Origin of the sequence: Rhodoplanes azumiensis (assembly GCF_042682915.1) — a bacterium.
Classification (GTDB): domain Bacteria; phylum Pseudomonadota; class Alphaproteobacteria; order Rhizobiales; family Xanthobacteraceae; genus Rhodoplanes; species Rhodoplanes azumiensis.
The window spans coordinates 1-56,844 of record NZ_JBHUIW010000009.1 but is presented as its reverse complement, the minus strand read 5'-3'; the positions used below and the strand labels follow the sequence as shown (position 1 = coordinate 56,844).

49 protein-coding genes (1 of these 49 only partly in view) are annotated in these 56,844 nt (G+C 70.2%); 25 read left to right on the top strand and 24 right to left on the bottom strand.

Translation table 11 applies throughout. From position 1 onward, the window contains the following. Both ACFSOX_RS09855 and ACFSOX_RS09850 read left to right on the top strand, forming a co-directional pair. Positions 1-857, top strand: the 3' portion of a protein-coding gene (locus ACFSOX_RS09855) for a nitrilase-related carbon-nitrogen hydrolase (protein WP_378477637.1). Its footprint begins 211 nt before the window's first position; only the last 857 of its 1,068 coding nucleotides appear in the window; the start codon falls outside the window, past its left edge; its stop codon occupies positions 855-857. A 224-nt stretch (positions 858-1,081) separates the two neighbouring features. Beyond that, positions 1,082-2,449: a TrpB-like pyridoxal phosphate-dependent enzyme gene (locus ACFSOX_RS09850; RefSeq protein ID WP_378477636.1), complete on the top strand. Its 1,368-nt coding sequence runs from the start codon at positions 1,082-1,084 to the stop codon at positions 2,447-2,449. 88 nt (positions 2,450-2,537) lie between these two features. Here the strand turns inward: ACFSOX_RS09850 and ACFSOX_RS09845 are convergent, their stop codons facing one another. Further along, positions 2,538-3,527 carry a Bug family tripartite tricarboxylate transporter substrate binding protein gene (locus ACFSOX_RS09845; RefSeq protein ID WP_378477635.1) on the bottom strand — a complete coding sequence of 330 codons (990 nt, stop codon included), beginning with the start codon at positions 3,525-3,527 and terminating at the stop codon, positions 2,538-2,540. 280 nt (positions 3,528-3,807) lie between these two features. On the opposite strand from ACFSOX_RS09845, the gene ACFSOX_RS09840 reads away from it, so the two are divergent. From ACFSOX_RS09840 to ACFSOX_RS09815, 6 genes are all read left to right on the top strand, one after another. Continuing rightward, positions 3,808-4,479 carry a TetR/AcrR family transcriptional regulator gene (locus ACFSOX_RS09840; RefSeq protein ID WP_378477634.1) on the top strand — a complete coding sequence of 224 codons (672 nt, stop codon included), beginning with the start codon at positions 3,808-3,810 and terminating at the stop codon, positions 4,477-4,479. Then, positions 4,476-5,630: a pyridoxal phosphate-dependent aminotransferase gene (locus ACFSOX_RS09835; protein ID WP_378477633.1), complete on the top strand. Its 1,155-nt coding sequence runs from the start codon at positions 4,476-4,478 to the stop codon at positions 5,628-5,630. Before ACFSOX_RS09840 ends, ACFSOX_RS09835 begins: the two co-directional genes overlap by 4 nt. Positions 5,631-5,659: 29 nt before the next feature. Beyond that, positions 5,660-6,493: an ABC transporter substrate-binding protein gene (locus tag ACFSOX_RS09830; RefSeq protein WP_378477632.1), complete on the top strand. Its 834-nt coding sequence runs from the start codon at positions 5,660-5,662 to the stop codon at positions 6,491-6,493. Between the two features lie 255 nt (positions 6,494-6,748). Further along, a complete protein-coding gene (locus ACFSOX_RS09825) occupies positions 6,749-7,426 on the top strand; it encodes an amino acid ABC transporter permease (protein ID WP_378477631.1) in 678 nt (225 codons plus the stop codon). Then, positions 7,419-8,096 (top strand): amino acid ABC transporter permease, encoded by a 678-nt coding sequence (locus ACFSOX_RS09820; RefSeq protein ID WP_378477630.1) that lies wholly within the window; start codon positions 7,419-7,421, stop codon positions 8,094-8,096. The genes ACFSOX_RS09825 and ACFSOX_RS09820 overlap by 8 nt, the downstream gene beginning before the upstream one ends. A gap of 9 nt (positions 8,097-8,105) precedes the next feature. After that, positions 8,106-8,849 (top strand): amino acid ABC transporter ATP-binding protein, encoded by a 744-nt coding sequence (locus ACFSOX_RS09815; protein ID WP_378477629.1) that lies wholly within the window; start codon positions 8,106-8,108, stop codon positions 8,847-8,849. Here ACFSOX_RS09815 and ACFSOX_RS09810 read toward each other — a convergent pair. Continuing rightward, positions 8,836-9,771: a LysR substrate-binding domain-containing protein gene (locus ACFSOX_RS09810; RefSeq protein WP_378477628.1), complete on the bottom strand. Its 936-nt coding sequence runs from the start codon at positions 9,769-9,771 to the stop codon at positions 8,836-8,838. The two genes, ACFSOX_RS09815 and ACFSOX_RS09810, sit on opposite strands and share 14 nt — an antisense overlap. Before the next feature lie 164 nt (positions 9,772-9,935). Here ACFSOX_RS09810 and ACFSOX_RS09805 point away from each other — a divergent pair, with 164 nt between their 5' ends. The 5 genes from ACFSOX_RS09805 (at position 9,936) to ACFSOX_RS09785 (ending at position 16,553) form a co-directional block, all read left to right on the top strand. Next, positions 9,936-11,624: a hydantoinase B/oxoprolinase family protein gene (locus ACFSOX_RS09805; RefSeq protein ID WP_378477627.1), complete on the top strand. Its 1,689-nt coding sequence runs from the start codon at positions 9,936-9,938 to the stop codon at positions 11,622-11,624. Positions 11,625-11,629: 5 nt separating this feature from the next. Then, complete coding sequence (locus ACFSOX_RS09800) at positions 11,630-13,744, top strand: hydantoinase/oxoprolinase family protein (RefSeq protein WP_378477626.1); 2,115 nt, start codon at positions 11,630-11,632, stop codon at positions 13,742-13,744. A 311-nt stretch (positions 13,745-14,055) separates the two neighbouring features. Beyond that, positions 14,056-15,753 carry a DEAD/DEAH box helicase gene (locus ACFSOX_RS09795; RefSeq protein WP_378477625.1) on the top strand — a complete coding sequence of 566 codons (1,698 nt, stop codon included), beginning with the start codon at positions 14,056-14,058 and terminating at the stop codon, positions 15,751-15,753. 19 nt (positions 15,754-15,772) lie between these two features. Next, positions 15,773-16,054, top strand: coding sequence for a translation initiation factor IF-1 (gene infA / locus ACFSOX_RS09790; RefSeq protein WP_378477624.1), 282 nt, complete (start codon positions 15,773-15,775; stop codon positions 16,052-16,054). 94 nt (positions 16,055-16,148) lie between these two features. Next, entirely contained in the window at positions 16,149-16,553 is a 405-nt protein-coding gene (locus tag ACFSOX_RS09785) for a hypothetical protein (RefSeq protein WP_378477623.1), read from the top strand. 306 nt (positions 16,554-16,859) lie between these two features. Here ACFSOX_RS09785 and ACFSOX_RS09780 read toward each other — a convergent pair whose 3' ends face one another. Beyond that, complete coding sequence (locus ACFSOX_RS09780; RefSeq protein WP_111357322.1) at positions 16,860-17,069, bottom strand: cold-shock protein; 210 nt, start codon at positions 17,067-17,069, stop codon at positions 16,860-16,862. A gap of 614 nt (positions 17,070-17,683) precedes the next feature. Between ACFSOX_RS09780 and ACFSOX_RS09775 the strand changes: the two genes are divergently transcribed. Next, the gene (locus tag ACFSOX_RS09775) at positions 17,684-18,505 is read left to right on the top strand and encodes an NAD(+)--dinitrogen-reductase ADP-D-ribosyltransferase (RefSeq protein ID WP_378477622.1); all 822 of its coding nucleotides are present in this window, start codon (positions 17,684-17,686) and stop codon (positions 18,503-18,505) included. Positions 18,506-18,513: 8 nt separating this feature from the next. Beyond that, the gene (draG, locus tag ACFSOX_RS09770) at positions 18,514-19,488 is read left to right on the top strand and encodes an ADP-ribosyl-[dinitrogen reductase] hydrolase (RefSeq protein ID WP_378477621.1); all 975 of its coding nucleotides are present in this window, start codon (positions 18,514-18,516) and stop codon (positions 19,486-19,488) included. A gap of 197 nt (positions 19,489-19,685) precedes the next feature. Here draG and ACFSOX_RS09765 read toward each other — a convergent pair whose 3' ends face one another. Beyond that, positions 19,686-20,561, bottom strand: a complete 876-nt coding sequence (locus ACFSOX_RS09765) for a hypothetical protein (protein WP_378477620.1) — start codon at positions 20,559-20,561, stop codon at positions 19,686-19,688. A gap of 135 nt (positions 20,562-20,696) precedes the next feature. Continuing rightward, positions 20,697-21,116, bottom strand: a complete 420-nt coding sequence (locus tag ACFSOX_RS09760; RefSeq protein ID WP_378477619.1) for a hypothetical protein — start codon at positions 21,114-21,116, stop codon at positions 20,697-20,699. Positions 21,117-21,350: 234 nt separating this feature from the next. On the opposite strand from ACFSOX_RS09760, the gene ACFSOX_RS09755 reads away from it, so the two are divergent. Beyond that, complete coding sequence (locus tag ACFSOX_RS09755; protein WP_378477618.1) at positions 21,351-21,992, top strand: MT-A70 family methyltransferase; 642 nt, start codon at positions 21,351-21,353, stop codon at positions 21,990-21,992. A 150-nt stretch (positions 21,993-22,142) separates the two neighbouring features. Here the strand turns inward: ACFSOX_RS09755 and ACFSOX_RS09750 are convergent, their stop codons facing one another. Further along, positions 22,143-23,048, bottom strand: coding sequence for a tellurite resistance TerB family protein (locus ACFSOX_RS09750; RefSeq protein WP_378477617.1), 906 nt, complete (start codon positions 23,046-23,048; stop codon positions 22,143-22,145). 56 nt (positions 23,049-23,104) lie between these two features. Then, a complete protein-coding gene (locus tag ACFSOX_RS09745; protein ID WP_378477616.1) occupies positions 23,105-24,115 on the bottom strand; it encodes a TerC family protein in 1,011 nt (336 codons plus the stop codon). Positions 24,116-24,615: 500 nt separating this feature from the next. Here ACFSOX_RS09745 and ACFSOX_RS09740 point away from each other — a divergent pair, with 500 nt between their 5' ends. The 5 genes from ACFSOX_RS09740 to ACFSOX_RS09720 all read left to right on the top strand — a co-directional run bounded on the left by ACFSOX_RS09740 (position 24,616) and on the right by ACFSOX_RS09720 (position 30,428). Beyond that, positions 24,616-24,921, top strand: coding sequence for a DUF485 domain-containing protein (locus ACFSOX_RS09740; RefSeq protein ID WP_378477615.1), 306 nt, complete (start codon positions 24,616-24,618; stop codon positions 24,919-24,921). Further along, complete coding sequence (locus ACFSOX_RS09735; RefSeq protein ID WP_378477614.1) at positions 24,921-26,660, top strand: cation acetate symporter; 1,740 nt, start codon at positions 24,921-24,923, stop codon at positions 26,658-26,660. Before ACFSOX_RS09740 ends, ACFSOX_RS09735 begins: the two co-directional genes overlap by 1 nt. A 145-nt stretch (positions 26,661-26,805) precedes the next feature. Beyond that, the gene (locus ACFSOX_RS09730) at positions 26,806-28,620 is read left to right on the top strand and encodes a DUF294 nucleotidyltransferase-like domain-containing protein (protein ID WP_378477613.1); all 1,815 of its coding nucleotides are present in this window, start codon (positions 26,806-26,808) and stop codon (positions 28,618-28,620) included. Beyond that, on the top strand, positions 28,620-29,300 hold the full coding sequence (locus ACFSOX_RS09725) for a 3'-5' exonuclease (RefSeq protein WP_378477612.1): 681 nt from the start codon (positions 28,620-28,622) through the stop codon (positions 29,298-29,300). The genes ACFSOX_RS09730 and ACFSOX_RS09725 overlap by 1 nt, the downstream gene beginning before the upstream one ends. 228 nt (positions 29,301-29,528) lie before the next feature. After that, entirely contained in the window at positions 29,529-30,428 is a 900-nt protein-coding gene (locus ACFSOX_RS09720) for a sulfurtransferase (protein WP_378477611.1), read from the top strand. A 51-nt stretch (positions 30,429-30,479) separates the two neighbouring features. Here ACFSOX_RS09720 and ACFSOX_RS09715 read toward each other — a convergent pair whose 3' ends face one another. Next, positions 30,480-30,794 (bottom strand): ArsR/SmtB family transcription factor, encoded by a 315-nt coding sequence (locus ACFSOX_RS09715; RefSeq protein ID WP_378477610.1) that lies wholly within the window; start codon positions 30,792-30,794, stop codon positions 30,480-30,482. A 101-nt stretch (positions 30,795-30,895) separates the two neighbouring features. Here ACFSOX_RS09715 and ACFSOX_RS09710 point away from each other — a divergent pair, with 101 nt between their 5' ends. After that, entirely contained in the window at positions 30,896-31,645 is a 750-nt protein-coding gene (locus tag ACFSOX_RS09710; protein WP_378477609.1) for an SDR family NAD(P)-dependent oxidoreductase, read from the top strand. 98 nt (positions 31,646-31,743) lie between these two features. Here ACFSOX_RS09710 and ACFSOX_RS09705 read toward each other — a convergent pair whose 3' ends face one another. From ACFSOX_RS09705 to ACFSOX_RS09695, 3 genes are all read right to left on the bottom strand, one after another. Beyond that, a complete protein-coding gene (locus ACFSOX_RS09705; protein WP_378477608.1) occupies positions 31,744-33,840 on the bottom strand; it encodes an ATP-binding protein in 2,097 nt (698 codons plus the stop codon). A gap of 218 nt (positions 33,841-34,058) precedes the next feature. Beyond that, entirely contained in the window at positions 34,059-35,225 is a 1,167-nt protein-coding gene (locus ACFSOX_RS09700; RefSeq protein WP_378477607.1) for a YcjF family protein, read from the bottom strand. Next, the gene (locus ACFSOX_RS09695) at positions 35,222-36,694 is read right to left on the bottom strand and encodes a YcjX family GTP-binding protein (protein WP_378477606.1); all 1,473 of its coding nucleotides are present in this window, start codon (positions 36,692-36,694) and stop codon (positions 35,222-35,224) included. Before ACFSOX_RS09695 ends, ACFSOX_RS09700 begins: the two co-directional genes overlap by 4 nt. A 396-nt stretch (positions 36,695-37,090) precedes the next feature. Between ACFSOX_RS09695 and hemA the strand changes: the two genes are divergently transcribed. After that, positions 37,091-38,323 carry a 5-aminolevulinate synthase gene (gene hemA / locus ACFSOX_RS09690; protein ID WP_378477605.1) on the top strand — a complete coding sequence of 411 codons (1,233 nt, stop codon included), beginning with the start codon at positions 37,091-37,093 and terminating at the stop codon, positions 38,321-38,323. A 166-nt stretch (positions 38,324-38,489) separates the two neighbouring features. Then, positions 38,490-38,969, top strand: a complete 480-nt coding sequence (locus tag ACFSOX_RS09685; RefSeq protein ID WP_378477604.1) for a RidA family protein — start codon at positions 38,490-38,492, stop codon at positions 38,967-38,969. A gap of 194 nt (positions 38,970-39,163) precedes the next feature. On the opposite strand, the gene ccoS is transcribed toward ACFSOX_RS09685, so the two are convergent. The 13 genes from ccoS to ACFSOX_RS09620 form a co-directional block, all read right to left on the bottom strand. Beyond that, entirely contained in the window at positions 39,164-39,352 is a 189-nt protein-coding gene (ccoS, locus tag ACFSOX_RS09680; protein ID WP_378477603.1) for a cbb3-type cytochrome oxidase assembly protein CcoS, read from the bottom strand. A 181-nt stretch (positions 39,353-39,533) separates the two neighbouring features. Next, positions 39,534-41,876 carry a heavy metal translocating P-type ATPase gene (locus tag ACFSOX_RS09675; protein WP_378477602.1) on the bottom strand — a complete coding sequence of 781 codons (2,343 nt, stop codon included), beginning with the start codon at positions 41,874-41,876 and terminating at the stop codon, positions 39,534-39,536. A 243-nt stretch (positions 41,877-42,119) separates the two neighbouring features. Further along, positions 42,120-42,650, bottom strand: a complete 531-nt coding sequence (locus tag ACFSOX_RS09670) for a FixH family protein (RefSeq protein WP_378477601.1) — start codon at positions 42,648-42,650, stop codon at positions 42,120-42,122. A gap of 84 nt (positions 42,651-42,734) precedes the next feature. Beyond that, positions 42,735-44,183, bottom strand: coding sequence for a cytochrome c oxidase accessory protein CcoG (ccoG, locus tag ACFSOX_RS09665; RefSeq protein WP_378477600.1), 1,449 nt, complete (start codon positions 44,181-44,183; stop codon positions 42,735-42,737). Between the two features lie 164 nt (positions 44,184-44,347). Next, complete coding sequence (gene ccoP / locus ACFSOX_RS09660) at positions 44,348-45,217, bottom strand: cytochrome-c oxidase, cbb3-type subunit III (protein ID WP_378477599.1); 870 nt, start codon at positions 45,215-45,217, stop codon at positions 44,348-44,350. Positions 45,218-45,223: 6 nt separating this feature from the next. Next, entirely contained in the window at positions 45,224-45,385 is a 162-nt protein-coding gene (locus tag ACFSOX_RS09655; protein ID WP_111357481.1) for a cbb3-type cytochrome c oxidase subunit 3, read from the bottom strand. A gap of 10 nt (positions 45,386-45,395) precedes the next feature. Then, positions 45,396-46,130, bottom strand: a complete 735-nt coding sequence (gene ccoO, locus ACFSOX_RS09650) for a cytochrome-c oxidase, cbb3-type subunit II (RefSeq protein WP_378477598.1) — start codon at positions 46,128-46,130, stop codon at positions 45,396-45,398. 13 nt (positions 46,131-46,143) lie between these two features. Continuing rightward, positions 46,144-47,796 (bottom strand): cytochrome-c oxidase, cbb3-type subunit I, encoded by a 1,653-nt coding sequence (gene ccoN / locus ACFSOX_RS09645; protein ID WP_378477597.1) that lies wholly within the window; start codon positions 47,794-47,796, stop codon positions 46,144-46,146. 134 nt (positions 47,797-47,930) lie between these two features. After that, on the bottom strand, positions 47,931-49,049 hold the full coding sequence (locus tag ACFSOX_RS09640) for an AbrB family transcriptional regulator (protein WP_378477596.1): 1,119 nt from the start codon (positions 49,047-49,049) through the stop codon (positions 47,931-47,933). 316 nt (positions 49,050-49,365) lie between these two features. Then, entirely contained in the window at positions 49,366-50,094 is a 729-nt protein-coding gene (locus ACFSOX_RS09635; RefSeq protein WP_378477595.1) for a Crp/Fnr family transcriptional regulator, read from the bottom strand. A gap of 548 nt (positions 50,095-50,642) precedes the next feature. After that, positions 50,643-51,005 (bottom strand): response regulator, encoded by a 363-nt coding sequence (locus ACFSOX_RS09630; RefSeq protein WP_378477594.1) that lies wholly within the window; start codon positions 51,003-51,005, stop codon positions 50,643-50,645. 157 nt (positions 51,006-51,162) lie between these two features. Continuing rightward, positions 51,163-51,798 (bottom strand): response regulator transcription factor, encoded by a 636-nt coding sequence (locus ACFSOX_RS09625; RefSeq protein WP_378477593.1) that lies wholly within the window; start codon positions 51,796-51,798, stop codon positions 51,163-51,165. Then, entirely contained in the window at positions 51,770-53,011 is a 1,242-nt protein-coding gene (locus ACFSOX_RS09620; protein WP_378477592.1) for a two-component system sensor histidine kinase NtrB, read from the bottom strand. The genes ACFSOX_RS09625 and ACFSOX_RS09620 overlap by 29 nt, the downstream gene beginning before the upstream one ends. Before the next feature lie 198 nt (positions 53,012-53,209). On the opposite strand from ACFSOX_RS09620, the gene ACFSOX_RS09615 reads away from it, so the two are divergent. Next, positions 53,210-56,719 (top strand): hybrid sensor histidine kinase/response regulator, encoded by a 3,510-nt coding sequence (locus ACFSOX_RS09615; RefSeq protein ID WP_378477591.1) that lies wholly within the window; start codon positions 53,210-53,212, stop codon positions 56,717-56,719. Positions 56,720-56,844: the final 125 nt, after the last annotated feature.

Genomic DNA, 56,844 nt, shown 5'->3' with positions numbered 1-56,844 from the left:
ACTTCGCCGCCACCTGCGCGATCGACATCCCGGGCCCCGAGACCGACGAGATCGCCGCGCTGGCGCGCGAGTGGAACGTCTACATCATGGCGCAGGCCAAGGCCCGCCATCCGGACTGGAAGGACCGGTTCTTCAACGTCGGCTTCGTCGTCGATCCGGACGGCGAGATCGTCCTCAAGCACTACAAGCTCGGCGCGCTGCTGCCGGTCGAGCGCTCGGTGTCGCCGCACGACATCTACGACTGGTGGATCGAGAAATACGGCCGCACGCTCGACGCCTTCTGGCCGGTCGCCGACACCAAGATCGGCCGGCTCGGCATCATGATGGCGATGGAGGGCTCGTACCCTGAGAACGGCCGCGGGCTCGCCATGAACGGCGCCGAGGTGGTCTACCGCGCCTCGCTCCCCGCCCCGTTCACCGAGAACGACTTCTTCGAGATCACCAATCGCTGCCGTGCGCTCGAGAACAACATGTATATCGTGGCGCCCAACATCGGCAGCTATCACCTCTATCCGGAGGGCAAGGTCGGCATCGACGCCGGCGGCGGCCAGTCGATGATCGTCGACTATCGCGGCCAGCTGGTCGGCAAGCAGCGCGACACCAACGGCTCGACCTTCGTGTCGGGCGTCATCAACATCGAGGCGCTGCGGCACCACCGCGAGAGCGCGCAGGTGACCAACTGGCTCAAGGACGTGCGCACCGAGCTGGCCCAGATCATCTACGAAAAGCCGGTTTATCCGAAGAACATGTACATGGACAAAATCCCGGCCAAGCACGCCGACTACAAGCGCGACGTGATCGACCGGCAGGTCGCCCTGATGCAGGAGCGCGACATCTGGAAGAAGCCGTCGCGGTGAGCGGGGCGGCACGCTTCACCTCTCCCCGGCGGGGAGAGGTCGACGCGCGAAGCGCGTCGGGTGAGGGGGTGCCGAGCCCTCCATCGACGCCTACGCCCCTCACCCCGGTCGCGAGCTGAAGCTCGCGACCGACCCTCTCCCCACGGGAGAGGGTGACGGAGCGAACCGGCAGGCTCTCACATCGGACAGCCGGCCCGACCATCAACCTCGAAAGACCCGAACGCATGACCGACACCTACAAGTTCCTGCTGCCCGAGAACCGCATCCCGCGGGCCTGGTACAACATCGCGGCCGACCTGCCGGCGCCGCCGCCGCCGGTGCTGCATCCCGGCACGGGCAAGCCGATCGACCCCGACGATCTCGCCGCCATCTTCCCGATGGAGCTGATCCGCCAAGAGGTCGCGACCGAGCGGGAGATCGAGATTCCGGAGCCGGTGCGCGAGATCTACAAGCTGTGGCGCCCCGCGCCGCTGCACCGCGCCGTGCGTCTGGAGCGTGCGCTCGATACGCCGGCCCGCATCTTCTACAAGTACGAGGGCGTCTCGCCGGCCGGCAGCCACAAGCCGAACACCGCGGTGGCGCAGGCCTTCTACAATCGCGAGGCCGGCATCCGGAAGCTCGCGACCGAGACGGGCGCCGGCCAGTGGGGCTCCTCGCTCGCCTTCGCCGGGTCGATCTTCGGCCTCGAGGTGAAGGTCTACATGGTCAAGGTCTCCTACAATCAGAAGCCCTATCGGCGGGCCCTGATGGAGACCTACGGGGCGACCTGCATCCCGAGCCCCTCGATGGAGACGGCGGCCGGACGCGCCGTGCTGGCCGAGCACCCGGATTCGAACGGCAGCCTCGGCATCGCCATCTCCGAGGCGGTCGAGATCGCGGCGCAGAACCCCGACACCAACTATGCGCTCGGCAGCGTGCTCAACCACGTCGCCCTGCACCAGACCGTCATCGGCCTCGAGGCGATCGAGCAGATGGAGATGGCCGGCTTCTGGCCCGACGTGGTCATCGGCTGCGCCGGCGGCGGCTCGAACTTCGCCGGCATCGCGTTCCCGTTCCTCGGCAGGAAACTGCGCGAGGGCAAGGACGTGCGAGTCCTCGCCGTGGAGCCGGCGGCGTGCCCGACGCTCACCCGCGGCAGCTACGCCTACGACTTCGGCGACACGGCGCATCTCACGCCGCTGATGAAGATGCACACGCTCGGCTCCAGCTTCATGCCGCCCGGCTTCCATGCCGGCGGCCTGCGCTATCACGGCATGGCGCCGCTGGTGAGCCACGCCAAGGAGCTCGGGCTGATCGAGGCGAAGGCCGTGCACCAGAATCCGTGCTTCGAGGCCGGCCTCCTGTTCGCCCGCAGCGAGGGCATCGTGCCGGCGCCGGAGTCGACCCATGCGGTCCGCGCCGCCGTCGACGAGGCGCTCGCCGCCAAGGCCGAGGGCAAGCCGCGCACCATCCTGTTCAACCTGTCGGGTCACGGCCACTTCGACATGCAGGCCTACACGGACTACCTGTCGGGCAAGCTGGAGGACCGCGACTACGACGCGGCCGCCCTGACGGCGTCGCTCGACGCCCTGCCGAAGGTCGCGGCGGAGTGACGGCACCCGGGGCGGCCGCCGCACCGGCGGTCGCCCCCGCGGGGCGATCACGACCGGGCGGCGGGCGCCGAAGCCGCCGCCGCGGTCGTCACTGCATCCGGATGCCGCGGGCTCGGATGACGTCGCCCCACTTGGCGTTCTCCTTGACCATGTAGCCGACGAACTGCTCGGGCGAGCCGCCGGAAATGATCGCGCCCTGCTTGATCAGCAACGCGCGGACGTGATCGTCCGCGAGGGTCGCGAGCAGCGCGCTGCTGAGGCGCGCGACGATCTCGGAGGGCGTGCCGGTCGGCACCATCAAGGCGACGTCGGTCGACGACTCGAAGCCGGGCACACCCGATTCCGCGATGGTCGGCACGTCTGGCGCCAGCGGCATCCGCTCCGTCGTGCTGACGCCGAGCATCCTGATCTTGCCGCCCTCGGCGATCGGCAGGGCGACGACGGCGTCGACGAAGCCGCACGCCACCTCGCCCGACACCAGCGCCTGCACGGCCGGGCCGCCGCCCCGGTAGGGGACGTGCAGCATGCGGAAGCCCGCCATCGCCATGAGCAACTCGGTGGCGAGATGGCTCGACGAGCCGGGCCCCGAGGATTCGAACACGACGCCGTCCGGCTGCCGGGCCCGCACATAGGGCAGGAACTCGGCGAAGGTCTTCACCGGCAGCGACGGATTGCAGCAGAACACCTGCGGGCTGCGGATCACGAGGCCGACCGGGGCGAACGCCTTGCTGCTGTCGTACGGCAGCTTCTCGAACAGATGCGGCGCCATCGCGTAGGTGCTGTTGGTCGCCAGCAGCACCGTGTAGCCGTCCGGCTCGGCCTGCGCCGCCACGGCGTGCCCGATGGTGCCGGCGGCGCCGGGACGGTTCTCCACCACGGTCGGCTGTCCCAGCTCCACGCCGAGGCGCTGCGCCAGGATGCGGCCGGTCACGTCGGTGATGCCGCCCGGCGGCCACGGCACGATCATCTTCACCGGCCGCGACGGGTAGCCCGGCTGCGACGCCGCCGGGCGTGCCGCGGCCGATGCCGCTGCGGCGGCGAGCGTGGACAGCACGGAACGGCGGGACCAGAGCGTCATGGGCTTCTCCTTCGATGAGGGCACGCAGCCGCGACCGCGCCGTCGCAGCAGCGCGCCGCCGACCGTTCGTTCAAACACCTGTTTGATATCATCCGCCCGGCCGTGCGCCAATATTGGACAGCGATTCCGCGATGCACATATTGTTTGCATATGCGAGATGAATCGACAGCACAGGCCTTGGACGACCTCCCACACCGATTTCGGAGACATCGTTGACGGCTGCTCGACGATCGGCTACGACACTGTTCAAACACTTGTTTGAAACGTTTCGATCGAACGAATGGGCGGCGGCACGCAGGCGACCCCGGACCGGATCCTCGACGTCGCGGAGGCGATGTTCGCGGCGAACGGCTATCGCGCCGTCTCGGTGCGCGCGATCACGCGCGAATGCGGCGTCAACATCGCGGCGATCCACTATCACTTCGGATCCAAGGAAGCGCTGCTCGAGCAGATCTTCGCCAAGCGCTCGGCCGCCATCAACAACGCACGTTTCCGCCTGCTCGAAGCCTGCCGCGCGGCGCCCGGGCGCCCGCCGATGCTGGAACAGATCCTCGAGGCCTACCTTCGCCCCTCGCTGGTGCTGCCGAACGGCGACGCCGGGGCGCGGCGCTTCATGCGGCTGCGCGCCATCCTGGCGCACGAGCACGCCGACATGTCGAAGAACCTCATCTCGAAGCACTTCAACCACGTCAGCGGCACGTTCCTCGGCGCCCTGATGAAGGAGCTCGACCACCTTCCAGCCAAGGTCGTCTACTGGCGCTTCCACTTCCTGCTCGGCGCCCAGTACTTCACGCTCGCCGATCCCGGCCGGATCCAGATCCTGTCGGAAGGCGCCTGCGACCCAGCCGACTCCGACACCGCCCTCGCCGAGCTGGTCGCCTTCACGGCGGCCGGCTTCCGCGCCCCGCCCTCCCCTCACGACGCCCTCATCCTCGGAAACGTTCTCCCATGACCCTGAAGCTGGCCGACCGCGTCCTCGGGCTGAAGCCCTCCGCCACCGTCGAGATGACCGAGAAAGTGCGGGCGGCGCGCGCGGCGGGGCGGCGGGTGATCGGCCTGTCGAGCGGCGACCCCAACCTGCCGACCGATCCCCGCATCGTCGAAGCCGCCACGCGGGCGATGCGCGACGGCGACACGCATTACGGCCCGCCCGCCGGCTCGCCCGCCCTGCGCGAGGCGATCGCGGCCCGCGAGGCGCGGCTCTCCGGCGCGGCCTACGATCCGGCCGACATCATCGTCACGCCCGGCGGCAAGTTCGCCCTGCTCGCCGCCCTGATGGCGCAGGTCGATCCGGGCGACGAGGTGCTGGTGCCGGTGCCCGGCTGGGTCAGCTACGGCCCGTGCGTGAAGATGTGCGGCGGCACGCCGGTGGCGATCGACATGCTCGACCGCGTCGATCCCGAGCGCATCGCCGCCGCCGTGACGCCGCGCACCAGGGCGATCATCATCAACTCGCCCTGCAACCCGACCGCCCGGGTGATCCCGGCCGACGAGCTCGCCGCCGTCGCCGCGCTGGCGCAGCGTCACGGCTTCTGGATCATCTTCGACCAGGTCTACGGTGACCTCGTCCACTGCGGCGCGTTCCACCACATGCAGAGCAACGAGACGGTGCGCGACCGCGTCTTCGTCGTCGACAGCTTCTCCAAGACCTTCGGCATGACCGGCTGGCGGCTCGGCTACCTGGCGCTGCCGCCCGGCACCGCCAAGAGCGTCGTCAAGTTCATCCAGCACTCGATTTATTGCCTGCCGGGCTTCGTCCAGGCCGCCGGCCTCGAGGCGCTGTCGCTCTATGACGAGATCGTGCCGCGCTACCGGGCGATGTTCCGGGCGCGGCTCGAGCGCGCCGCCGCCCGGCTCGACGCCGTCCCCGGCATGGCCTGCGCCATGCCGGACGCCGCCTTCTACATGTTCCCGCGGGTCGACGCGCCCGACACCGAGGTCGCCCGCCACTGGCTCGACACCATCGACGTCGCGGCGATGCCGGGCTCCTCCTTCGGCGGCATGGGCGCCGGCCATCTGCGCCTGTCCGTCACCTGCTCCGACGCCGACCTGGACGAGGCGCTGACCCGCATCGCCCGGTCCGGCCTGCCGAAAGCCGCCTGACCCTCGACGTTCCGCAAGAGAGGACCGACATGACGCTCCGCCACTCCGCCGCCCGCCGCCGCTTCGGCCTCGCCTGTGCGGCCTTCGCCGGCGCGACGCTCGCCGCGCTCCTGGTCACCGACACCGCCACGGCGCAGCCCGCCCAGAACACGATCGCGACCATCAAGAGCCGCGGCAAGCTGCTCGCCGGCGTGAAATACGACACGCCGCCCTTCGGCTTCCTCGACAAGGACAACAAGCCGGTCGGGTTCGACATCGACCTCGTGACCAAGGTGGCCGAGAAGATCGGCGTTCCGATCGAGCTCGTCAGCGTCACCTCGACGACCCGCATCCCGATGCTGGTCAGCGGCAATGTCGACCTGGTCGCCGCCTCGATGACGCACACGCGCGAGCGCGACCGCACCATCGACTTCTCGATCACCTACTACACGGGCGGCCAGTCGCTGCTGGTGCCGGCGTCGAGCAGCATCGCCTCGGTCGCCGACCTCGACGGAAAGGCGGTCGCCGTGCAGCAGGGCACGACCCTGGAGAAGACCATCGCGGCCAAGGCGCCGAAGGCGAGCATCTCCGGCTTCAAGGACTACAACAGCGCCTGGCTGGCGCTCGCCCAGGGCCGCGTCGACGCGCTCACCGGCAGCCTCAACATCCTCCAGGGCTTCGCCAAGGAGAACAAGCGCTTCAAGATCGTCGGCGACCTGTTCAGCGTCGAGCCCTTCGGCATCGGCGTGCGGCAGGGCGACTCGAGCCTGCGCGACGCGATCAACGAGACGCTGCAGGATCTGTGGACCTCCGGCGAGTACCGCACCCTCTACGTCAAGTGGTTCGGCGAGGAGCCGCGCGTCCCGGTCGAGACCTGGCCGTGAGGCATCGGCCCTGAGAGGCTGGAAGTGTTTCCCGGTTTTCGAGAGTCAGGCCGAGCCAAGTCCTTGAATTGACGAGATCTGAAAATCACGAAAGCCGAACGATCGGCACTCTCTGAGGCCACGCGCGTGAGTTCCAGCACTCCGTTCCCCGAGATCGCCCAGACCTCCGCTCGTCCCCGCGAAGGCGGGGACGAGCGGAGTGCGGGGCCGGTTCACCGTCACGTTCGCCGGGCCACGCACTGAGGCTGGCATCGCATGTCCTATCAGTTCGACTGGTCGCAGGTCTGGCAGCATCGCGACCTGATCCTCGACGGGCTCCTGGTCACGATCGCGCTGTCGGTCGCCGCCCTGGTTCCGACCCTGATCGTCGGCATGCTGATCGGCACGCTCGGCGCCTCGACGTCGCGTGCCGGCCGGGTCGCCGCCGGCCTCTATGTCGAGACGATGCGCAACGTGCCGCTGCTGATCCACATGTACGTGTGGTACATGGCGCTCGCCTTCCTGCGGCTGCCGGCCTTCCTGTGCGCCGTGCTCGGCCTCACGCTCTACTCGAGCGCCTATGTGGCCGAGCTGGTGCGGGCCGGCATCGCCGCCGTGCCGCGCGGCCAGGCGCGCGCCGCCGCCGCCTCCGGCCTGCGCCCCTGGCAGGTGCAAGTACTGGTCGTCTACCCGCAGGCGCTGCGCATCGTCGCGCCGTCGCTCGCCAGCCTCGCCTCGCAGCTCGTCAAGGACTCGTCCCTCGCCTCGGTGATCGCGGTCGCCGAGCTGAGCTACCAGGCCGGCGCCATCGAGGGCCAGACGTTCCGCACCTTCGAGGTCTACATCACCATCGCGGTGCTCTACATCGCGCTCGTGCTCCTGATCAGCTTCGCCATCGACCACATCCCCGGACTGCGCGCCCGGCGCCCAATCGCGAGGATCGCCGATGCCTGAGCCGATCCTCGCCGCCGTCGTTCCGGAGGTGATCCGGGACAACCTGCCGTTCCTCGCCGCCGGCTTCGCCACGACGCTGCGGCTCGCCGCCGTCGGGATCGTCGGCGGCAGCCTCGTCGGCCTCCTGCTCGGGCTGCTGCGCCATGCCGAGATCCCGGTGCTGTCGCGCCTCGCCGCGCTGTACATCGAGATCGTCCGCGGCACGCCGCTGCTGGTCGTGCTGTTCGTCTGCTACTTCGCGATTCCCGCGCTCGCCGGCTACCGCACCACCGCGGTCGCGGCCGCCTCGCTCGGCTTCGTCCTGTTCATCGCCGCGTATCTCGCCGAGGACGTCCGCAGCGGGCTTCGCTCGGTGCCGGCAGGCCTCGTGCGGGCGGGCCTCGCGACCGGCCTGACCCGTTGGCAGGTGTTCCGCCTGATCGTGCTGCCGCAGGCGCTGCGGCGTATCATCCCGCCGGTGTTCAACCAGTACGTGCGGCTGCTGAAGTTCACCTCGGTCGCCTCGGTGATCGGCGTGCGCGAGCTCACCGGCAGCGCCCTCCTGGTCAACGCCCGCGAGTTCCAGCCGGTCGCGATCATCGCCACCGTCGCCGTCACCTATCTGGTCGTCTGCTCCGGCCTGTCGCTCGTCGGCCGGCTGCTCGACGCCCGCCTGTCGATCAGAACCTGAAGGCTCTCGATGTCCGGCTCTCCGCTGATCGTGCTCGACCGCGTGTGCAAGCAGTACGGCACCACGCCGGTGCTGCGCGACTGCAGCCTCGCCGTCGCGCGCGGCGAGATCGTCGTCGTGTGCGGCCCCTCCGGCTCGGGCAAGAGCACGCTGATCAAGACCGTCAACGGGCTCGAGCCCTACCAGTCGGGCTCGGTGCGTTTCGACGACGAGGAGGTCGGGGCGCGCGGCACCGACCTGCCGCGGCTGCGCACCCGGATCGGCATGGTGTTCCAGAGCTTCGAGCTCTACCCGCACATGACGGCGCTGCGGAACGTGATGCTGGCGCAGGTGCACGCCCTCGGGCGCTCCCGCGCCGAGGCGCGCGAGCGGGCCCTGGCCCTGCTCGCCCGGGTCGGCCTCACCGAGCGGGCCGAGGCGTATCCGGCCGACCTCTCCGGCGGCCAGCAGCAGCGCGTCGCCATCGCCCGCGCACTGGCGCTCGACCCGGTCGCCATGCTGTTCGACGAGCCGACCTCGGCGCTCGACCCGGAGATGATCAACGAGGTGCTCGACGTGATGACGGCGCTGGCCCGCGACGGCATGACCATGGTGGTGGTGACCCACGAGATGGGCTTCGCCCGCAAGGTCGCCGACCGCGTCGTGTTCATGGACGAAGGGCGGATCGTCGAGGACCGCCCGGCCGCGGAGTTCTTCGCGGCGCCGGCGACCGAGCGGGCCAAGACCTTCCTGTCGAAGATCATCTCGCACTGACCGGCCGGCGCCGGCCGGCCGGCGGCGCCCGGCGCGCCGTCGCCATGGCGACGAAGGTGGCGGCCGCCGCGGATGGGTCGTCGCGCCGGTGCACGAGCCACAGCGCCGACTCGCCGGCCGGCGCCAACGGCAGCCCGACCACGGCGGGCAGCGCGAAGCCGGCCAGCGAGGCCGGCAGGATCGACACGCCGAGCCCGACTGCGACCAGGCCGAGCAGCGTCGCGTTGGCGCGCGCCTCCTGCTCGACGCGCGGCCGGAAACCCGCCTTGCGGCACAGCCCGAGCACCTGGTCGTAGAGGCTCGTGCCGCTGCCCGGCGGAAAGAACACGAAGGGCTCGTCGGCGAGCGCGGCGAGCGGCACGGCGGCGCCGCGGCGGGCGATCGCCAGCGGGTGGTCGGCGCGCAGGAAGGCGTAGAGCGGCTCGCGCGACAGCGCCGCGGCGGCGAGGTCGGGCGGCAGGTCGGGCGCCGCCGGGCTGCGGACGACGCCGATCTGCAGCCGCAGCTCGGTCAGCGCCTCGATCTGGCTCGCCGTCACCTGCTCCTCCAGCACCAGCCGCACCCCCGGCACGGCCGCCCGGAACGCCCGGATCGTCTCGGTGAAGGTCGGGTCGAGCGCCCCCGAGGAGGCGAAGCCGATCTTCAGCTCGCCGGCCTCTCCGCGCGCCGCGCGCCCGGCCATCACGGCGGCGCGCTCGGCCTGCAGGAGGGTGGCGCGCGCCTCGGCCAGGAACACCCGCCCGGCCTCGGTGAGCGCCACCCGCCGGTTGGTGCGTTCGAGCAGGCGCGCCCCGAGATCCGCCTCGAGCTGGAGGATCTGCTGGCTCAGCGGCGGTTGAGAGATGCCGAGCCGCTGCGCCGCGCGGCCGTAATGCAGCTCCTCGGCCAGCGCGACGAAATAACGGAGATGGCGGAGCTCCATGGTCCGGTCGGGCCTCCTCGATGGCGACACGCCGGCCCCGCCGGCGACGCTGTTTCAGTCGCATCATATATCGTTTTCGTCAAAAACCATATTGGACGCAGATCGATACCTCTTCTACGGTTTTCCGGTCCCGATCTCGTCGTCCCCTGCCCCGGAGCCTGCGAATGTCCGTCCGACCGTCCCTCCGCCAGCACCCGAGCGCGACCGCGCCGCACGAGGCCTTCGATCCGGTGACGCTGGAGATCTACTGGAGCCGGCTGATCTCGATCGCCGACGAGGCCGCCGCCGGGCTGGTGCGGACCGCCTTCTCGACCATCGTGCGCGAGTCGAACGACTACGGCACCGTGCTGATGGACCGGAACGGCAACTCGATCTCCGAGAACACCGGCGGGCTGGCGTCGTTCTCCTGCATCCTGCCGCGCACGACCAGGGCATTTCTGGAGCGCTTCCCGGCCGAGACGTGGCGGCCCGGCGACTGCGTGATGACCAACGATCCGTGGCTCGCCACCGGGCATCTGCCGGACTTCACGCTGGTCACCCCGATCTTCCACCGCGGCCGGCTGGTCGGCTTCTCGGGCTCGATCTCGCATTCGCCCGACGTCGGCGGCGCGCTGTGGTCGGCCGACTGCCGCGAGCTGTTCGAGGAGGGCATCCGCATCCCGCCGGCCCGCTTCCTGCGCGAGGGCCGGCGCAACGACGATCTGGTCGAGGTGCTGCTCGCCAACGTCCGGGTACCGCGCCAGGTGCTCGGCGACCTCGACGCCCAGGTGACGGCCAACGAGGTGTGCGCACGCCGGGTCGAGGAGTTCCTGGACGACGTCGGCCTCGACGATCTCCAGGGCCTCGCCGAGGCCGTGCACACGCGCGCCGACACGGCGATGCGGCGGGCCGTCGCGGCGGTGCCGGACGGCACCTACTCGACCGTGCTGGAGGCCGACGGCTTCGACGACCAGATGACCCGCATCGTCTGCACCGTCACGGTGACGGGCGAGACCATGCACATCGACTACACCGGCACCTCGCCGCAGATCGACCGCGGCATCAACTGCGTGCTCAACTACACGCACGCCTACTCCGTCTACCCGGTGAAGTGCGCGCTCGACCCGTTCACGCCGCGCAACGAGGGCTCCTACCGGGCGCTCTCGGTGGCGGCGCCGGAGGGCTCGATCCTCAACCCGCGCTATCCGGCGCCGGTCGGCGCCCGCCAGCTCACCGGCCATCTGCTCGCCGATGCCGTCTACGGCGCGCTCGCCCCCGTGCTTCCCGACCGCGTCATCGCCCAGAGCGGCGCGGCGCCGTCGATGCGGGCGATCTTCTCAGGAATCGACCGCAACGGCGACCGCTTCAGCCAAGTGCTGTTCGCCACCGGCGGAATGGGGGCGACGCCGCACTCCGACGGCCTCTCCACCACCTCGTTCCCGACCAATGTCGGCGCCGGCAGCATCGAGGCGCTGGAAAGCGCCTCGCCGCTGCTCGTCTGGCGCAAGCAGCTGCGTCCCGACTCGGGAGGCGCCGGCCGCTTCCGCGGCGGCCTCGGCCAGGAGGCCGAGATCGAGGTGCGGTCGTCGACTCCGGTGCGCCTGTCGCTGCTCTCCGATCGCCGCGACCACCCGCCGCTCGGCCTCGCCGGTGGCGCGCCCGGGGCCGGCTCGATGATCCGGCTCGGCGACGGCACGGTGCCGCATCCGAAGTCGCGCACCACCATCGCGCCCGGCACCCGCCTCCACATGATCTACGCGGGCGGCGGCGGCTTCGGCGATCCACGGACACGCGCCCCGGCGGCGCTCGCGCGCGACCTGGAGGACGGCTACGTGACGGCCGCAGCGGCCGAGACCGAGTACGGCGCGGAGTGAGGACCATGAGCGAACGCACCACCCGGATCGGCATCGACGTCGGCGGCACCTTCACGGACCTCGTGCTGCACGACCCCGCCCGCGATCTCGTCCACACCGGAAAGCTGCTGACCACGCCCGACGACCCGAGCCTCGCCATCATCGCCGGCATCCAGCGCATGCTCGCCGAGACCGGGCTCGCCCCCGGCGACGTGCACAGCATCGTCAACGGCACCACGCTGGTCACCAACACGGTCATCGAGCGCACCGGCGCGACCATCGGGCTGCTCACGACGGAGGGCTTCCGTGACGTGATCGAGATCGGCCGCGAGACCCGCTACGACCTCTACGACCTGTTCCTCGAGGCGCCGCCGACGCTGGTGCCGCGCCGGCGCCGGCGCGAGATCCGCGAGCGCCTGGACGTCGACGGTGCCGTGCTGGTGCCGCTCGACGAGGCGGCGGTCGCGACGACGGCGCGCGCGCTCGTCGAGGAGCACGGAGTCGAGGCGATCGCGATCTCGTTCCTGCACGCCTACCGCAACGCGGCGCACGAGGAGCGCGCCGCCGCGATCGTCCGCGCCCTCTATCCCGACCTGCCGCTCACCCTGTCGTCGCAGGTGGCGCCCGAGATCCGGGAGTTCGAGCGCACCAGCACGGCCTGCGCCAACGCCTATGTCCAGCCGCTGATGCGCCGCTACGTCGACCGGCTGGAGGCGCGGCTCGCGGCGATCGGCTTCACCGGCCGGCTCTACGTGATGCTGTCGGGCGGCGGCATCGCGGCCGTGTCGGAGGCGCGCGAGTTCCCGATCCGGCTGATCGAGTCGGGGCCGGCGGCCGGCGCCATGGCGGCCTCGTTCATCGCCCGCCACGCCGGGCTCGACCGCGTCGTCTCCTTCGACATGGGCGGCACCACGGCCAAGATGTGCCTGGTCGAGGACGGCGCGCCCGACCACAAGTTCGACTTCGAGGCGGGCCGCGTGCGCCGCTTCGTCAAGGGCTCCGGCCTGCCGCTCAAGGTCTCGGTGGTCGACATGATCGAGATCGGCGCCGGCGGCGGCTCGATCGCCCGCGCCGACACCACGGCCGGCCTGATGAAGGTCGGCCCGCGCAGCGCCGGCAGCAAGCCGGGCCCGGTCTGCTACGGGCTCGGCGGCCAGGAGCCGACCGTGACCGACGCCGACCTGGTGCTCGGCCGGCTCGACCCGTCCTACTTCCTCGGCGGCGAGATGGCGCTCGACATCGACGCGGTGCGCCGGGCCTTCGACGCCGGCGTCGCCGGCGCGCTCGGGCTCGCCGACAGCGAGGCGGCGCTCGGCGTGCAGCGCATCGTCGACGAGACGATGGCGTCGGCGACCCGCATTCACCTCGCCGAGAAGGGGCGCGATCCGCGCCGCTACACGCTGATCGCATTCGGCGGGGCGGGTCCGGTGCACGCCTTCAACCTCGCCCGGCTCCTCAAGATGGAGCGCCTGGTGGTGCCGCTCGGCGCCGGGGTCGCCTCGGCGCTGGGCTTCCTGGTGGCCCCGCCGGCCACCGACATGGTCCGCAGCTACGTGGCGCGGCTCGAGCGAGTCGACTGGGCGCACGTGAACGCCCTGTTCGTCGCGATGACCGAGCAGGGCACGCGGCTCCTGCGCGACGCCGGCGCCGATCCCGCCACCATCACGCTGCGGCCGACCGCGGAGATGCGTCACTTCGGCCAGGGCTTCGAGGTTCCGGTCGCGCTGCCCTCCACGACGCTCGGGCCGGACGACGTCCCGGCGATCCGCGACGCCTTCTTCGCCGCCTATCGCGAGCGCTTCGGCCGGGCCATGGAGGACGCGCCGATCGAGTGCCTGAGCTGGCGCCTCGCTTGCGCGGCGCCCGGACGGGACATCCGCATGGACAAGGGGGCGGCGAGCCGGGCCGGCGCGACGCGCGACGGCACCGACGCGGCCGCGGCCTGCCGCGGCGTCCGGGACGTGCTGTTCGAAGGCTTCGGGCCGCAGGCCTGCGCGGTCTACGACCGCTACGCGCTGCGCCCGGGGGCCACCTTCGTGGGCCCCGCCCTGGTGGAGGAGCGCGAGTCGACCTGCTGCATCGGCCCCGGCAGCACCGCGCGGGTCGACGACTTCCTCAACCTGGTCATCGAGCTCGCCTGAGCGGCCGGCGCCCCGGCCCGCAGGCCCGAAAAACGGGCCGCGCTCCCGTTCCGGGGCACCCGGAACGGAAGCCGTTTCATTATACCGGTCCGCACGCTTGAATTCTGCGGCGAAATGGACCATATAGGCGGCTGAGCGGATTGACCGACCTCTGGTTGGTCCCCCATGGGCCGCGTGAACGAAACAATCAACGGTTTCGGCCCGATCCGCCACCCGAAGGCAGCCCAGACCACGCGGGATGTCCCGTTCATCCGCTGCACGCGGCGCGCCAGAGCTGCGCCCGGGCCCTATCGCAGAACAGAAAGCACCCTTTGACTTCCTTTCAGGGATTTGGACTGGCCGAGCCGATCGCTCGTGCCCTCGTCGACGAGAACTACGTCACCCCCACTCCCATCCAGGCCCAGACGATCCCCCTCGCGCTGCAAGGGCGCGACGTGATCGGGATCGCCCAGACCGGCACCGGCAAGACCGCCGCGTTCGCACTGCCGATCCTCAACCGCCTGCACACCGACCAGAAGCCGACCGTCCGCAAGAGCTGCCGCGTGCTGGTGCTCAGCCCGACCCGCGAGCTCTCCGGGCAGATCCTCGACAGCTTCCGGGCCTATGGCCGGCACATGAAGGTCGCCTCCGACCTCGCCATCGGCGGCGTCTCGATGGGCCGCCAGGTCCGCGCCGTGCTGCCCGGCCTCGATGTCCTGGTCGCCACCCCGGGCCGGCTCCTCGACCTCGTGAACTCCAACGCGCTTCGGCTCAACGCCGTCGAGGTGCTGGTGCTGGACGAGGCCGACCGCATGCTCGACATGGGCTTCATCCACGACATCCGCAAGATCGTGGCGAAGCTGCCGAAGGACCGCCAGACGCTGTTCTTCTCGGCCACCATGCCGCAGCAGATCGCCGAGCTCGCCGCCCAGATGCTGCGCGACCCGGCCCGCGTGTCGGTGACGCCGGCCGCCTCCACGGCGGAGCGCATCGACCAACGCATCGTCCATGTCGACAAGGCGGCGAAGCCGCAGATCCTCGCCGAGGTGCTCGCGAGCGAGCCGATCGACCGCTGCCTCGTCTTCACCCGCACCAAGCACGGCGCCGACAAGGTGGTCCGCGGCCTCGACAAGGCCGGGATCGCGGCGGCCGCCATCCACGGCAACAAGTCGCAGAACCAGCGCGAGCGCGTGCTGGCGGCGTTCCGCACCGGCGAGGTGCGGATCCTGATCGCCACCGACATCGCGGCCCGCGGCATCGACGTCGAGGGCGTGTCGCACGTCGTCAACTACGACCTGCCGAACATTCCGGAGAGCTACGTCCACCGCATCGGCCGCACCGCGCGGGCCGGCGCCGAGGGCATCGCCATCTCGTTCTGCGACAGCGAGGAGCTGCCGTTCCTGCGCGACATCGAGAAGCTGATCCGCTTCGCGATCCCGGCGACCGACCGACGCACCGGTGGCCGTCCGCTGCCGGCGTCGCGGCCGGCGCAGCAGGGCGCGCGCGGCCGCAACGGCGGCGAGTCCCGCCGTGACGGCGAGTCCCGGCGTGACGGCGAGCCGCGCCGCGCGAGCGGCGAACCGCGTCGCGACGGCGGCCGCGGCCGTCTGCCCGATCGTGACCGGTCCCGCGGCGAGCAGCCGCGGCGGGACCGCGACGAGGCCGTTCGGGCCGCGCCGCAGCGTCCGCACCGCGAGCCCCGCGAGGCGGGTCACCATCCGGCGGATCGCGCGCCGGAGAGCCGGAATCGTGGCCACGAGGCGCAGCCGCAGCGCACCCGGCCGCACGAGCCGCGGGCCGACCGGCAGGCCCCGCACGGCCCGCAGCGCCCGCAGGGGCGGGACAATGGCGGCCGGCCGCATCGCAACGGCGGCCAGCATCCGGCGCCGGTGCGGGTGGGGGCGCCGCTCGCCGAGCGTCCGACCCAGCGGAACAACGGCCCCGCGGTCGAGGCTGCACTCGATCAGGTGGCCTTCCTGCGCCGCGGCGCGCCGGGCCGCCGCGACGCCGGGCACAGCGTCGAGCGGTGAGAATTATCGGAGCACAGCGATGGCGAAAGAAGAGCTGATCGAATTCGAAGGACTGGTCACCGAAATCCTGCCGGACACGCGCTACCGTGTGACGCTGGACACGGGCCACGAGATCATCGCCTACACGGCCGGCAAGATGAAGAAGAACCGCATCAAGACGCTCGCGGGCGACCGCGTGATCGTCGAAATGTCGCCCTACGATCTCGAGAAGGGCCGGATCATCTTCCGTCACAAGGAGACGAACTCCGGCCCGGGCGGGGCGCGCCGGCCGCCGCAGCGCCAGCAGTTCCGTCGACGCTGATCCGTCGCCGCCGGACTCCCGGCGGCCCAAGACCGCCATGGGGCGGCCGCGTGCCGCCTCGGCGCGGCGGCTGGGAGGGGAGAAAGGCAAGACCATGCGACTGTTCATGTTCGAGTCGGAGACGACGAGCGACCTGCGGGCCTTCGCGGGCGACTCCTCCGGCAGCAAGCTCCCCGAGCGGCTCGGCCCCTGGCACTCGACCGGGGTCGTGCGGCCCGACCGTGACCCGCCGCACAAGCTGTCTCGGGCCGCGATCGAGAAGGCGATCGCCGCGGCCGGCTACCAGCTCTTTCGGATGAAGCCGACCGAGGCGGCGAGCGCCGCCAAATCGGCGTCCGGCGCGCCGGCGACCGGCAAGGCGCCGGCGTCGAAGGCGCCGATGTCCAAGGCGCCGATGTCGAAGGCACCGGGAACCAAGACGGCGACGAGCGCGGTCGCGACAAAGACGGCGCCGGCCAAGGCTGCCGCCGGGCGCAAGCCGGTGACCGTCAAGGCCTGACGCCGTCAAGACCTGACACCGTCAAGACCTTACACCGTTGCCGCCACCGGCCGATCGCAGCGTCGACAGCGTCGCCGTCGGCGCGATCGGTCGTGGCGATCTCGGACGACACGCGCCGGACAACGGATCAATCCCGACACTCCCCGGGCGCGGTCCGCGTCGGCCAAAAAAAACGGCGCAGCCGAATGGCAGCGCCGCGACGAGGTCCGAGAGCGTCGCGCGACGTCGCGCCGACAAAGCCCTCGCGGAGAATTCGGGTCTTCTTACGAGAAAGCCCGCCGAGGCGGGCTTTCGGGCAGTGCAGGCTCAGACGGCGCGAAGCTGATCGGCCGAGCTCTTGCCGGTACGACGGTCCTGGGTGAGCTCGTAGGACAGCTTCTGGCCTTCACGCAGATTGGTCATGCCAGCGCGCTCGACGGCGCTGATATGCACGAACACGTCCTTCCCGCCGTCGTCGGGCTGGATGAAGCCGTAACCCTTCTGCGCGTTGAACCACTTCACGGTGCCAGTGCTCATGGACGTCCTTTCGACTGACGAGCAGGTCTACATCCGCGGACGGCATGCCGCCCGCGGCGGGTTTCTCGAGTGTTCAGTCAGATCTCGTCGGTCAGACGCAGGAACGGGGCCCGCATTCATGGCCAAGTCGTTCGGCCGAAACTTCGATCCAATCTGATTATCATGACTCGAAACGGGCACAATCCGTCGCTCACCGGTTCGGCGTTTTTTTTTCGCGGCGCCCCCTGTTTGGGCATGCCGCCGAATTGGGCTCGGCCGCGGACGCGCAATCCTATTTCGCGACGCAATTATCGATCACCGATTCACATACCCACCGCGGCATTCGAGACTCTGTAAGAGAAGCTCCGTCGCACGTTCCTGTTACATTGTTCGCCCCCCGATCGTCGCCGTGCGGCCGCGGCGACGGCTCGCGCATGAGGGCCAACGCGGATCTTGACGGAGATCAGGGCGGGCGGCCGCGGGCATGCCTCATGAGCGGGCACGATGGGCACCGTGCCCCCGGCGGCCGGCCCGTCGTCCGATCGTGCCGTTCTCTTCTCGACAGCCACCTCGCACCGGCCGCTCCCGCGTCAGCGGTATCCGCGGCCCGACACTTGCAAGGACGTAAGGCGACTATGCCGGGGCGCAGCTTTCTCGGACACTCGACCAATCTGGTCGGCCTGCCGACCGATCTCGTGGCGAGCTGCGCCTTCAACGAGCACCCGGTTCCGTTGCGGATCTCGGGTGTGCGCGAGATGAACCGGAGCCTGTTCGAGATGCTGTCGCACGCCCCGGATCTGCCCGACGCCGGGATCGCCTTCGCCAGCTACATGATGGCGATGTTCGGTCTCGACCCGGAGCAGCAGGAGCCCGAGCCGGACGGCCGGCCGCGCGGGCCGCGCCGCTATCGCTCGTCGTTCCTGCGGCTGATCAAGGGCTGGGGCTACGATTCGAACAGCCCGGAAGGCGCCGTGATGAAGGGCTGGGTGGAGAGCCGCTTCGGCATCTTCCCGACCTTCCACAAGCAGATCATCGACCGCACCACCGGCGACGGCTGGACGACCTACGTGGAAGAGAAGATGTCGAGCCGGTTCCACAACAACTCGATCTACACCCAGCTCGATCTCGTCTACGAGTTCTGCCAGTGGGCGCTCGCCACCATGGTGGCGCCGGGCGAGACGCATGTGACGCTGTATCGCGGCGTCAACGATTTCGACGAGCATCAGATCGTCGAGCGCGCCGACAAGCGCAACGCCGTGGTGCGCATGAACAACCTGGCCTCCTTCACGTCCGAGCGCGACGTCGCCGACTGCTTCGGCGACATCATCCTGACCGCGCGGGTTCCGGTGGCCAAGATCGCCTTCTTCAACACGCTGCTCGCCCGTCATCCACTCAAGGGCGAGGGCGAGTATCTGGTGATCGGCGGCGATTACCGCGTGAAGGCGAGCTACGTTTAGGATCAGGCATGCAGGCTCCGACCCTGGACGACCGGGCGCTCGGCGCCTTCCTGGGTCTCGCCGTGGGCGACGCGCTCGGCGGCACCGTGGAGTTCATGACCAAGGGCGAGATCGCCACCCGCTACGGCATTCACGATCGCATCGTCGGCGGCGGCTGGCTGCGGCTGGCCGCCGGCCAGGTCACCGACGACACCGAGATGACGCTGGCGCTCGGGCGCTCGCTGATCCGCAAGGAAACGCTGGACCTCCAGGACTTGTGCGAGGAGTTCGCCCGCTGGCTGCGCTCCGGGCCGATCGACGTCGGCAACACGTGCCGGCGCGGCATTCGCCGCTTCCTCACCGAGGGCTCGGTGCAAGGTCCGTATTTCGACGGCGACGCCGGCAACGGCGCGGCGATGCGGATCCTGCCGGTCGCGCTCGCGACGCTCGGCGCATCCGAGACCGGCGCCGCCTGGTGCGTCGCGCAGTGCCACACCACACACCACCACCCCCTCTCCGACGCCGCCTCGCTGACCCTGGTGACGATGCTGCACAGGCTCCTGGCCGGCGCCGGCCGCGACGACGTGCGCGACATCGCCGACGCGCTCGTCGCCCAGCATCGCGGCTTTCGGTTCGAGGTCTCGCCGGGCCAGTCGAGCGCCTATGTGGTCGACACGCTGCGCACCGTGCTGCACTTCTACTTCACGACGGCGACGTTCCAGGACGCGGTGGTGAAGACCGTGAACCAGGGCGGCGACGCCGACACGACGGGCGCCATCGTCGGCATGCTGGCCGGCGCCACCTACGGGGTCGACGCCATCCCGGCGAGCTGGCTCAAGCGCCTCGACCGCGAGGTCGCGGTCGAGATCCGCAACCAGACCCCACGTCTGCTCGGCGTCGCCGCGATCACGCGCGCCAGAGCGACCCGTCCACCGCGCGATCCCGCCCCGCCGGAGCTCCCGACTCCGCTGCCGTTCGCCGCGGCCGACAAGCCGCAGCCGTAGCCATCGGGTGAGCCAAGGCGCGGAACGCGACGGGTTCCCGTCGAGCGACCGTCCCGCACACACAGGTCGTCCCGACCGCCCGGGCCTGGTTCGCTTCGTCCATTCCACGATCTCGGCAGCGGTCGCACGCCCCCGAGCCGGCTCTCGCGCAGAGGCCACGAACCGGGCCGATCCAGCGGACCCCGGATCGGTTCTGATCAGTCCTGCGGGTAGCCGATCAGGATCTCGGCGATCACCGGCTTGACGCCCTTCAGGGCGGCGTCCGTGGAGGCGAACTCCTTGCCGGCGGCCTGCGCCTTGGCGGCGTCGGTGGCCTTGGCGTCCGCCGTCAGCCGCACCCCGACCTTGCAGCCGCCGGGCAGCGCGGCGAGCGCGCCGCCCTGCCAGTCGATCACGCTGCCGCCGTTGTCCTGATCGAAGCCCGACACCTTGAACGGCTTGCCGTTGGCCTTCTCGAGCTGGGCGAGCGGCAGGCCGAGCTTCAGCCCCTTGGGCGCCGTCCAGCCCGATTGGCCGGTGACGACGATCAGCGACACGTCGCTGCGCGCCGCCTCGTTCTGCCACAGAACCTCGAGCCGGCGCTTCGGGTCGGTCGGGTACACGATCGTGGCGTTGAGCTTGCTGCCCTCCGGCCCGTCGACCTCGCCGAACTCGACGTTCTTGGCGTCGAAGGTCTGGGCGAGCTGGAGATGGCTCGAGCCCTTGGCGAACACGCCCGCGCAGGCGATCGCCTTCGGGGCGCCGGCGGGAGCCGCGGCCGGCTTCGGGGCGGCGGCCCGGCGCGGCGACGCGGCGGCCGCATCGGCCGCGGGATCGGTGCCTTGCGCGGTCGGCTCGGGCGCCGGCTTCGGCTTGCGGACGGGCTTCGGCTTCGCCGCGGGCTGAGCCGGCGCCTCGGCGGCCGGCGGTGCGGTCGCGTCCGGGGCCCGCTGCTCCATCTGCTGGGCCGGTGCCGGCCAGCGGTCGAACAGCTGGGCATGCGCCGGACCGGCGAGGGCGACGAGACTCGCGGCCAGAAGGCCGGCGACGGCAGGACCGGCGCACAGCTGCGAGCGGAGTTTATGATCGATCATGGCGAGCCTCGATACTCGGATACGATTTCGATTCGATGATAGCGGCTTTTCGCCGGCGAGTGACGCCCGATCGCGGCGGATTTGCGCCGGCCGACGCAACTCGGGTTGCGCACCGCGCCCGCGCGCCGAAGCGCCTCAAAGAAGCGGGCGCCGCAACAGCGTGAACAAAGGCGGCGACAGAGCGACGAACACCACGAGCGGCGCGAACAAATCGCCCTCCGCCACCGCGGCGGCCGAGAAGGTCTCGACCACCACCCGGAGCGGCTTGCCGCTCGCCACCACCAGCACGGCCTCGGCGGCGAGCGTGAGGACGAGCCACATCGCGCCGATCGCGAAGGCGGCGCCGAAGCCGGGCCGCACCCACCGCACGAACAGCGCGATCGCCACCCCCATCAGGACGATACCGGTGATGCCCGAGATCGGCAGCGCCTCCGGACCGAGCAGCCGGGCCAGCACCAGCTCCCGGAACGCACCGTTGGCGAAGGCGAGCCCGAACAGGACGAGCCAGAACAGCGCCGCGGTGCGGAACAGCGGCAGCAGCGTCTCCGACGACATTCTTTCCGGTGACATCCTTTTCGGCGACATGGGCCCCTCCGACATCGGCGCCCTCCCTTGCGACGATGGGCCTTCGCCCACTTCTTAACCGCTGCGGCCGCGGGTGTCATCGGGGCGCGATCCGGGCACCGGAACTCCGCTCCAGCACGCCCCTGGCGGCCGAAGGGGCGGACGCGGTAAGAAGACGGATCGCCCGCGCGACTCGCGCGTCGCGCCGCCGGACCGAGCCGCGCCATGGCCCCCCACGATCCCGCTGCCGATCTCGAGATTTTCGCGGCCGGCCGCCGCTTCGCCACCGTGCTGGCCGATCCGCCCTGGCAGTTCGTCAACCGCACCGGGAAGATGGCGCCGGAGCATCGGCGGCTGTCGCGCTACGGCACCATGACGCTTCCCGAGATCGAGGCGCTGCCGGTCGCGGCGCTCGCCGCGGAGCCGGCGCATCTCTATCTGTGGGTGCCGAACGCGCTCTTGCCCGAGGGGCTCGCCGTGATGCGGGCGTGGGGTTTCACCTACAAGTCCAACATCGTCTGGCACAAGGTGAGGAAGGACGGCGGACCCGACGGGCGCGGGGTCGGCTTCTACTTCCGCAACGTCACCGAGCTGTTGTTGTTCGGGGTGCGCGGCAAGAACGCCCGCACCCGCGCGGCCGGCCGTCGCCAGGTGAACTTCCTCGCCACCCGCAAGCGGGAGCATTCGCGAAAACCGGACGAGCAGTACGGGCTGATCGAGGCGTGCTCGCCGGGGCCGTATCTCGAGCTGTTCGCCCGCGGCACGCGGCCCGGCTGGGCGACCTGGGGCAACCAGGCCGACGACGGCTACGCGCCGACCTGGGCGACCTATTCCAACCACTCCCGCGCCGGCCTGGCGGCCGAGTAGGCCCCTGGCGAGGCCCGTCATTCCGGGGCGCGGCGAAGCCGCGAACCCGGAATCCAGCGACGACACTCAGAACTCCGGGTTGGATTCCGGGGTCGGCGCTGACGCGCCGCCCCGGAACGACCCGTGAAGCAATCACTCACGACCGCTCGTTCACGCCGCCGCCGCGGCGTCGCCGGCCGTCTCCAAATTCTGGCGCAGCCGCGGATCGAGCTGCAGACGCGCCGCGAGGTCGTCGAGCCAGGCGCGCTCGGCCGGCGTGTCGGCGTCGATCGCCACATAGGCGGCGAGATAGACCTCGGCGCGCTCCTCCGGGGTCGTCGCCTCGGCGGCGAGCGAGGCCGGCGTGTCGGGCCGTGCGACGAGGCCCTCCAGCACCTGGCACTCCTCGACCGAGAGCGCGCTCGCCTCGATCCGCGCGATCAGCATGACACGCTCGGCCTCGTCGATCCGGCCGTCGGCGAGCGCCGCGCCGATCATGGCGCGCAGGAGGAGGAGCGTGGTGCGGGCCGCCGCGGCCTCGCTGCCGGGCGCCGGCGCCCCGGCCGGCCCGGTCGCGGGTGCCGCGCCGCCGGCTCCGCCGAGCATCTGGCCGAGCGTGTCGGCGACGCCCTGCGGCACCACCGGCCGCCCCGCCCGGTAGTCTTGATATGCCTTGTAGGCGAGACCGCCCAGCACCGCGGCGGCGCCGACCTTCAGGGCCGTGCCGGCGTATTTGCGCGCGTGCTTCGAGTTCAGCAGGATGCCGGCGAGGCCGCCCGCGAGACCGCCGGCGCCGAGCATCCCGGCATGGCGACCGAGCAGATCGCCCAGTCCGCCGCCGCCCCCGCCGGCAGCGCCGCGGGGGCTGCCTCCGGCGAGCCCGCCGAGCCGGCCGGCGAGGCTGCCGAGGTCGAACGGCAGGCCACCACCCTGCCCCGGCGCGGCGGCCCCCTGCCCGGCGGGCGGCAGGCCGCGGCCGCGGGTGAGGAAGCCGGTCTCGCGGCTGGTCGCCGGGGGCGGTGCGCCGGCGCCGTCGCCGGCCAGCACGGCGGTGAGGATCTTGTTCACGTCGAGCATGCGGATCTCCAAGGTCGGGGGGTGCGGGCTTGCTTGCGGGCTTGCGGGTTTCCGGGTCAGGTCGAGGGCGCCGGGGTCGGATCGGCCGGCCGGTCGGCCCGTGTCTTCCACAGCGAGACGATCACGCCTCCGGCGAGCAGCGAGAGAGTGACGCCGAGCGACACCAGGGGATCGACCTTGCCGACGATCTGGTTCCAGAAGATCTTCGCGCCGATGAACACCAGCACCAGCGACAGCGCGTATTTCAGATAACGGAAGCGGTGCACCGAGGCGGCGAGCGCGAAGTAGAGGGCGCGCAGGCCGAGGATCGCGAAGATGTTGGACGTGTAGACGATGTAGGGATCGGTGGTGATCGCGAAGATCGCCGGCACGCTGTCGACCGCGAAGACGAGATCGGCGCACTCGATCAGCACGAGCGCGACGAACAGCGGCGTCGCCCACGTGACCGCCGGCCCCCCCACGACGGCGGGCTGCCGCACGAAGAACGCCTCGCCGTGCAGCTCGCGGGTGACCCGCAGGCGACGGTTCATCCACCGCATCATCGGGTTGTCGACCCAGGCGGCCGGGTTCTCGGCGACCACCAGCATCTTGACGCCGGTGGCGATGAGGAGCGCGCCGAACAGGAACAGCACCCAGGCGAACGACGACACGATCGCGGCGCCGAGCCCGATCATCACGGCGCGCAGCACGACGACGCCGAGGATGCCGTAGAACAGCACCCGGTGCTGCAGGTGGGGCGGCACCGCGAGCGTCGCGAAGATCAGCGAGATGACGAAGACGTTGTCGAGCGCCAGCGTCTTCTCGACGACGAAGCCGGTAAGCCAGGCGACGCCCGCCTCGCGGCCCATGTCGGACCACACCCAAGCGCCGAAGACGAGCGCGACGAGGATGTAGGCGGCCGACAGCGCCACGCTCTCGCCCACCCCGATGACGCGCGCCTTGCGGTGCAGGACGCCGAGGTCGAGCACCAGGAGCGTCGTCACGATGCCGAGAAAGAGGAGCCAGGCCCAGGCCGGCTTGCCGAGAAACGTCGCGAACGGAAAATCGAGTCCGGACAGGAACTCCATCGCAATCCTCCAGATGTCGCTCCCGTGCTTCGACGAAAGTCGAAAAGAGCGGCAGGTGAAAGATCCGACATCGCAGCGTCAGCGCCGCCAGAGGGGCCCGGATCGGTGATCCGAGATCTAGGAACCCGCCGGCCCGCCGTCCAGGACGACCGGACCGCGCCGGGTCGCGCCAAACCGCCGCAGTCCGGCCGGTCGCGAGGAAAGATCGACGGATCAGCCGCTTGCACCGGCCATGTGCGTCCCGCCCGGCCGCCCCCATACCGACACCGCGCGGCGCCCCGGCCGGTCCGGGCGGCCGGCCCCGCCGTCTCGCAACGCGCACGCGATCGTGTCGCCGGACGCCGCCGAAACACGTGATTCTTCGGATGCGGGACGCGCGAGTTGCGTCTTTGGTCGGATTGCGCCGTGTGGTCGCGCCGACTAACGTGCCGCGCAATCATCAGAGCCGAGCAAACAGTCGGCCGATATCGGAGCGGGAGGCTCTAACCAAGGGGGACGCCGTGAGTACGCCGTCGTACGACACGATCAAATCAGACCCGCAGTTCCAGGAGCTCGTCTCGAAGCGCTCGCGCTTCGCATGGACGCTGACCGTGGCGATGCTGGTCATCTATTTCGGCTTCATCTTCATCATCGCCTTCGCGCCCGGCTTGCTCGCCGCCAAGATCGGCAGCGGCGTCACCACGGTCGGCATTCCGATCGGCCTCGGCGTCATCGTCTCGGCGTTCCTGCTCACCGGCATCTACGTGCGTCGCGCCAACTCCGAGTTCGACGATATCACGACCAACATCGTCGGGAGGCAGAAGTGATGCGCGCGCTCCGTACCGCGACCAAGACCGTCGCGACCAAGGCCGTCGCGACCAAGACCGCGACCACGGCCGTCGCGACCGGCGTCGCGCTCGCGGCGCTCGCCGGCGTCGCTCAGGCGGCCGGCCCGATCGAGGGCGGCGGCAAGCAGGCCCTCAACATCGCCGCGATCCTGATGTTCTTCGTCTTCGTGGCGGCGACGCTCGGGATCACCTACTGGGCGGCGCGGCGCACCCGCTCGGCCGCCGACTTCTACGCCGCCGGCGGCGGCATCACGGCCGGCCAGAACGGCCTGGCGATCGCCGGCGACTACATGTCGGCCGCCTCGTTCCTCGGGATTTCCGGTCTCGTCTTCGCCTCCGGGTTCGACGGCCTGATCTACTCGGTCGGCTGGCTGGTCGGCTGGCCCGTGATCCTGTTCCTGATCGCCGAACGGCTGCGCAACCTCGGCAAGTACACGTTCGCCGACGTCGTGTCGTTCCGCCTGGAGCAGACCCAGATCCGCAGCCTGTCGGCGGTCGGCACCCTCACCGTGGTGGCGTTCTACCTGATCGCCCAGATGGTCGGCGCCGGCAAGCTGATCGAGCTCCTGTTCGGCCTGCCCTACCTCTACGCCGTCATCGTGGTCGGCGCCCTGATGATCATCTACGTCGCCTTCGGCGGCATGGTGGCGACCACCTGGGTGCAGATCATCAAGGCCTGCCTGCTGCTCGGTGGCGCCACCTTCATGGCCCTGATGGTGCTGATCACGTTCGGCTTCTCGCCGGAGGCGCTGTTCCAGAAGGCGGTCCAGACGCATCCCAAGGGCGCCTCGATCATGGCTCCGGGCAATCTCGTGTCCGATCCGGTCTCGGCGCTGTCGCTCGGCCTCGCCCTGATGTTCGGCACCGCCGGCCTGCCCCACATCCTGATGCGCTTCTTCACCGTGTCGGACGCCAAGGCGGCCCGCAAGTCGGTGTTCTACGCGACGGGCTTCATCGGCTACTTCTACATCCTGACCTTCATCATCGGCTTCGGCGCCATCACGTTCCTGATGAACGACCCGAGCTTCTACAAGGTCGGGGCGGACGGCGCCTACAACAAGGTCACGGCCCTGCTGGGCGGCTCCAACATGGCGGCCATCCATCTCTCCAACGCGGTCGGCGGCTCGCTCTTCCTCGGCTTCATCTCGGCCGTCGCCTTCGCCACCATCCTGGCCGTGGTGGCCGGCCTGACGCTCGCCGGCGCCTCGGCGGTCAGCCACGACCTCTACGCCTCGGTGATCGCCAAGGGCCGCGTCTCCGAGGACCGCGAGGTGAAGGTGTCGAAGATCACGGCCGTGGTGATCGGCATCGTCGCCATCATCCTGGGCTACATCTTCGAGAACCAGAACGTCGCCTTCATGGTCGGCCTCGCCTTCGCGGTGGCGGCGAGCTGCAACTTCCCGGTGCTGCTGATGTCGATCCTGTGGGGCGGCACCACGACCCGGGGCGTGCTGATCGGCGGCCTGCTCGGCCTGATCAGCTCGGTGTCGCTGGTCGTGCTCAGCCCGGCCGTGTGGGTGAAGACCTTCGGCTTCGCCTCGGCGCCGTTCCCCTACGACAACCCGGCGCTGTTCTCGATGACCATCGCGTTCGCCGGCATCTGGCTGTTCTCGAAGCTGGACGGCTCCAAGCGCGGCGCCATCGACAAGGCCGGCTTCGAGCCCCAGTACGTCCGCTCCGAGACCGGCATCGGCTCGCACAAGGCGGTCGCCCACTGACCACCATCCGCTCGGCCGCCCGGTCTCCGCGACGGAGACCGGGCGACGACCGGGGGATCGATCGTCCGGTCGGCCGGCCCGCACGGTGCCGGTCGGCCGCTCGGTTTCGGGGACCGTTGTTCCGGGTGACCGTTGCCGGTGACGCATGCCGCAAGCCTTCGACGCCCAGAATCCTCCCTTCGACCGGTTGAGTCACGACGAGATCGGCACGCTGCGCGCGGCGATCGACATCGGCTATTTCGCCCCCGGCGAGAGCATCATTCCGGCGGGCCAGCGCTCCGAGCATCTGCACGTCGTCATCAAGGGCCGGGTCGAGGAGCGCGACGGCGACACGGTCGAATCGAGCCTCGGGCCGAAGGACACGTTCGACGCCCGCTCGCTGGTGCACGGGCCGGCCGGCACCACCTTCGTGGCCGCCGAGGAGACGCTCTGTTATCTGCTTCCCAAGGCCGTGGTGCAGGATCTGATCTCCCGCAATCCCGGCTTCGCCGCGTTCTTCTACTCGGAAATATCTCGAAAGCTGCGCTCCTACGACCGGCGCGACCGCACCGGCGTCGATTCGGCGCTGCGCGCCCATGTGCGCGACGTGCGCTACCACGCGGCGATCTTCGTCGACGGGTCGACCAGCCTGCACGACGCCGGCCAGCTCATGCAGGAGCGCAACAACAACACGCTGTTCGTGCGCGACGGAGCGCGCACCGGCATCGTCACGGGCGCCAACCTCGCCAAGGCCTTCGTGGTCGACCGCAAGCCGCTGGAGGCGCCGGTGCGCGAGGTCTGCCACTTCGACGTCGTGTCGATCGACGCCGACGACTTCATCTTCGCCGCCGTGATCGCGATGACGCGCCACAACAAGCGCCGCCTCGCGATCCGCTCCGGCAGCGACTACATCGGCGTGCTCGAGGACATCGACATTCTCGGACTCGTCGCCGGCAATCCGCAGCTCATCCCGGGCCAGATCGACCAGGCCAAGGCGCCGGCCGATCTCAAGGCCTGCGCGCTCGACATCCAGAGCCAGGTCGAGCGCCTGCATCGCCAGGGCGCCCGTGTCGAGGTGATCGCACAGATCACGTCGGACCTCAACCGCCGCCTGTTCGCCAAGCTGTTCGACATGGTGGCACCGCCCTCGATCCGCGAGAACGGCTGCCTGCTGGTGATGGGCTCGGAGGGGCGCGGCGAGCAGACGGTGCGCACCGACCAGGACAACGGCATCCTGCTGGCGAAGCCGGTGCCGGAAGCCGACCTCGCCGCGTTCCGCTCCGCCTTCTCGGGCGCGCTGGAGAGCTTCGGCTTTCCGCCCTGCCCGGGCGACGTGATGGTGAGGAATCCGCGCTGGTCGCAGCCGATCGACGACTTCCTCGTCCAGATCGAGGGCTGGGTGCGCTCGCCGGCCGAGGACGGGCCGATGAATCTCGGCATCTTCTTCGACGCCGTCTCGGTCACCGGGCACCACGACCTGCTCGATCGCGCCAAGTCGACCATGGTCGATCTGATGCGCGGCGAGACCGCGTATCTGGCCCGCTTCGCCCGCGCCATCGACCTGTTCGCCGGGGCGAGCGCCGGCATGCTGACCTCGTTCATGGCCTCGGTCGGGGTCGGCTCGGACGAGATCGACGTGAAGAAATCCGGCACCTTCCCGATCGTGCACGGGGTGCGCACGCTCGCCATCGACCAGGGCATCCGCGAGGTGCCGACGGCCGATCGCATCGCGGCGCTCGCCGAGGCCGGCCTGTTCGGCGCCGATTTCGGCCGCGAGCTGACCAGTGCGCTGTCCTACTTCATGGAGATCAGGCTGCGCTCGCAGCTCGCCGCCATGGCGACCGGCAAGCGCGAGCGCGAGTCGATCGTCAAGCTCGGCGAGCTGACGACGCGCGACCGCGACCTCCTGCGCGACGCGCTGCGCGTGGTCAAGCGCTTCCGCGAGATCATCCGCAACCGCTACCATCTGAGCGTGTTCTGATGCGCTCCGAGATCCTCCGCCGCAGCCGCGCGCTGTTCGACCGGATGCTGCTGGCCGACGACGCCTATGCGTTCCTGTTCGACCAGGACGACACCGGCGAGGTGGTGTCGTTCGACTGCGAGACCTCGGGCTTCGACATCCTGGCCGACGACGTGATCAGCATCGCGGCGATCAAGATCCGCGGCAACCGGATCCTGACCAGCGAGACGTTCCGGGCGCTGATCCGACCGGGCGCCGCCATGGAGGTGTCGGCCATCAAGGTGCACCAGCTGCGCGAGGCCGACGTGAAGGAGGGCCGCACCATCCGCGAGGTGATGCCGGAGTTCCTGCGTTTCATCGGCAGCCGCCCGCTGGTCGGCTACTGGGTGTCGTTCGACGTGCGGATGATCAACAAGTACCTGTTCGGCATGCTCAACATCAACCTGCCGAACCGTCAGATCGACGTCTCCGAGCTCTATTACGAGCGCAAGTACGGCAAGGCGCCGCCCGGCACCGAGATCGACCTGCGCTACGCCGCGATCGCGGCCGATCTCGACCTCGCGATGCTGCCCCAGCACGACGCCTTCAACGACGCCCTGACGGCGGCGCAGATGTACGTGATCCTCAAGGACATGCAGCGCCGCGGCGTGCGCATCCCGCGCCAGCGCGCGACCCCGCGGGCCGGCGACTTCTCGGTGTGATCGGGGCGGACAGCGCTTGATCGTCTCCGCCCTCGCTCTCAGAAGCGGCCGAACGCCGCGTCGCGAAGGGCGAGGGCGGGCACGATGCCGGCGACCTCATGGTTCGAGACGCACACCTGGCGCATGCGCCAGGTGTGCTCCTCACCGAGAGGAGCGATGGATCGGCCCGGGGCGATAGGGACAGCGCCGCTCGCGGTGCTATAACGCGCTCCCGCCCAGGAGTGCCCCATGCCCGCCCCCGAAGCTGCTGCGACCGACACCGTCCCGCCGCTCGTCTCCGCCGACTGGCTCGCCCAAAGGCTCGGCGATCCGGCGCTGCGGCTGATCGACATCCGCTCGGTGGTCGACGGCGGCGGCCGCGGCGCCTACCTGACCGCGCACATCCCGGGCGCCGTGCATTCGGACTATGTCGAGGACGGCTGGCGCGCCACCATCGGGATGGCGACCGGCCTGCTGCCGGAGCCCGAGGCGCTCGCCACCCTCCTCGGCGGCATCGGCCTGACGCCCGAGCAGACCGCCGTGGTGATCGCCGCCGGCACCTCGGCCGGCGACTTCGCCGCCGCGGCGCGCGTCTACTGGACGCTGCGCATGGCCGGCCACGCGGGCGTCACCATCCTCGACGGCGGCATGGCGGCGTGGACGGCGGACCCGGCGCGGCCGATGGTCGGCGGCCCGAGCAAGCGGCCGCAGGCGCAACCCTACCCGGTCGTGATCGCGTCCGGCCCGCGCGCCGAGATTCCGCGCGTCGTGCGGGCGCTCGCCACCGACGACGCCGTGCTGCTCGACACCCGGGCGCTCTCCTTCTTCGAAGGCCGCTCGCAGAGCCCGCAGGCGCGCGTGCCGGGGCGGCTGCCGGGCGCCTTCCGGCTCGACCACACGACCCTGTGGGATGCCGCGACCGGCCGGCTGAAGGACAAGCCGACGCTCGAGGCCCTGGTCTCGGCGCTGCCGAGGGCGCCCGTCGTCACCTATTGCAACACCGGCCACCAGGCGGCGACCCCGTGGTTCGTCCTGTCGGAGATTCTCGGCTGGCCCGACGTGTCGCTCTACGACGGCTCGATGTCGGAATGGACCGCGGAGCCGTCGCGCCCGGTCGCCACCGGCCCGGACGAGCGCAAGCGGGGGTGATGCTCCTCCCGGTGCGCTTCGCCCGCCCGCGCGAGGACCGAACGAAGCGCCCTACTCCCCCGCGTGCTGCAAAATCGCCTTCAGGAGCCCCGGAAACCGCGCATCGATGTCGGCTTCGCGCACGGTGTTGTGGTGCGCGACGCCCTTCTTGGCGGTGTGGATCAGCCCGGCCTCGCGCAGCACGCGGAAATGATTCGACAGCGTCGACTTCGGGATCTCCGGGCACGGCGCCGCCGCCGCGCAGGACAGGCGGTCACCGTCCTCCAGCAGCGCCTTGACGATGCGCAGCCGCATCGGGTCGGCGAGCGCGGCGAGGATGCCGGCCAGCGTGATGTCGTCGCGTGCGGGGTGAACGAACTGCACCATCGAAAAAATATAGATGCCCTCTTGACCTCGTTCAATAGTTCCATATTTCCGGAATTCCGTCATACGGATCGAGCGTATGAAATAGACGAGGAACGACGATCTTGACCAAGACTCTGCAAGGCAAGGTGGCGCTGGTGACCGGCGCATCGAAGGGCATCGGCGCCGCGATCGCGCTCGAACTGGCATCCCAGGGCGCCGCGGTCGCCGTCAACTACGCGACCAGCCGGGCCGGCGCCGAGGCCGTGGTCGGCAAGATCACGGCCGCCGGCGGTACGGCGGTCGCGATCGGCGGCGATCTCGCCGATCCGCAGACGGCCAAGGCGGTCGTCGACCAGACGGTCGCGGCGCTCGGCCGGATCGACGTGCTGGTCAACAATGCCGGCGTCTACGAGATGCTGCCGCTCGAGGCGATCACGCCGGAGCATTTCCACCGTCAGTTCGATCTCAACGTGCTCGGCCTGCTCATGGTGACGCAGGCGGCGGCCCGGCATTTCAACGACGGCGGCAGCATCGTCAACATCTCGTCCGGCGCGTCGACCCTGGCCTTTCCGAATACCGCCGTGTACGGCGCCACCAAGGCGGCGGTCGACCTCATCACCGACGTGCTGGCCAAGGAGCTGGCGCCGCGCAAGATCCGCGTCAACGCCGTCAATCCGGGCATGGTCGTCACCGAAGGCGTCAAGGCCGCGGGCTTCGACGCCGGTGAGCTGCGCCGGCAGGTCGAGGCGATCACCCCGCTCGGCCGCGTCGGCGAGGCCTCCGAGATCGCCGCCGCGGTCGCCTTCCTCGCCTCGGACGGCGCCTCCTACATCACCGGCGAGACCCTGCACGTCACCGGCGGGCTGCATTAGGCGAAAGGCTCCGTGCGACGTCGGCACGCCGCGCGCCGTCGTCGCACGGAGGAACGCACGGCGCCGGCGCCACGCCGATCCGCCCAATCCCGACGAGCTCACGCCGCCGCGGAGCCGTCGCGGCGGGCGAGCGCGGCGGCGAGCTCGCGCTCCAGCTGGGCGATGTCGAAGGGCTTGCGCAGCACCGGGAAGCCGTCGCGCGCGACCTCGCCGGCGCGGTCGCTGAAGCCGGTCATCAGCACCACGGGCAGGCCGGGGGCGAGCGCCCGCAGATCGCGCGCCAGATCGAAGCCGCTCATGCCGCCCGGCATCAGGATGTCGGACAGCACCAGATCGACGCGATGCTCGCCGCGCAGCACCGCGAGCGCCTCGCGCGGCGACGCCGCGAGCCTGACGTCGTAGCCGAGCTGCTCCAGATAGGCGCTGCAGACGTCGGCGACCAAGCGGTTGTCCTCGACCACCATCACGGTCCGGCGCTCGGTCGGCCGCGCCGCGGGCGCGGGCGACGGCTCCGCCACCGCGGACGGCTCGAAGGCGACCCAGGGCAGCCACAGCGTCACCGTGGTGCCCTCGCCGACCCGGCTCGCGATGCGCACGTCGCCGCCGGCCTGGCGGGCGAAGCCGTACACCTGGCTCAGCCCGAGGCCGGTGCCCTTGGCCGTCTCCTTGGTGGTGAAGAACGGCTCGAAGACGCGCGGCAGCAGATCCTCCGGAATCCCCGTCCCGGTGTCGGTGAAGGACAGGGACACGAAGGCCCCGACGAGCGCGTTCTCGCCGTCCTCGTCGAGCACCGCGTCGCGCACCCGCACCAGGAGGCGCCCGCCCTTCGGCATGGCGTCGCGCGCGTTGACACAGATGTTGAGGACGGCGACCTCGAACTCGCTCGGATCGACCTTGACCGGGCAGACGCGGCCCGGAACGTCGATCGTCACCTCGACGTCGTCGGCGAGCGAGCGGCGGATCAGCTCCGAGAGCTCGGGCATGCGCTGCGCGAGATCGATGCTCTGCGGACTCACCGCCTGCTGGCGCGAGAACGACAGGAGCTGGCGGGTCAGCGTCTCGCCGCGTTTCGCCGCGGTCGTGATCATCTCGACCAGCCGGCTCTCCTTCTCGCCATCGATCAGGCGGCGCAGCCGGTCGGCGCTGCCGGAGATCACCATCAGGAGATTGTTGAAGTCGTGGGCGACGCCGCCGGTGAGCCGGCCGACCGCCTCGAGCCGCTGCGCCTGGCGCAGCGCCGTCTCGGCCGCCTCGCGCCGCAGCGCCTCGGCGTAGAGCGAGGCCGTGCGCTGATGCGCCACCCACAGCACCCACAGGAGCAGCAGCGTCGCGGGCAGCCCGAACACGAGATGGCCGCGCAGGCCGGCGAGCCATTCGCTGCGGATCGTCGCGGCCTCGACCGAGGCGACGACATAGACCGGGAATCCGTCGACGCGACGATAACCGACGCGACGCGCGACCCCGTCGATCCCGGAGACGCCGGAATAAAGGCCGCGCTGCGGGGCGCGGGTGATCTCGCCGAAGAACAGGCTGCCGGGCGGCAGCGGCGCATCGCCCGCCGGGCTCGCCGGCCAGCGCGCCAGGAAGGCGCCGTCCTGGCGCATCAGCGCGAAGACCTCGCCCGACCCGCGGGCGATCTCGCGATAGAACTTCTCGAAGTCGCCCGGCAGCATCGACACGCTGGCGACGCCCTGGAACGAGCCGTCCGGGCCGTTCAGGCGGCGGCTCATGCTGAAGAAGGACGGTCCCTCGATCAGTCGCGGCGTGAACACGCTGCTCACATAGGTGCCGGCGTCGCGCTCGACCTGGGCACGGAAGAAGTCGCGGTCGGCGAGCGAGGCGCCGCGCGGCGCCGGAACGAAGTAGCTGTTGGCGAGGGCGTAGCCGTCGCGGTCGATCACCCAGATGGACTGCACCTGCGGCAGGAGGTCGGCGACGCGCTTGAGGCGGCGATGCAGTTCGCCCTCGCGCGCGGCGATCCGCTCGGCGGTGGCGCTCTCGACCGACTCGACGATCTCGTCGAGCACGAGGTTGCCGGTGGTGAGCACCTTGAGGGCCTGCTCGTGCAGCACGTCGAGCGAGCGGACCAGGCGGTCATCGGTGAGCTGGACGATCGAGCCCCACGAGACCCACGCCACATAGGCGAGCAGCGTGGCCGGAACGACGACGGCGCCGACCATCAGGGCACGGAGCAATCGCAGCGTCCCGCGCCGGGCGCGTACCATCGATCAGGACTCCACGAGCCGGGCGCACCGAACGGAGGGACGGGAAAGAGCGGAACGGCGCGGCGAAACGTGCTGCACCAACGCGGCGCATCTTCAAAGGTTCCGCAATGCCGGCGCGACGCGGGGGCGAGGCACGAGGCAGCGACCCGGCCGGGTGGCCGGGCTCGCTCGTGGGGCGAAGATGTGGATCAGTCCGCCGTCGCGGCCCGCGGCACGGCGCCGGTCGGCACCGCGTCGCCCTTCTCGGAGCCTTTCAGGAGCCCGCCGGCGAGATCCTGCAGGGTCGGGCGCTTGAGCGCCGAGAACGGCAGCGGCCGCGTCACGTCGATCGCGGCGAGGCCGAGCCGGGCGGTGAGCAGGCCGTTGAGCACGCCCTCGCCGAGCTTGGCCGACACCTTGGCGGCGAGCCCCTGGCCGATCATCTGCTGGACGACGCCGTCGCCGACCGACAGCCCGCCCGTGAGGGCCAGATGGGTGACCACATGGCGCATCAGCCGCACCATGCCGAGTGCGCCGGGCCGGCCGCCGTAGAGCAGCGCCAGCTTGCGCACCAGCCCGAGCGCCGTGACCAGCACGAACAGCATGTCGATGGCGGCGCGCGGGCTCACCGCGGTGACGACCGAGACGCGCTTGGCCGCATTGGTGACGAGCCGCGCGGCCTCCTCGTCGAGCGAGGCGAGCAGCTCGCGCTCGGCCAGATGGACCACGTCGCGGCCGTCGATGATCTCGGCGAGGTGGAACTGCACCCGCATGCGGGCGCTGGCCAGCGCCGGCATGCCGCGGGTGACGGCGAGCAGCTCGGTGACGGCGGCCTGGCCGGTGGCGCGGTCGTCGGTTTCGATCGCCGCCGTGGCGCGGTCGCGCGCCTGGTCGATCGCCTTGAGGCGCAGGAGGCCCGACGCCTCGCGCCCGGCCACCACCACGAAGGCGACGGCCGCGACCGCCGCCAGCACCAGGCCGAGCGTGCCGAGCCAGCCGGAGCGGCCGTAGAGATCGGCGACCAGGTCGATCACCGACAGCGCCATGCCGAGCACCACGAGACCGCCGGCCGAGCTCCAGAACAGCAGGCCCCACGGCACCTGGCGGCCCGCGACGGCGCCGCGCGGAAGATCCTGCTCGGCCACCACCGTGGTGGCGGCGGCCGCGACCGCGGCGGCCGGAACCGTCGCCGGCGTCTCGGCGATCGGCGGCACCACGACGCTCGCCACCGCGACCGGACGCCGCGGCGCCTCCCGCAGCGGCTCGCGCGCCATCGCCCGGCGCGGTGGCTCGACGGCCGGGGCCGGCCCGATCAGCACGTTGGGATCGTCGACACTGAACGCGGCGGGACGGCGGGATTCGGCGGGGCTGCTCATTGAAATCGATCTCCGATGAGAAACTGCAGCACGCGGTCCAGGCGGATATGGGGCAGAGTCGGCAGTCCGTCCACGGTACGCTCGATCCGCGGCGGCCGGAAGCGCAGGAAGCGGAATTCCGCGTCGTCGTGCGAGCCCGCCGTGAGGCCCTGATAGCCGGTGCGGCCGAGGTCGAACACCCGCTCGGGGTCGGACGGCAGGTCGCCCGGGAACAGCGCGATCTCGCGCTCGCCGTCGAACAGATGGCCGGCGGCGCGCTCGCCCGCCTGCGGCACGCCGACGATCGCCGGCAGCTCGTCGCCGTTGGAGCGCACCCGCGCCTCGCGGGTCGCCCTGACGGCGGCGAGCGCCACCACGTCGGTCTCGGCCCCGGCATAGAGGGCACGGCTCGCGGCGCGCTCGATCATCCGGTGGAGAATCGCCTCCAGCCGGTCGTGGCTGACCTGGTTGAGGTGGTCGGCCTTGGTGGCGCCGAACAGCACCTTGTCGACCCGCGGGCTGATCAGGCTGCTGAGCAGCGTCCGGCGGCCGACCTGGAAGCAATCGAGGATGGAGGCCAGCGCGAATTCGAGGTCGCGCACCGCCGCCGGCCCGGCGTTCAGGGCGGCGAGCACGTCGACCAGGACGATCTGCCGGTCGAGCCGCGCGAAATGATCGCGGAAGAACGGCTTCACGACGATGTCCTTGTAGGCGTCGTAGCGGCGCTTCATCATCGCCCACAGGGAGCCCTCGTGCGGCCCCGCCTCGGCCGGCAGCGCCAGCGGCGCGAAGGTGAGGGCCGGCGAGCCGGCGAGATCGCCCGGCAGCAGGAAGCGCCCGGGCGGCAGCAGGCTCAGCGCCCACCGCTCGTCGCGGCAGCTGCGTAAATAGTCGGTGAACAGCTGCGAGGCCGTGATGGCGGCCTGCTCGTCGGCCGGCGCGTCGGGATCGAGCGTCGCGTTGAAGGCGTGCCAGGAGGCGGCCAGCATGGCGCGCGGCCCGCTGTGCGACAGCGCCAAGCTCTCCTTGGCCCACTGCTCGTAGGTCTTGTCGAGCAGCGGCAGATCCAAGAGCCACTCGCCCGGATAGTCGACGATGTCGAGGGTGAGGGTCTTGGTCTGGCCGTCCTTGCCCCGGTACTCGATGACGACCCGCAACTCGCTGATCTGACGGGTCGATTCCGGCCACACCCGGTCCGTGACCAGGGCCCGGACGTGGCTCTCGTACTCGAAGCGCGGCACCGCGTCGTCGGGCTGCGGCGCCAGATAGGCGCGCAGCACCGTGTCGTCGGCGAGCGGCGTGAACACCGGGAAGCGGCCGCCGCGGGCGAGCCCGTGCACCAGCGCCGTGATGAACACGGTCTTGCCGGCGCGCGACAGGCCCGTGACCCCGATCCGCACCGTCGGGCGGACGAGATTCTCGCCGTAATCGGCCAGAGCGCGCGCCGCGAGACGCGCCCGCTCGACCAGATCCGAGACGAATGACGTCATGTTTGCAACGACTTGAGCAAAATCACAGGGCCCCGCCCGACACCGCTCTGCCGGCAGGGCACACCCATAGTCCGGGCGCGTCGCGGCCACAAGCGGCAACCGTCGGCGCAGCAACCGCGAGCGCCTGCGGCACGCGGCGCGTCACCGCGGAGTCACACGGACTTTCAAGATGATTGATCTCCGTCTAGGACAATTCCAAAACGACCCGGCGACAGTCGCCGTCCCGGCGCGCGACCGGTCCACCCCCACCCTGCCCCCGGAGGGAGCCGAAATCCATGCCCGTTCCCGATCCGTCCATTGACAATCGTCAAGGCAACGTGACAGCAGCCGTTGTCAACTCTACGCACCACATGTTACTCTCGCGGCGTTCCGACCGTGATCGGGGAGTTTAAGCTAATGGGATACAACACTTATTTTGCCGACGCCCTGAATCGCCTGCACCAGGAGCGTCGTTATCGGGTGTTCGCCCATCTCGAGCGGTTGGCCGGCCGCTACCCGCACGCCATCCACCACACACCCGACGGTCCGCGCGACGTCGTCGTGTGGTGCTCCAACGATTACCTCGGCATGGGCCAGCACCCGAAGGTGGTCGGCGCCCTGGTCGAGACGGCGACCCGCATGGGCACCGGCGCGGGCGGCACCCGCAACATCGCCGGCACCAACCATCCTCTGGTCCTGCTCGAGCAGGAGCTCGCGGACCTGCACGGCAAGGAGGCCGGCCTGGTCTTCACGTCGGGCTACGTCTCCAACGACGCCGGCATCTCGACGATCGCCAAGCTGCTGCCGAACTGCCTGATCCTGTCGGACGCGCTGAACCACAACTCGATGATCACCGGCGTGCGCAACGCCGGCACCGACAAGGCGGTGTGGCGCCACAACGACGTCGAGCATCTCGAAGACCTGCTCAAGAAGGCCGGCAAGGAGCGCTGCAAGCTGATCGTCTTCGAGGGCCTGTACTCGATGGATGGCGACGTCTCCCCGATCGGCAAGATCTGCGACCTCGCCGAGAAGTACAACGCGATGACCTATATCGACGAGGTCCACGCGGTCGGCATGTACGGCGCTCGCGGCGGCGGCCAGGCCGAGCAGCAGGGCGAGATGGCGCGCATCGACGTGATCGAGGCGACGCTCGCCAAGGCGTTCGGCTGCCTGGGCGGCTACATCACCGGCACCAAGGAGCTGGTCGACGCCGTGCGCTCCTTCGCGCCGGGCTTCATCTTCACCACGGCGCTGCCGCCCGGCATCTGCGCCGCCGCGACCGCCGCGATCAAGCACCTCAAGGAGTCGAGCTGGGAGCGCGAGCGCCAGCAGGAGCGCGCCGCCAAGCTGAAGGCCGACCTCTCGGCCGCCGGCCTGCCGGTGCTGCCGACCGACACCCACATCGTGCCCGTGATGGTCTGCGACGCCGAGAAGTGCAAGCAGGCCACCGACATCCTGCTCGAGGAGCACGGCATCTACATCCAGCCGATCAACTACCCGACCGTTCCGGTCGGCACCGAGCGGCTGCGCATCACCCCGTCGCCCTATCACGACGACGTCCTGATGCAGGCGCTCACCGAGGCCCTGATCGACGTATGGGATCGCCTCGAGCTCCCGCGCAAGCCGTACAGCGCCATCGCGGCCGAGTGATCCGGCCGGCTCGGCGCCGGACGCCGAGCCGTTTCGACCCGATTCGTTTCGATCTTTTACGTTTCGACCTGATACGTTTCGACCTGATACGTTTCGACCTGGACGACCTTGCGCGGGCCCTCGGCCCGCGCATTTTTGTTCCAGGGAGCGGAGGGATCTGTTCACGATGTCGATCGAATCCCGGCTGCAGGTGCTCGGGCTCGTGCTGCCGCCGCCGCCGGCGCTGCCGCCCGGCACCGTGCTGCCCTTCGCGCCGGTGCGCGTCGTCGGCCGCCGCGCCGTGATCTCGGGCCACGGACCGGTGCTGCCGGACGGCCGCCTGTGGGCGCAGCCCGGACGGGTCGGCGACGGCGTGTCGCTCGACGACGCCCGCGAGGCGGCGCGCCTCACCGGCCTGTCGATCCTCACGAGCCTGCAGCGCGAGCTGGGCAGCCTCGACCGCGTCACCGCCTGGGTGCGGGCCTTCGGCATGGTGTCGAGCGCGCCCGGCTTCCAGGCCATGCCGGCCGTGATCAACGGCTTCTCGGACCTGATCCTCGCCGTCTACGGCCCGGAGCGCGGCCAGCACGCCCGCTCGGCGATCGGCGTCGCCGCGCTGCCGTTCGGCATCGCGGTCGAGATCGAGGCCGAGGTGGAGATCGACTGATTCGACGCTGTCATTCCGGGGCGCGGACCATCAGGTCCGCCAATGCGGCATCGGTCGTCCCGGGGCGGCGCGCAAGCGCCGAGCCCGGGATCCATACGCCCAGTCCGTCGTGAGCCACCGGCACCGGGACCACGGATCCCGGGCTCGCGAAGCTGCGGTTCGCGCCCCGGGATGACAGGCGTCGAACGTGGCCCTCACCGCGGTGGCGGCTTGGACTCCGGGCGGCGCGGGGCGGGCGGCAGGGTGTCGTCGTCCTTGATGGCGCGCCAGGCGGCGCCGTCGAGGTCGTCGTACTGGCCGGACTTCAGCGACCACAAGAAGGCGGCGAGCCCGGAGAGCCCGAGCAGCAGCGCGAGCGGCACCAGATAGACCAGGACTTCCATGCCGCGTCTCCCGTCACTGCGCGATCGTCGCGGGCCCGGAGCGCATGTCCCCGAAGTCGCCCCACACGCCGCTCATGCCCGCGACGGCGGGCATCCCGAGCCATATGTTGCGCGGCCCCTGGATTCCCGCCTTCGCGGGGACGAGCGGACATCGGGGCCGATTCATCACCACAGCACCGCTCTAGCCCATCGTCTGCCGCACCGGCGCCCGTGCCGGCGCACGGCCGCCGATCGTCCCGACGACGTTCGACGGCGTTTTCGGATCCGGCCCGCCTCCGGGACGCGCCGCCTCGATGCGGTCGCCGACCACCGCCTCGCCGGCGTCCCCCTTCGCCCGCAGCGCGTTGAGGATCACCAGCACCGAGGAGCCCGACATGGCGAGCGCCGCGATCAGCGGGGTCGCATAGCCCATGATCGCGATCGGCACCGCGATGGCATTGTAGACCACGGCGAGCCACAGGTTCTCGTGCATGATCCGTCGCGCCCGGCGCGTCACGGCCAGCGCCGTCGCGACCGGCGCCAGGCGGTCGCCCAGGAACACGGCGTCGGCCGCCGCCTGGGTGAGATGGGCGGCCGTAACGGGCGACAGCGACACGTTCGCGGCGGCGAGCGCCGGCGCGTCGTTGATGCCGTCGCCGACCATCAGGACCGTGTGCCCGGCCGCGCGCAGCGCCTCGACATGGGCGATCTTGTCGGCCGGGGTCGCGCCGGCCCGCGCCGTGGCGACGCCGAGCTGGCGCGCCACATGGGTGACGGCCGCCTCGCGGTCGCCGGAGAGAATTTCGATCGCGTAGCCTTTTGCCCGGAGCGCTGCCAGCACCGCGGTCGCATCCTCGCGCAGCCGCTGGCGGACCGCGAAGACGGCGGTGCGGGTGCCGTGCCGGAAGGCGATCACCGAGGCCTCCGGATCGGCGGCGGCGATGCGGGCCGCCTCCGCCTCGACGCCGCACCAGGACGGCCGGCCGAGCCGCAGCGCGTCGCCGTCCAGCACGGCGCTCACCCCCTGCCCCGGCTCCTCGTGCGCGCCGTCGAGCGGCACGGTGGCGCCGGCGGCCTTGGCGATCGCCGCGGCGAGCGGATGGCGGCTGGTCAGCGCCAGGCGGCCGGCGAGCGCCAGCGTCTCCGGCGGAACCCGGCCGGCATCGGCGAGCTCGGGCTCGGGCAGGGTCAGCGTCCCGGTCTTGTCGAGCACGATGGTGTCGACGGCGGCGAGCCGCTCGATGGCGTCGCCGGACGACAAGAGCACGCCGCTGCGGAACAGCGCCCCCGAGGCGACCACCTGGACGGCCGGAATCGCGAGGCCGAGTGCGCACGGGCAGGTGATGATCAGCACCGCCACGGCCGTGACGATGGCGAAGTGCCAGCTCGCGCCGAGCAGCACCCAGCCGATCACGGTGAGGAGCGCGGTGAGATGGACGACCGGTGCGTAGAGTCGGGCCGCCCGCTCGGCCAGCCGCACATAGCGCGAGCGCGCCTCGACGGCGCGGTCGAGGAGCCGCGTCACCTCGTCGAGCAGGGTGCCGCGGTCGGCGGCGCCGACCCGCACGCGCAGCGTGCCGTTGACGTTCAGAGTTCCGGCATAGACGAGCGTGCCGCGCTCCGCCGTCACATGCGCGGTCTCGCCGGTGACGAGGCTCTGGTCGATCTCGGAGCGACCGTCCTCGACCTCGCCGTCGACCGCGATGCGCTCGCCCGGCCGCACCAACACGAGGTCGCCGGGCCTGATCGCCGCCACCGGCACCTCGCTGATCTCGCCGTCGCCGACGAACTTTGTCGCCGTCTCGGCCTTCAGGGCGGCGAGGTTCGCCGCGACCGCGCGGGTGCGGCGGCGCATGTTCTGGTCGAGCCAGCGACCGGCCAGCAGGAAGGTGAGCAGCATCACGGCCGAGTCGAAATAGGCGTGCTCGGCGTGATGCAGGGTCTCGAACACCGACAGGCCGAGCGCCAACAGCACGCCGAGCGTGATCGGCACGTCCATGTTGAGCCGGCCGGCCATCAGGGCGCGGGTCGCCGAGCGGAAGAACGGCTGGCCCGCATAGGCGACCGCCGGCAGCGCGATCAGGGCCGAGAGCCAATGGAAGAAGTCGCGCTGCTCGGGCGTGATGTCGGTGACGTTGCCGGACCACACAGAGACCGACAGCAGCATCACGTTCATGGCCGCGAAGGCGGCGACGCCGAGGCAGCGCAGCAGGAAGCGCGCCTCCTGTTGCTCTTCCGATTCCATCCGGTGGCGGTCGAACGGATAGGCCTTGTAGCCGAGCTCGGCGAGTCGGCCGACGATGGCGGCCGGCGCGAGGGGCTCGGCCCCCTCGGTCTCCTGCCACTCGACGGCGACGCGCCCGCTGGTGAGGTTGGCCCGCGCCTGCGTGACGCCGGGCAGCACGGCGAGCCCGCCCTCGATCTCGAACATGCAGGCCGCGCAGGTCATGCCTTCGACCGCGAGATCGAGCCGCACGCACCCGTCGTCGAGCTTTTCGACGAAATGGGTGAAGTCGGGCCGGGTGGGATCGGGGGGCTGGGTCATGGGGGTCTCGATCATCGCTGACTCTCGGCCCGAGGCTGTCCGTTGGAGCACTCGGCGCGGCCGCGGGCACCGGTACCCTCTCCCTGAGGGAGAGGGGACGGGCGCGAGCAGAGCTCGCGACCGGGGTGAGGGTTTACGGCGCCAATTACCAGCCTCGGCACCCCCTCACCCGCCGCGCTACGCGCGGCGACCTCTCCCCGCCGGGGAGAGGTGAAGCGGAGACCGTCGCAACTGCCGCGTTCCTTACGGCAGCACGACGCGGTTCTTCGAGAGGTAGACGCGGTCGCCGCCGCGGGCCGCCTCGATGACGAGATCCCACTGGCCGGCGGCGACGTCCTCGGCCTCGCCGCGGTAGATGCCGATGCCGCGCTCGGCGATCTCCAGGGTGCGGTCGTCGCGCCGGTCGGTCGGCCGGGCGAGGCGTGCCGTGACGACGAGCCCGCTCACCGGCCGGTCGGCGGCGTCGCGCGCCTCGATGCGGACGCTCGCCTTGTGACCGCCGTCGCGCTCGGCGACGCGCTCGACATGGGCGGCAACCTGCCAGCCGCGCGAGGCCTGCGCCTGCGCGGCGGCGATCTCCTTGTTGTAGGCGAGGCTCGCCCGGTAGGCGCTGTCGACCACGGTGCCGGGCAGCGTGTCGACGGCGAGCTTCATCATCACGCCGTTGACGCCGATCACCACGCCGAAGAAGGCGAGGATGTAGATCGCCACCCGCCGGCCGGTCAGCGGCCGGCCCCGGCTCGCGGTCTCGGTCTCCGCGGTCTCGGTCTGCATGCGCGACGCTCCCTGTCCTGTCACGGTCGCCCGGTCACGGTTCGCCCCCGCATGGTCCGTTCCGGACCATGCCCCCGTCCGACGTCACGGCCCGAAGAAGTGGTCGTTCGCGGTCGCGGTGTCGCCCGAGTCGACGTCGCGCGCCGTGAAGGTGATCGGGTTCGACGCGCCGATGCGGGCGCCCGGCGGCACCGTGACGAGCACGCGCACCTCACGGGTCTGGTCGGGACCGACCGCCACGATGGTGCGGCTCGCCGGCTCCTCGCCGATCACGTGCAGGGTCGGGATCGGCACGCCGGAGGCGGACAATTCGATTGTGCGCAGATCGGACCGCTTGTTGAGGAAGCGGATCGTGTAGGCGTTGCGGACCGAGCCGTCGGACAGGTTGACGAACAGGGGATTGCGGTCGTGCAGCACGTTGATGTCGATCAGCGTGCGGGTGGAGAGCGTGTAGAGCATCACGGCGCCGACCAGCGCGATGATGCCGGTGTAGATGACGGTGCGGGCGCGCACGAAGCGGTAGACCGGCGCCTCGCCGGCGATGCGCCGGCCGATATTGATGTCGTTGTCGTAGGCGATCAGGCCGGTCGGCCGGCCGATCTTCGACATGACGTTGTCGCAGGCGTCGATGCACAGGCCGCACTGGATGCAGCCGAGCTGCGCGCCGTGGCGGATGTCGACGCCGGTCGGGCAGACGGCGACGCATTGCAGGCAGTCGACGCAGTCGCCGGCCTTCTCGCCGATCGCGCGCAGCTCCGCCGCCTTCTTGATCGAGGTGCGCGGCTCGCCGCGGTCGTAGCGGTAGGTGACGTTGAGGGCCCACTCGTCGGTCAGCGCCGCCTGGATGCGCGGCCACGGGCACATGTAGATGCAGACCTGCTCGCGCATATGGCCGGCGAGCGTGTAGGTCGTGAAGGTGAGGATGCCGATCGCCGCATAGGCGACCATCGGGGCCTGGAAGGTGGCGAGATCCTTCACCAGCGTCGGGGCGTCGGCGAAGTAGAGCACCCAGGCGCCGCCCGTCCACCAGGCGATGACCAGCCAGATCGAGTGCTTGAGGGCGAGCTCGCCGACCCGGCGCGCCGTCAGCCCCTCCTTGTCCTTCTTCATGCGCTCGCGGCGGTCGCCCTCGATCCAGCGCTCGACCGCGTAAAACAGGTCGGTCCACACCGTCTGCGGGCAGGCGTAGCCGCACCAGACGCGGCCGGCGACGGCGTTCAGGAGGAACAGCACCATCGCGGCGATCACCAGGAGGCCGGTGAAGTAGTACACCTCCTGGGGCCACAGCTCGATGAAGAAGAAGTAGAAGCGCCGGTTCGGCAGGTCGACCAGCACGGCCTGGCTCGGCGAGTTCGGGCCACGGTCCCAGCGCACGAAGGGCAGCAGATAGTAGATGCCCAGGAACACCGCCATCAGCACCCATTTGACGGTGCGGAAGCGGCCGTGGACGCTCTGCGGATAGTTCTTCTTCGCCGCGGCGTAGAGCGGGGCGTCGGCGAGAGCGGCGACGGGCGGCTTGACGGGCATGTTCATGGGCGGGGGTACCCTGTGCTCCGATGGAGGATCCTGCGCGCTTGGAGGATGCTCCGAGGAATGGACCGCCCCGGCCCCGGGCCGGGACGATCCTGTCTTACGCCGCGGACGTGAACGCGGTGTTGATCATTCTCAATCTTGAATACGTTTACCCGCGCGCCCGGTCAGCGTCCACCGCCGAGCGTGTGGACGTAGACGGCGAGCGCCTTGATGGTCACCGGATCGAGGCGGTCGACCCAGGCCGGCATCACGCCGGCGCGGGCGTTGGTGATCGTCTCGACGATCGACGCCTCGTCGCCACCATAGAGCCAGATGCGGTCGGTGAGGTTGGGGGCACCGAGCTCCTGGTTCCCCTTGCCGTCCTCGTTGTGGCAGACCGCGCAGTTGTCGGCGAACAGCTGCTTGCCGGCCGCGAGGTCGACGCCGGGCCGGGTCGGCTGACCGGACAGCGAGCGGACGTAGTTCGCCACCTGGACGATCTCGTCCTTCTTCAGGGTGCCGTCCTTGCCGAAGGCCGGCATCTGGTTCTCGCGCGCCTGGGCGTGGCCGGAGCGGATGCCGTACTGGAGCGTCTGGTGAAGGGCTTCGAGCGAGCCCCCCCAGATCCAGTCGTCGTCGTTGAGGTTCGGGAACCCCTTCGAGCCGGTGGCGCCGGAGCCGTGGCAGGGCGCGCAGTTGTCGCCGAAGGCGGCCCGTCCCTGCGCCCGTGCGAAAGCGAGCAGGTTCGGATCCTTCTCGATGTCGGCGAGATCGGCCTTGGCCAGCGCCGCGGACTTCTCGCCGCGGAGCTGCTGGAGCGCCGCGAGATCGGCGCGGACATTGGCGCGCGACGAGTAGCCGATCACGCCCGCCGTGTAGGACGACACCAGCGGCCAGGCCGGATAGACGACCCAGTAGCCGACCGACCAGATCACGCAGGCGTAGAAGGTCCAAAGCCACCAACGCGGCAGCGGGTTGTTGAGCTCCTTGATGCCGTCCCACTCGTGACCCGTGGTCGCGATGCCGGTGACGGCGTCGATCTCTTGCTTCGCCATGGTCTCTCAGTCCTCCCGCAGAGGCATCTTGGCCGCGTGGTCGAAGGCCGCGCGATTGTGCGGCCACAGCGCGTAGGCGAGCACCGCCACGAACAGAAGGACGAAGAACGGCGTCCACCAGTTCGCGACGAGGTGGCCGATCAGGGACAGTCCGAATTCCGGTTTCATGGATCCCCTCTCAGCGCAGGTTCACTTTGTCGTCGTAGAGCTTGAGATCGACCAGCGTGCCCAGCATCTGCAGATAGGCGACGAGGGCGTCCATCTCGGTGACGCGCGACGGGTTGCCGTCGAAATCGCGCGCCGTGCTCTTCGGGTAGCGGCCCTGGAGATCGGCGACCGCCGGATCGTCGAGCGTCGCCTGGATCTTGAGATCCTTGGCGGCGTTCTTGATCTGATCGTCCGTGTAGGGCACGCCGACGAGCCGCAGCGTCTCCATCTGGGCGGCCACCGCCTTGGGGTCGAGCTCGGTCCGGGCCAGGAACGGATAGCCCGGCATGACCGACTGCGGCACCACGGCGCGCGGGTTCTTCAGATGGGCGACGTGCCACTCGTCCGAGTACTTGCCGCCCACCCGCGACAGATCCGGCCCGGTGCGCTTCGAGCCCCACTGGAACGGATGATCGTACATCGACTCGGCGGCGAGCGAGTAGTGCCCGTAGCGCTCCACCTCGTCGCGCAGCGGACGGATCTGCTGCGAGTGACAGGTGTAGCAGCCCTCGCGGACGTAGATGTCACGTCCGGCGAGCTCGAGCGGCGTGTAGGGCCGCATGCCCTCCACCTTCTCGATGGTGCTCTTCAGGTAGAAGAGCGGGGCGATCTCGACGAGGCCGCCGATCGACACCACGAGCAGGATGCCGATGAGAAGGAGGATCGAGTTCTTCTCGAGGATCGCGTGCTTGGCCATGAGCGACATGGTCGTTCCTCCCTCACTCGGCCGGCTGCATGGCGGGCTGCGCCACCGGCGCGGGCTCGCCCGACCGCACCGTCATCCACACGTTCCACGCCATGATCAGCGAGCCGACGACGAACAGGCCGCCGCCGAGCGCACGCGTCGCGTAGAACGGATGCATCGCCTCGACCGTCTCGATGAACGAGTATTCGAGGAAGCCGAGCGGCGTGTAGGCGCGCCACATCAGGCCTTGCAGGATGCCGGACACCCACATGGCGGAGACGTAGAGCACGATGCCGATGGTGGCGAGCCAGAAGTGCCAGTTCACGGCCTTGAGGCTGTAGAGCTGCTTCTTGTGCCACAGCCACGGCACCATGCAGTAGATGGCGCCGAACGAGACGAAGCCGACCCAGCCGAGCGCGCCCGAGTGGACGTGACCGACGGTCCAGTCGGTGTAGTGGCTGAGCGAGTTCACGGCCTTGATGGACATCATCGGCCCTTCGAAGGTCGACATGCCGTAGAAGGCGACCGAGACGACCATCATGCGCAGCACCGGATCGGTGCGGAGCTTGTCCCAGGCGCCGGACAGCGTCATCAGGCCGTTGATCATGCCGCCCCAGGACGGCATCCACAGCATGATCGAGAAGGTCATGCCGAGCGTCTGCGCCCAGTCGGGCAGCGACGTGTAGTGGAGATGGTGCGGGCCGGCCCAGATGTAGAGGAAGATCAGGGCCCAGAAGTGCACGATCGACAGCCGGTAGGAGTAGACCGGCCGCTCCGCCCGCTTCGGCACGTAGTAGTACATGATGCCGAGGAAGCCGGCGGTGAGGAAGAAGCCGACCGCGTTGTGGCCGTACCACCACTGGAACATCGCGTCCTGCACGCCCGACCAGACGATGTAGGACTTCGAGCCGAACACCGAGACCGGCAGCGTCGCGTTGTTGCCGAGATGCAGCACCGCGATGGTGACGATGAAGGCGAGATAGAACCAGTTGGCGACGTAGATGTGCGGCTCTTTGCGCTTGATGATCGTCACCAGGTAGACCAGCAGATAGACCACCCAGACGATCGTCAGCCACAGGTCCGCGTACCACTCGGGCTCGGCGTATTCCTTGCCCTGGGTGACGCCGAGCAGATAACCGGTGCCGGCGATGACGATGAAGAAGTTGTAACCGAGGATGACGAACCACGGCGCCATGTGGCCGGCGAGCCGGGTGCGGCAGGTCCGCTGCACCACGTAGAAGGAGCTCGCGAGCAGCACGTTGCCGCCGAAGGCGAAGATGACGGCCGAGGTGTGCAGCGGCCGCAGGCGCCCGAAGTTCAGGAACGGCAAGTCGAAGTTCAGCCACGGATAGGCGAGCTCGAGGGCGACGTAGAGGCCGACCGTGAAGCCGGCGACGCCCCAGAACACCGCTGCCGCCGTGGCGAACTTGATCGGTCCGTCGTTGTAGTTGACGCGGCCGTCGTCGGTCGCCTCGCCGGGCAGCACGGCCGGCCGGTTGAAATAGCCCCGGAAGATCAGGAACACGGCCGCGACACTCGCGGCCGCCGACAGGTAGGCGTGGAATGCGAAAGGCGCGTCCTGCGCCTTGGCTGCTCCGATCAGACAGAGCAGGGTCGTCACGGCGAAGACGAACGCGAGTCCGCCCTCCCCGAAAGTCATGGTCTTGCGAACCGTCGATTGAGCCATGGATGGGGCCTTGGGTTGCGGCGTTACAAGATCGGGCTGAATTGAAGAGCACCCAGGACTAGTCAGGATGCTCGCGCTGCACGCATTGATGAAAGTCAATCGGAGCCAGTGTCAGGCCCGCTTGATTGTCCAGTTTACTTGACAATGCTGTCGTCTCCCCCGTCCTGACGCAGTCTTCGGACGTATCGGATCACCACCGGCAGCATCAAGGACACGACGAAGAACCGGGCGATGTGGTGGGCGCCGACGAAGACCGGGTCGATATGCAAAGCGAGCGACAGCACCATCATGGCGTCGATGGCGCCGGGCGAGAACGCGACCGTGAGGTCGCCGAGCGGCAGATGCAGGGTCGGGACGAGGACGAGCACGAACACGGCCGTGACGGCGACCGCGACCGCGAAGGCGCCGAGCGCGGCGCCCAGATAATTCAGCAGCAGGCCCGACGAGGTGTTGGTGAAGCGCGAGCCCGAGATCGCGCCGAGCCCGAGCATGCCGCCGATCGTCGCCCAGGCCGGCAGCGTCACGGTGACGAGGCCGGTGCCGTGCAGCACCGCCGACACCGTCATGGCCCCGATCAGCAGGCCGCCCGGGAACCCGATCCGCATGAGGAGGAGCCCCGCCCCGAGCGCCGTCGCGACGAGGGCTGCGAGCTCGGCCGGGGCGGCGAACAGGCTCGACGGCGGCGCCGCCAGCCGGGTCGGCCCGCCGTGCCCGAGCACGGCGAGCGCCACCGGCACGCCGACCGTGAGAATGACCACCCGCAGCGACTGCACCACGGCGATGCCGCGGACGTCGCACTTCTCCTCGACCGCGTGGGCCAGCACCTGCGAGAGCGCGCCAGGCACCGCCGCGAACATCGCGGTCATCGACTCCCAGCCGTGCACCTTGCGCAGATAGAAGGTCGTCGCGACGGTGACGCAGGCCGACGCCGCGACGACGGCCGCGATGCTGATCGGCCAGGCCGCGATGCCGCGCAGCGAGGCCGGGCTGACGACGCTGCCGAGCGACAGGCCGACGATCACGAAGCAGGCCCGGGCGAGCGGGCGCGGCACGCCGACCGGGCGTCCGGCGATCGCGGCGACGGCGACCGCCACCATGGCGCCGGCCAGGAAGGCGGCCGGGATGCTCGCGAGATAGAACAGACCCGCACCGGCGGACGCGATGGCGAATGTCTCGGCGAGGTTGCGGAGATCGCGGAGCGAGAATTTGGGGCCCGAGGGCGGGCGCACGGAAGCGGGCGAACGCGTCTGCATGGGGGTCCTGCGTCTGCCGCTCTCTTAGAGCATTTCAGACGGCGTGCGAACTGTTCTTATGAGAATGTCGGATCATCGGCGCGTCGCGCCGCCACGTTGTGGCGACATCGAGGGCGCCGTCGCGCGGCGCGCGAACAGGCGCGCGCGAAAAAAAGCGCCGTACGGTTCGTACGGCGCTTTCAGTTGAAGAGGACCGTCCGGGGAGGAGATGGACGGTCGCTCCGAAACGATCACGGCGGAACGTTCAAGACGGAACGATCACGGCGCGGCGCGAGGCGTGCTCGACCTCCGAGACGCCGCCCCGCAGCGCGTCTCCTCAGTGCGCGCCGGTGAGCTGACAGATGCGACAGACGTCGTGCACCCGCACCTCTTCCTGCTTGTCGATCGCGATGATGCCGCGACGACGCAGCTCCGAGAAGGCGCGCGAGACGGTTTCCAGCGTGAGGCCGAGATAGTCGGCGATCTCCTGGCGGGTCATGCCGAGACGCACGACGGCGGAGTCGCCGCCGCAGCGCGGCCCCGAGCAGTTGAAGCCGCCGCGACCGGGCACGCAATGCATGACGAAGGTGGCGACCCGCTCCAGCGCCGACTTGCGGCCGAGCAGCACGGCATGCTCGTGCAGGGCGCAGAGCTGGGCGTGGACGTGGCCGCTGAGCCGGCGCAGCAGCTCCGGCGAATGCTCGACGGCGGCGCGCTCCCAGGCGATGATGTTGCAGGTGACCAACGTCTCGGCCGAGCAGTCGTAGACGGGCAGCGCCGAGAGGCCGAACACGTCGCCGGCGGAGAGCAGCTCGACCACCTGACGGCGACCGTCGGGCAGGAGCTTGTAGAGCATCACGGCGCCGTCGACGAGCTGATACATCCGGTCGGCACGGTCACCCTCGCGGAAGATGTGGGCGTGCTGTCCCACCCGCTGGCGCTGGCCCTGGGGCTCCTCGTCGCGGCGGCTGGCGGCCTGGACGGGTGCGGCGCGATGAGACGAGGGGAGTCGACAGGGCGACTCGACCGCGACGGAAATGGATCGCTGTGCGATGGCTGGCTTCATGGGGGTCCTCGCCGGACGAGCCGGGGGTTGAAACGCTCGGCAGCGCAATGGGACATTAGCGGAGCTGATCGCCGAGGCGTAATCTGGCATGAATGCTTACGGAGAAACCCTTATCGTCAAAAATCCTTATATTTCAGCATGTTGAACGGCACGAGAGGAGGCCCGAAACGGCTGTTTCGAGGGCCTCGGAGATGGTCGGGAAGGCGTCGATTTCTAGCGTGAGATTGTGATTGCACTGCACCCATTGACTGTCAAGCGCAGCTTACGCGTTGTCGCCGATCCGACGTCTCGAACTTTCGCCTTACGCATTTGTCCGGAGCCGTCCGGAGCGAGTCTCGCGACTTCTCCGATGCCGAACCGTCCATCCCGGAGAACCGCAGCGCAGCCGCAGCGCGTCGCCCGGCCGCGCCATGCCGCTCCCGGAGCATCCGCGCCCTGGCGTGGGCGCCGGGGCAGGCGTGCCCGGACAAGCGCGCCCGCCGCCCGACGCGTCGTCCGATCTGCACTCGCGGACCCGCCGGTTCGGCGACGGGGAGTCCCCTGCGCGATCAGGAGCGCAAGGTGGCGAGCTGCTGGGTGATGGCGCCGTGCGAGAGCGGCTTGCGGATGATGCTCATCGCGCCGACCCCTTCGAGCCCGCGGAGCTGAAGATCGATCGTGTTCTGCGACTGCCCCGACATGGCGACGATGCGGGGGGGCTCCTTCAAGCCGTTGAGCCAGCGGATCAGCTCGGCCCCGCTGATGCCGGGCAGGATCAGGTCGACGAAGACGATGTCCTGTCCGGCCGGCGGACCGGCGCGGAAGAAATCCTCCGCATCGGCATGGCACACGACCTCGAAGCCCAGATGCTCCAGCAGGATGGCGAGCGAGTCGCTCACCCCCGGATCATCTTCGACGACATGCACGGCCATGACAGAACCCAACAGCTCGCAGCCCACGAGCTGCCTCGCCTCCCAACATCGGAGCACCGCACCAAGGGCTCAATTCGTAATATAACGCTAAGCAATATTACTTAACGTCGATCCGTGGTGTCGGAGAATCTCGAAAAATTGCGGCGGGACGGGAGGTTCAGGCGTTGCGGGGCGACTCCGAGAGCACGATGCGGACCAGGTCCGCGGCGTTCTTGGCGCCGAGCTTCTCCATGATGCGGGCGCGATGCACCTCGATGGTGCGCGGGCTGATGCCGAGCTGACGCCCGGCCTCCTTGTTGGAGGCCCCCGCCGCGATGAGGTTGAGCACCTCGCGCTCGCGGGCGGTCAGGAGGTCGCTGCCGGGGAACTGGGTCAAGGTCTCGCCGAGGCCGACGCGCGACTGCCGGCGACTCGCCGCCTCGATGGCGTCCCGCACCCGGTTGACCACGGTCTCGGCGTCGAACGGCTTCTCGATGAAATCGAAGGCGCCGTTCTTGATCGCCTCGACCGCCATCGGGATGTCGCCCTGGCCGGAGATGATGAACACCGGCGCCGGGTAGTTCTTGGCGTTGAGCTCCTTGAGGATGTCGAGCCCGGACCGCCCCGGCATGTGGACGTCGAGAATGATGCAGGCCGGTGCCCGCGAGCGCACCGCCGCCAGAAACGAGTGCCCGTCGGCGAAGGTGGTGACGTGATAGCCTTCCAGGGTCAGGACGACCGAGAGGGCATCGCGGACCGCGGGATCGTCGTCGATGATGTGGATCTCACCAGCCGCGGTGGCGTTCTGACCCATGTTGTCCGTCCTTGGTTGCTGTCGCGCCCGAGCTCCCCTCGTCCGGCAACGGCAGGAGCAAGGTGAAGCAGGCCCCCCGCCCCCGACCGCCCGGATCGACGATGAGATCGCCGCCGTGGGTCTGAGCGATAGATTTGGAAATGGCAAGGCCGAGTCCGAGCCCTTGGCTCTTGGAGGACGAAAAAGCCTTGAACAATTCGGAAATGGCGGCCGGCGGAATGCCGGGGCCGCTGTCGAGCACGCTGAGCGCGACGCCGTCCGGTCGCAGGCCGGTCGACACCCGCACCACCTGGACGTCGCAACCCTTGATCGCCTCGATCGCGTTGCGCACCAGGTTGACCACGACCTGCTGGATCTGCACCGGGTCGACCATCACCAGCGGCAGCCGCGGGGCGAACTCGCGGACGATGCGGGTGCCGGGCGCGCTGCCCAGCACGGTCAGCTCCAGGGCGTCCTCGATCAGCGGGTTGAGCTCGACGCTCTTGCGCACCGGGTCGCGCTTCTCGATGAACTGGCGCATGCGCTGGATGATGCTGCCGGCCCGCTCGGCCTCGCGCACCGCCTTCTCGAGAATCGCCATCACGCTGGTCGGGATCGCGTTGGCGGCCCCCTGCTTGGCGCAGGAGCGCTCCACCGCCTGGAGATAGAGCATCACCGCGGTGAGCGGCTGGTTGAGCTCGTGGGCGAGCGCCGCGCCCATCTCGTCGACCGCCGAGACGCGCGCCATCCGCACCAGATTGGCCTGGAGCTGGGCGAGCCGCTGCTCGCTCTCGTTGCGGGCCCGCAGGTCGCGCATGATGCCGATGAACTGGCGCCCCACCGACGTCACCGCCTCGCCGACCGACAGGTGGATCGGAATCACGGTGCCGTCGCGGTGCTGCGCCGGAACCTCGCGGCCGATGCCGATGATCTTGCGCCGGCCGCTCGCGATGTAGTTGCCGATGTAGCCGTCGTGCGCCCGCGAGTGATCGCTCGGCATGATGGTCGAGACGTTGCGGCCGAGCATCTCGACCGCCGTGTAGCCGAACAGGCGCTCGCACGCCTTGTTGTAGGTGAGCACGATGCCGCGCTCGTCGATGATGATGATGCCGTCCGCCGCCGTGTCGAGGACGCTCGCGAGCTGAGCGTCGGAAATCGCCGGAACGGTGCGCTGGCCGTTGCTCGCGCTTCCGCTCGGCGGCGCCTCGGCACGGTCGAAGGGCTTCATCGACATGCAGCCGGTCCTTGGTCCCCGGGTGGCGAAAGTCGTAAGTATTTGTCCCATAAGTACGGCACCACCGCACGGCAATGCAACGACAATTGCGGGGTCCGTGGACGGGGCGTCTCCGCCGGCGCCGCGATGGACAAGCCCGGGACCATTGTGTGACGCTTCGGTCGGCCCGGGCCGCCACGCCCGACCGCAGGAGGCGCCATGCCACACGGCTGGGTCGCAGTCGCCGTCGCGCTCGGTTACATCGGGATGCTGTTCCTGGTGGCGAGCTGGGGCGACCGCGGCCGCGCCCGCGAGCGCCGGAGCCGGTCGCGGCTGATCTATCCGCTGTCGTTGGCGATCTACTGCACGTCCTGGACCTTTTTCGGCTCGGTCGGGCTCGCCTCGCGGTCCGGATTCGACTTCCTCGCCATCTATGTGGGGCCGATCCTGGTGATCGGGCTCGCCTCGCCGCTGGTGACCCGGATCGTCCGGCTCGCCAAGGGCCAGAACATCACCTCGATCGCCGACTTCATCGCCGCCCGCCACGGCAAGAACCAGGCGGTCGCCGCCATCGTGGCGGTCATCGCCATCGCCGGGACGATCCCCTACATCGCCCTGCAGCTCAAGGCGGTATCATCGTCGCTCGGCACCATCCTGGCCGAGGTCGCCCCGGAGAGCTGGAGCGCCCATGTCCTGCTCGGCGACATCGCCCTCGTCGTGGCGATGTCGATGGCGCTGTTCGCCATCCTGTTCGGCACCCGCCACATCGACGCGACCGAGCACCAGGACGGGCTGATTCTCGCGGTGGCCACCGAATCGGTGGTCAAGCTCGTCGCCTTCCTGGCGGTCGGCGTGTTCGTGACCTACGGCATGTTCGGCGGCCCGGCGACGCTGTTCATGCGGGCGCTCGAGCGGCCCGAGGTCGCCCGCGTGCTCACCGGGGAGCAGAGCTTCTCGACCTTCGCGACGATGACGTTGCTCGCCGCCTTCGCGATCCTGCTGCTGCCGCGCCAGTTCCACGTCGCCGTGGTGGAGAGCAACTCCGAGGCCGAGGTGCGGCGCGCCGCCTGGCTGTTCCCGATCTACCTGGTGCTGATCAACCTGTTCGTCGTCCCGATCGCGCTCGCCGGCCTCCTCACCTTCCCGCCCGGCACGGTCGACGGCGACATGTACGTGCTGGCGCTGCCGCTCGCCGCCGGCTCGCAGACGCTCGCGCTCGTCGCCTTCGTCGGCGGACTGTCGGCCGCCACCGCCATGGTGATCGTCGAATCGGTGGCGCTCGCCATCATGGTGTCGAACGACCTGTTCGTGCCGCTGGTGCTGCGCCGGGGCGGATCGCTCGGCTCGGCGAACGCCGGCGCGCTGCTCTTGCGGGTGCGCCGCTTCGCCATCTTCGCCATCCTGCTGCTCGCCTATCTGTACCACCGCTCCGCCGGGCTGGCGCAGCTCGCCTCGATCGGACTGCTGTCCTTCGCGGCGATCAGCCAGCTCGCGCCGGCCTTCTTCGGCGGCCTGTTCTGGCGGCGGGCGACGGCGCGCGGCGCGGTCGCCGGCATGCTGGTGGGCTTCGCGGCGTGGACCTGGACGCTGCTGCTGCCGAGCTTCGTCGCCGCCGGCATGATCGGGAACGACATCCTGACCCACGGGCCGTTCGGCCTCGCGCTCCTGCGGCCGGAGGCGCTGTTCGGTCTCGGCCTGCCGCCGCTCGTCCACGGCGTCGTCGTCAGCCTCGTCCTCAACGTGCTCACCTACGTGGCGGTGTCGCTGCGCCATGCGCCTTCGGCGATCGAGCGGCTGCAGGCCGACATCTTCGTCCCCTCGCGGCTGACCCCGACGACGCCGAGCTTCCGGCTGTGGCGCTCGGCCGTGACGGTGGGCGAGCTCACCACCACGGTCGCCCGCTACATCGGCGAGGAGCGCACCCGCACGGCCTTCGAGACCTTCGCGGCGTCGCGACGGATGCCGCTCGATCCCAAGCAGGAGGCGGACTTCCAGCTCCTCCAGCACGCCGAGTTCCTGCTCGCCTCGGCGATCGGCGCCGCCTCGTCGCGGCTCGTGCTGTCGCTCCTGCTGCGCAAGCGGCTGATGTCGACCAAGGCGGCCCTCAAGCTGCTCGACGACGCCAACGCGGCGATCCACTACAATCGCGAGATCCTGCAGACCGCGCTCGACCACGTCCGCCAGGGCATCGCGGTGTTCTCCAAGGAGATGGCGCTGGTCTGCTGGAACCGGCAGTTCGGCGAGATCCTGGATCTTCCCCCGGCGCTGGTGCGGGTCGGCACGACGCTCGACGACGTGCTGCGCTTCAACGCCGCCAAGGGCGCCTTCGGGCCCGGCGAGGTCGACATGCTGGTGAGTGAGCGGGTCGGCCGCTACGCCACCTGCGCCGAGCCGTTCCTGGAGCGCTTCCCGGCCCGCGGCCTGATCATCGAGGTGCGGGTGGCGCAGATGCCGGGCGGCGGCGTCGTGGTGACGCTGACCGACATCACCCCGAGCGTCGAGGCGGCCGAGGCGCTGGCCCGCGCCAACGACGAGCTCGAGCACCGGGTGCGCGAGCGCACCGCCGAGCTCGAGCGCCTCAACGCCGCGCTCGCCGACGCCAAGGCGGCGGCCGAGAACGCCAACCTGTCGAAGACCCGCTTCCTGGCCGCGGCGAGCCACGACATCCTGCAGCCGCTCAATGCGGCGCGCCTCTACGTGACCAGCCTGGTCGAGCGCCAGCCGACCGGCGAGGAGGCGCGGCTCGCCGGCCATGTCGACGCCTCGCTCGAAGCCGTGGAGGAGATCCTTGGCGCGCTGCTCGACATCTCGCGGCTCGACACCGGCGTGCTCAAGACCGAGATCACCACCTTCGCGGTCGACGACCTGTTCCGCCAGCTCGAGGTGGAGTTCGCGCCCCTCGCCCGCGAGAAGTCGCTCGACCTGCGCTTCGTCCACAGCCGCCTGGTGGTGCGCTCCGACCGCCGGCTGCTGCGCCGGCTGGTACGCAACCTCGTCTCCAACGCGATCAAGTACACGGAGCACGGCCGCGTGCTGGTCGGCTGCCGGCGCCGCGGCAAGGACGTGCGCATCGACGTCTACGACACCGGCATCGGCATCGCCTCGGCGAGCCAGCGCGCCATCTTCGAGGAGTTCCACCGGCTGGAGCGCGGCGCCATGGTGGCGCGCGGCCTCGGGCTCGGCCTCTCGATCGTCGAGCGCATCGCCCGCGTGCTCGACCACGAGGTCGCGCTGCGCTCGGAGGTCGGCCGCGGCTCGCAGTTCTCGGTGACGCTGCCGCGCGCCGCCGTGGCGATGCCGGAGCCCGCGGAAACGCAGGCCGTGCGGGCGCATGGTCACCTCACCGGGTCGATCGCGCTGTGCATCGACAACGAGCCGGCGATCCTCGACGGCATGGAGACGCTGCTGACCGGCTGGGGCTGCACCGTGCTGAAGGCGCCGGATCTCGACCGCGCCATCGCCGCGATCGAGCGCAGCGGCCGACGGCCGACCGTGCTGCTGGTCGACTACCACCTCGACAGCGGCAACGGCATCGACACCATCGTGGCGTTGCGCCGGCGGTACGGCGAATCGCTGCCCGCCATGCTGATCACCGCCGACCGCACCCGCGAGGTGCGCGAGACCGCCCGGACGCTCGACATCCGCATCCTCAACAAGCCGGTCCGCCCCGCCCCCCTGCGCGCCCAGCTCGCCCAATGGCAGGCGCTGCGGGTGGCAGCGGCGGAGTGATCAGGCAGAGTCGATGGCGCGGCGAGGGCGCAGCTAGGCGCGGCGTGCCTCGCCCCTCTCCCCGCTGCGCCGCTACGGCATGCACACATTTCGGGTGGGCAAGAGCTTGTCTCGGAGGATCCAGC

Bases quoted from the DNA above. Each gene is read 5' to 3' on its own strand.
- ACFSOX_RS09850 (WP_378477636.1), top strand. From the start codon at position 1,082: ATGACCGACACCTACAAGTTCCTGCTGCCCGAGAACCGCATCCCGCGG.
- ACFSOX_RS09845 (WP_378477635.1), bottom strand. From the start codon at position 3,527: ATGACGCTCTGGTCCCGCCGTTCCGTGCTGTCCACGCTCGCCGCCGCA.
- ACFSOX_RS09840 (WP_378477634.1), top strand. From the start codon at position 3,808: ATGGGCGGCGGCACGCAGGCGACCCCGGACCGGATCCTCGACGTCGCG.
- ACFSOX_RS09835 (WP_378477633.1), top strand. From the start codon at position 4,476: ATGACCCTGAAGCTGGCCGACCGCGTCCTCGGGCTGAAGCCCTCCGCC.
- ACFSOX_RS09830 (WP_378477632.1), top strand. From the start codon at position 5,660: ATGACGCTCCGCCACTCCGCCGCCCGCCGCCGCTTCGGCCTCGCCTGT.
- ACFSOX_RS09825 (WP_378477631.1), top strand. From the start codon at position 6,749: ATGTCCTATCAGTTCGACTGGTCGCAGGTCTGGCAGCATCGCGACCTG.
- ACFSOX_RS09820 (WP_378477630.1), top strand. From the start codon at position 7,419: ATGCCTGAGCCGATCCTCGCCGCCGTCGTTCCGGAGGTGATCCGGGAC.
- ACFSOX_RS09815 (WP_378477629.1), top strand. From the start codon at position 8,106: ATGTCCGGCTCTCCGCTGATCGTGCTCGACCGCGTGTGCAAGCAGTAC.
- ACFSOX_RS09810 (WP_378477628.1), bottom strand. From the start codon at position 9,771: ATGGAGCTCCGCCATCTCCGTTATTTCGTCGCGCTGGCCGAGGAGCTG.
- ACFSOX_RS09805 (WP_378477627.1), top strand. From the start codon at position 9,936: ATGTCCGTCCGACCGTCCCTCCGCCAGCACCCGAGCGCGACCGCGCCG.
- ACFSOX_RS09800 (WP_378477626.1), top strand. From the start codon at position 11,630: ATGAGCGAACGCACCACCCGGATCGGCATCGACGTCGGCGGCACCTTC.
- infA (WP_378477624.1), top strand. From the start codon at position 15,773: ATGGCGAAAGAAGAGCTGATCGAATTCGAAGGACTGGTCACCGAAATC.
- ACFSOX_RS09785 (WP_378477623.1), top strand. From the start codon at position 16,149: ATGCGACTGTTCATGTTCGAGTCGGAGACGACGAGCGACCTGCGGGCC.
- ACFSOX_RS09780 (WP_111357322.1), bottom strand. From the start codon at position 17,069: ATGAGCACTGGCACCGTGAAGTGGTTCAACGCGCAGAAGGGTTACGGC.
- ACFSOX_RS09775 (WP_378477622.1), top strand. From the start codon at position 17,684: ATGCCGGGGCGCAGCTTTCTCGGACACTCGACCAATCTGGTCGGCCTG.
- draG (WP_378477621.1), top strand. From the start codon at position 18,514: ATGCAGGCTCCGACCCTGGACGACCGGGCGCTCGGCGCCTTCCTGGGT.
- ACFSOX_RS09765 (WP_378477620.1), bottom strand. From the start codon at position 20,561: ATGATCGATCATAAACTCCGCTCGCAGCTGTGCGCCGGTCCTGCCGTC.
- ACFSOX_RS09760 (WP_378477619.1), bottom strand. From the start codon at position 21,116: ATGTCGTCGGAGACGCTGCTGCCGCTGTTCCGCACCGCGGCGCTGTTC.
- ACFSOX_RS09755 (WP_378477618.1), top strand. From the start codon at position 21,351: ATGGCCCCCCACGATCCCGCTGCCGATCTCGAGATTTTCGCGGCCGGC.
- ACFSOX_RS09750 (WP_378477617.1), bottom strand. From the start codon at position 23,048: ATGCTCGACGTGAACAAGATCCTCACCGCCGTGCTGGCCGGCGACGGC.
- ACFSOX_RS09745 (WP_378477616.1), bottom strand. From the start codon at position 24,115: ATGGAGTTCCTGTCCGGACTCGATTTTCCGTTCGCGACGTTTCTCGGC.
- ACFSOX_RS09735 (WP_378477614.1), top strand. From the start codon at position 24,921: ATGCGCGCGCTCCGTACCGCGACCAAGACCGTCGCGACCAAGGCCGTC.
- ACFSOX_RS09730 (WP_378477613.1), top strand. From the start codon at position 26,806: ATGCCGCAAGCCTTCGACGCCCAGAATCCTCCCTTCGACCGGTTGAGT.
- ACFSOX_RS09725 (WP_378477612.1), top strand. From the start codon at position 28,620: ATGCGCTCCGAGATCCTCCGCCGCAGCCGCGCGCTGTTCGACCGGATG.
- ACFSOX_RS09720 (WP_378477611.1), top strand. From the start codon at position 29,529: ATGCCCGCCCCCGAAGCTGCTGCGACCGACACCGTCCCGCCGCTCGTC.
- ACFSOX_RS09715 (WP_378477610.1), bottom strand. From the start codon at position 30,794: ATGGTGCAGTTCGTTCACCCCGCACGCGACGACATCACGCTGGCCGGC.
- ACFSOX_RS09700 (WP_378477607.1), bottom strand. From the start codon at position 35,225: ATGAGCAGCCCCGCCGAATCCCGCCGTCCCGCCGCGTTCAGTGTCGAC.
- ACFSOX_RS09695 (WP_378477606.1), bottom strand. From the start codon at position 36,694: ATGACGTCATTCGTCTCGGATCTGGTCGAGCGGGCGCGTCTCGCGGCG.
- hemA (WP_378477605.1), top strand. From the start codon at position 37,091: ATGGGATACAACACTTATTTTGCCGACGCCCTGAATCGCCTGCACCAG.
- ACFSOX_RS09685 (WP_378477604.1), top strand. From the start codon at position 38,490: ATGTCGATCGAATCCCGGCTGCAGGTGCTCGGGCTCGTGCTGCCGCCG.
- ccoS (WP_378477603.1), bottom strand. From the start codon at position 39,352: ATGGAAGTCCTGGTCTATCTGGTGCCGCTCGCGCTGCTGCTCGGGCTC.
- ACFSOX_RS09675 (WP_378477602.1), bottom strand. From the start codon at position 41,876: ATGACCCAGCCCCCCGATCCCACCCGGCCCGACTTCACCCATTTCGTC.
- ACFSOX_RS09670 (WP_378477601.1), bottom strand. From the start codon at position 42,650: ATGCAGACCGAGACCGCGGAGACCGAGACCGCGAGCCGGGGCCGGCCG.
- ccoG (WP_378477600.1), bottom strand. From the start codon at position 44,183: ATGAACATGCCCGTCAAGCCGCCCGTCGCCGCTCTCGCCGACGCCCCG.
- ccoP (WP_378477599.1), bottom strand. From the start codon at position 45,217: ATGGCGAAGCAAGAGATCGACGCCGTCACCGGCATCGCGACCACGGGT.
- ACFSOX_RS09655 (WP_111357481.1), bottom strand. From the start codon at position 45,385: ATGAAACCGGAATTCGGACTGTCCCTGATCGGCCACCTCGTCGCGAAC.
- ccoO (WP_378477598.1), bottom strand. From the start codon at position 46,130: ATGTCGCTCATGGCCAAGCACGCGATCCTCGAGAAGAACTCGATCCTC.
- ccoN (WP_378477597.1), bottom strand. From the start codon at position 47,796: ATGGCTCAATCGACGGTTCGCAAGACCATGACTTTCGGGGAGGGCGGA.
- ACFSOX_RS09640 (WP_378477596.1), bottom strand. From the start codon at position 49,049: ATGCAGACGCGTTCGCCCGCTTCCGTGCGCCCGCCCTCGGGCCCCAAA.
- ACFSOX_RS09635 (WP_378477595.1), bottom strand. From the start codon at position 50,094: ATGAAGCCAGCCATCGCACAGCGATCCATTTCCGTCGCGGTCGAGTCG.
- ACFSOX_RS09630 (WP_378477594.1), bottom strand. From the start codon at position 51,005: ATGGCCGTGCATGTCGTCGAAGATGATCCGGGGGTGAGCGACTCGCTC.
- ACFSOX_RS09625 (WP_378477593.1), bottom strand. From the start codon at position 51,798: ATGGGTCAGAACGCCACCGCGGCTGGTGAGATCCACATCATCGACGAC.
- ACFSOX_RS09620 (WP_378477592.1), bottom strand. From the start codon at position 53,011: ATGTCGATGAAGCCCTTCGACCGTGCCGAGGCGCCGCCGAGCGGAAGC.
- ACFSOX_RS09615 (WP_378477591.1), top strand. From the start codon at position 53,210: ATGCCACACGGCTGGGTCGCAGTCGCCGTCGCGCTCGGTTACATCGGG.